Annotated in this window: 51 protein-coding genes and 3 pseudogenes; 24 read left to right on the forward strand and 30 right to left on the reverse strand. The window is 68.5% G+C overall.

The window, feature by feature from the left end; all coding sequences use genetic code 11:
* A partial coding sequence (locus tag ACFE7F_RS07030; RefSeq protein ID WP_375403137.1) for an AMP-binding protein occupies nucleotides 1-787 on the reverse strand: 787 nt, incomplete at its 3' end.
* Nucleotides 788-834: 47 nt separating this feature from the next.
* Between ACFE7F_RS07030 and lgt the strand changes: the two genes are divergently transcribed.
* The 7 genes and pseudogenes from lgt (at nucleotide 835) to ACFE7F_RS07065 (ending at nucleotide 7,309) form a co-directional block, all read left to right on the forward strand.
* Nucleotides 835-1,779: a prolipoprotein diacylglyceryl transferase gene (gene lgt / locus ACFE7F_RS07035; protein WP_375403138.1), complete on the forward strand. Its 945-nt coding sequence runs from the start codon at nucleotides 835-837 to the stop codon at nucleotides 1,777-1,779.
* Nucleotides 1,780-1,843: 64 nt separating this feature from the next.
* Nucleotides 1,844-1,996: pseudogene (locus ACFE7F_RS07040) on the forward strand (GIY-YIG nuclease family protein); the annotation flags it as partial.
* Entirely contained in the window at nucleotides 1,995-3,038 is a 1,044-nt protein-coding gene (locus ACFE7F_RS07045) for a class I SAM-dependent methyltransferase (RefSeq protein WP_375403139.1), read from the forward strand. The pseudogene ACFE7F_RS07040 and the gene ACFE7F_RS07045, both read left to right, overlap by 2 nt.
* Before the next feature lie 181 nt (nucleotides 3,039-3,219).
* Nucleotides 3,220-3,609 (forward strand): annotated as a pseudogene (locus ACFE7F_RS07050) (GNAT family N-acetyltransferase); the annotation flags it as partial.
* A gap of 54 nt (nucleotides 3,610-3,663) precedes the next feature.
* Nucleotides 3,664-4,428, forward strand: a complete 765-nt coding sequence (gene pgeF / locus ACFE7F_RS07055) for a peptidoglycan editing factor PgeF (protein WP_375403183.1) — start codon at nucleotides 3,664-3,666, stop codon at nucleotides 4,426-4,428.
* 366 nt (nucleotides 4,429-4,794) lie between these two features.
* Nucleotides 4,795-6,132, forward strand: a complete 1,338-nt coding sequence (locus ACFE7F_RS07060; protein WP_375403140.1) for a cystathionine gamma-synthase family protein — start codon at nucleotides 4,795-4,797, stop codon at nucleotides 6,130-6,132.
* Between the two features lie 4 nt (nucleotides 6,133-6,136).
* Nucleotides 6,137-7,309 (forward strand): NAD(P)/FAD-dependent oxidoreductase, encoded by a 1,173-nt coding sequence (locus ACFE7F_RS07065; protein ID WP_375403184.1) that lies wholly within the window; start codon nucleotides 6,137-6,139, stop codon nucleotides 7,307-7,309.
* Nucleotides 7,310-7,331: 22 nt separating this feature from the next.
* On the opposite strand, the gene ACFE7F_RS07070 is transcribed toward ACFE7F_RS07065, so the two are convergent.
* From ACFE7F_RS07070 to ACFE7F_RS07095, 6 genes are all read right to left on the reverse strand, one after another.
* Nucleotides 7,332-7,982 carry a DUF4893 domain-containing protein gene (locus tag ACFE7F_RS07070; protein ID WP_375403141.1) on the reverse strand — a complete coding sequence of 217 codons (651 nt, stop codon included), beginning with the start codon at nucleotides 7,980-7,982 and terminating at the stop codon, nucleotides 7,332-7,334.
* A 118-nt stretch (nucleotides 7,983-8,100) separates the two neighbouring features.
* Nucleotides 8,101-9,384 (reverse strand): UDP-N-acetylglucosamine 1-carboxyvinyltransferase, encoded by a 1,284-nt coding sequence (murA, locus tag ACFE7F_RS07075; RefSeq protein WP_375403142.1) that lies wholly within the window; start codon nucleotides 9,382-9,384, stop codon nucleotides 8,101-8,103.
* A gap of 207 nt (nucleotides 9,385-9,591) precedes the next feature.
* Nucleotides 9,592-9,963: a hypothetical protein gene (locus ACFE7F_RS07080; RefSeq protein ID WP_375403143.1), complete on the reverse strand. Its 372-nt coding sequence runs from the start codon at nucleotides 9,961-9,963 to the stop codon at nucleotides 9,592-9,594.
* Between the two features lie 83 nt (nucleotides 9,964-10,046).
* A complete protein-coding gene (gene clpS, locus ACFE7F_RS07085; protein WP_375403185.1) occupies nucleotides 10,047-10,382 on the reverse strand; it encodes an ATP-dependent Clp protease adapter ClpS in 336 nt (111 codons plus the stop codon).
* A 150-nt stretch (nucleotides 10,383-10,532) separates the two neighbouring features.
* Nucleotides 10,533-11,225: a phasin family protein gene (locus tag ACFE7F_RS07090; RefSeq protein ID WP_375403144.1), complete on the reverse strand. Its 693-nt coding sequence runs from the start codon at nucleotides 11,223-11,225 to the stop codon at nucleotides 10,533-10,535.
* A gap of 73 nt (nucleotides 11,226-11,298) precedes the next feature.
* Entirely contained in the window at nucleotides 11,299-13,014 is a 1,716-nt protein-coding gene (locus ACFE7F_RS07095) for a PHA/PHB synthase family protein (RefSeq protein WP_375403145.1), read from the reverse strand.
* A 167-nt stretch (nucleotides 13,015-13,181) separates the two neighbouring features.
* On the opposite strand from ACFE7F_RS07095, the gene ACFE7F_RS07100 reads away from it, so the two are divergent.
* The 3 genes from ACFE7F_RS07100 (at nucleotide 13,182) to ACFE7F_RS07110 (ending at nucleotide 16,174) form a co-directional block, all read left to right on the forward strand.
* Entirely contained in the window at nucleotides 13,182-14,402 is a 1,221-nt protein-coding gene (locus tag ACFE7F_RS07100; protein ID WP_375403146.1) for an LL-diaminopimelate aminotransferase, read from the forward strand.
* Between the two features lie 485 nt (nucleotides 14,403-14,887).
* Nucleotides 14,888-15,802 carry an acyl-CoA desaturase gene (locus ACFE7F_RS07105; protein WP_375403147.1) on the forward strand — a complete coding sequence of 305 codons (915 nt, stop codon included), beginning with the start codon at nucleotides 14,888-14,890 and terminating at the stop codon, nucleotides 15,800-15,802.
* A gap of 150 nt (nucleotides 15,803-15,952) precedes the next feature.
* Entirely contained in the window at nucleotides 15,953-16,174 is a 222-nt protein-coding gene (locus tag ACFE7F_RS07110; RefSeq protein ID WP_375403148.1) for a hypothetical protein, read from the forward strand.
* 17 nt (nucleotides 16,175-16,191) lie between these two features.
* On the opposite strand, the gene ACFE7F_RS07115 is transcribed toward ACFE7F_RS07110, so the two are convergent.
* Nucleotides 16,192-16,395, reverse strand: coding sequence for a hypothetical protein (locus ACFE7F_RS07115; protein ID WP_375403149.1), 204 nt, complete (start codon nucleotides 16,393-16,395; stop codon nucleotides 16,192-16,194).
* A gap of 227 nt (nucleotides 16,396-16,622) precedes the next feature.
* On the opposite strand from ACFE7F_RS07115, the gene ACFE7F_RS07120 reads away from it, so the two are divergent.
* Entirely contained in the window at nucleotides 16,623-17,087 is a 465-nt protein-coding gene (locus ACFE7F_RS07120) for an acyl-CoA thioesterase (RefSeq protein ID WP_375403150.1), read from the forward strand.
* A gap of 19 nt (nucleotides 17,088-17,106) precedes the next feature.
* Here the strand turns inward: ACFE7F_RS07120 and ACFE7F_RS07125 are convergent, their stop codons facing one another.
* On the reverse strand, nucleotides 17,107-17,583 hold the full coding sequence (locus tag ACFE7F_RS07125; RefSeq protein ID WP_375403151.1) for a winged helix-turn-helix transcriptional regulator: 477 nt from the start codon (nucleotides 17,581-17,583) through the stop codon (nucleotides 17,107-17,109).
* Nucleotides 17,584-17,718: 135 nt separating this feature from the next.
* On the opposite strand from ACFE7F_RS07125, the gene ACFE7F_RS07130 reads away from it, so the two are divergent.
* Nucleotides 17,719-18,063 (forward strand): hypothetical protein, encoded by a 345-nt coding sequence (locus ACFE7F_RS07130; protein WP_375403152.1) that lies wholly within the window; start codon nucleotides 17,719-17,721, stop codon nucleotides 18,061-18,063.
* A gap of 127 nt (nucleotides 18,064-18,190) precedes the next feature.
* The gene (locus ACFE7F_RS07135; protein WP_375403186.1) at nucleotides 18,191-20,344 is read left to right on the forward strand and encodes a RelA/SpoT family protein; all 2,154 of its coding nucleotides are present in this window, start codon (nucleotides 18,191-18,193) and stop codon (nucleotides 20,342-20,344) included.
* 1 nt (nucleotide 20,345) lies between these two features.
* Here the strand turns inward: ACFE7F_RS07135 and ACFE7F_RS07140 are convergent, their stop codons facing one another.
* Together ACFE7F_RS07140 and ACFE7F_RS07145 are read right to left on the reverse strand one after the other, a co-directional pair.
* Complete coding sequence (locus ACFE7F_RS07140) at nucleotides 20,346-20,726, reverse strand: type II toxin-antitoxin system VapC family toxin (protein ID WP_375403153.1); 381 nt, start codon at nucleotides 20,724-20,726, stop codon at nucleotides 20,346-20,348.
* Between the two features lie 5 nt (nucleotides 20,727-20,731).
* Complete coding sequence (locus ACFE7F_RS07145) at nucleotides 20,732-20,980, reverse strand: hypothetical protein (protein ID WP_375403154.1); 249 nt, start codon at nucleotides 20,978-20,980, stop codon at nucleotides 20,732-20,734.
* Nucleotides 20,981-21,041: 61 nt separating this feature from the next.
* Here ACFE7F_RS07145 and ACFE7F_RS07150 point away from each other — a divergent pair, with 61 nt between their 5' ends.
* Nucleotides 21,042-22,091 carry a glycosyltransferase family 2 protein gene (locus ACFE7F_RS07150; RefSeq protein WP_375403155.1) on the forward strand — a complete coding sequence of 350 codons (1,050 nt, stop codon included), beginning with the start codon at nucleotides 21,042-21,044 and terminating at the stop codon, nucleotides 22,089-22,091.
* Here ACFE7F_RS07150 and ACFE7F_RS07155 read toward each other — a convergent pair.
* Nucleotides 21,998-22,753, reverse strand: a complete 756-nt coding sequence (locus ACFE7F_RS07155) for a class I SAM-dependent methyltransferase (RefSeq protein ID WP_375403156.1) — start codon at nucleotides 22,751-22,753, stop codon at nucleotides 21,998-22,000. The genes ACFE7F_RS07150 and ACFE7F_RS07155 overlap by 94 nt on opposite strands.
* Before the next feature lie 12 nt (nucleotides 22,754-22,765).
* Entirely contained in the window at nucleotides 22,766-23,149 is a 384-nt protein-coding gene (locus ACFE7F_RS07160; RefSeq protein ID WP_375403157.1) for a GtrA family protein, read from the reverse strand.
* Between the two features lie 166 nt (nucleotides 23,150-23,315).
* Here ACFE7F_RS07160 and ACFE7F_RS07165 point away from each other — a divergent pair, with 166 nt between their 5' ends.
* Entirely contained in the window at nucleotides 23,316-25,064 is a 1,749-nt protein-coding gene (locus ACFE7F_RS07165) for an AcrB/AcrD/AcrF family protein (RefSeq protein WP_375403187.1), read from the forward strand.
* On the opposite strand, the gene ACFE7F_RS07170 is transcribed toward ACFE7F_RS07165, so the two are convergent.
* The 4 genes from ACFE7F_RS07170 to argB form a co-directional block, all read right to left on the reverse strand.
* Nucleotides 25,061-25,678 (reverse strand): MarC family protein, encoded by a 618-nt coding sequence (locus ACFE7F_RS07170; protein WP_375403158.1) that lies wholly within the window; start codon nucleotides 25,676-25,678, stop codon nucleotides 25,061-25,063. The genes ACFE7F_RS07165 and ACFE7F_RS07170 overlap by 4 nt on opposite strands.
* The gene (folD, locus tag ACFE7F_RS07175) at nucleotides 25,675-26,550 is read right to left on the reverse strand and encodes a bifunctional methylenetetrahydrofolate dehydrogenase/methenyltetrahydrofolate cyclohydrolase FolD (protein WP_375403159.1); all 876 of its coding nucleotides are present in this window, start codon (nucleotides 26,548-26,550) and stop codon (nucleotides 25,675-25,677) included. Before folD ends, ACFE7F_RS07170 begins: the two co-directional genes overlap by 4 nt.
* A 1-nt stretch (nucleotide 26,551) precedes the next feature.
* Nucleotides 26,552-26,854 carry a YggT family protein gene (locus ACFE7F_RS07180; RefSeq protein ID WP_375403160.1) on the reverse strand — a complete coding sequence of 101 codons (303 nt, stop codon included), beginning with the start codon at nucleotides 26,852-26,854 and terminating at the stop codon, nucleotides 26,552-26,554.
* 97 nt (nucleotides 26,855-26,951) lie between these two features.
* Nucleotides 26,952-27,851: an acetylglutamate kinase gene (gene argB / locus ACFE7F_RS07185; protein ID WP_375403161.1), complete on the reverse strand. Its 900-nt coding sequence runs from the start codon at nucleotides 27,849-27,851 to the stop codon at nucleotides 26,952-26,954.
* Nucleotides 27,852-28,055: 204 nt separating this feature from the next.
* Between argB and ACFE7F_RS07190 the strand changes: the two genes are divergently transcribed.
* Nucleotides 28,056-28,394: a GIY-YIG nuclease family protein gene (locus ACFE7F_RS07190; protein ID WP_375403162.1), complete on the forward strand. Its 339-nt coding sequence runs from the start codon at nucleotides 28,056-28,058 to the stop codon at nucleotides 28,392-28,394.
* Nucleotides 28,395-28,404: 10 nt separating this feature from the next.
* Here ACFE7F_RS07190 and ACFE7F_RS07195 read toward each other — a convergent pair whose 3' ends face one another.
* The 3 genes from ACFE7F_RS07195 to ACFE7F_RS07205 all read right to left on the reverse strand — a co-directional run bounded on the left by ACFE7F_RS07195 (nucleotide 28,405) and on the right by ACFE7F_RS07205 (nucleotide 33,033).
* Complete coding sequence (locus ACFE7F_RS07195) at nucleotides 28,405-29,106, reverse strand: class I SAM-dependent methyltransferase (protein ID WP_375403163.1); 702 nt, start codon at nucleotides 29,104-29,106, stop codon at nucleotides 28,405-28,407.
* A gap of 144 nt (nucleotides 29,107-29,250) precedes the next feature.
* On the reverse strand, nucleotides 29,251-30,378 hold the full coding sequence (gene prfB / locus ACFE7F_RS07200; protein ID WP_375403164.1) for a peptide chain release factor 2: 1,128 nt from the start codon (nucleotides 30,376-30,378) through the stop codon (nucleotides 29,251-29,253).
* A gap of 144 nt (nucleotides 30,379-30,522) precedes the next feature.
* Nucleotides 30,523-33,033, reverse strand: coding sequence for a penicillin-binding protein 1A (locus ACFE7F_RS07205; RefSeq protein WP_375403165.1), 2,511 nt, complete (start codon nucleotides 33,031-33,033; stop codon nucleotides 30,523-30,525).
* A 99-nt stretch (nucleotides 33,034-33,132) separates the two neighbouring features.
* Here ACFE7F_RS07205 and ACFE7F_RS07210 point away from each other — a divergent pair, with 99 nt between their 5' ends.
* Nucleotides 33,133-33,378: a hypothetical protein gene (locus tag ACFE7F_RS07210; RefSeq protein WP_375403166.1), complete on the forward strand. Its 246-nt coding sequence runs from the start codon at nucleotides 33,133-33,135 to the stop codon at nucleotides 33,376-33,378.
* An 18-nt stretch (nucleotides 33,379-33,396) separates the two neighbouring features.
* Here ACFE7F_RS07210 and ACFE7F_RS07215 read toward each other — a convergent pair whose 3' ends face one another.
* The gene (locus tag ACFE7F_RS07215; protein ID WP_375403167.1) at nucleotides 33,397-34,311 is read right to left on the reverse strand and encodes an N-acetylmuramoyl-L-alanine amidase; all 915 of its coding nucleotides are present in this window, start codon (nucleotides 34,309-34,311) and stop codon (nucleotides 33,397-33,399) included.
* 440 nt (nucleotides 34,312-34,751) lie between these two features.
* Between ACFE7F_RS07215 and ACFE7F_RS07220 the strand changes: the two genes are divergently transcribed.
* The 5 genes from ACFE7F_RS07220 (at nucleotide 34,752) to ACFE7F_RS07240 (ending at nucleotide 41,629) form a co-directional block, all read left to right on the forward strand.
* Nucleotides 34,752-37,604, forward strand: a complete 2,853-nt coding sequence (locus ACFE7F_RS07220; RefSeq protein WP_375403168.1) for a ribonuclease E/G — start codon at nucleotides 34,752-34,754, stop codon at nucleotides 37,602-37,604.
* 138 nt (nucleotides 37,605-37,742) lie between these two features.
* Nucleotides 37,743-39,089, forward strand: coding sequence for a M48 family metalloprotease (locus tag ACFE7F_RS07225; RefSeq protein ID WP_375403169.1), 1,347 nt, complete (start codon nucleotides 37,743-37,745; stop codon nucleotides 39,087-39,089).
* Nucleotides 39,086-39,787: a DsbA family protein gene (locus tag ACFE7F_RS07230; protein WP_375403170.1), complete on the forward strand. Its 702-nt coding sequence runs from the start codon at nucleotides 39,086-39,088 to the stop codon at nucleotides 39,785-39,787. The genes ACFE7F_RS07225 and ACFE7F_RS07230 overlap by 4 nt, the downstream gene beginning before the upstream one ends.
* The gene (locus ACFE7F_RS07235) at nucleotides 39,784-40,725 is read left to right on the forward strand and encodes an ABC transporter ATP-binding protein (protein WP_375403171.1); all 942 of its coding nucleotides are present in this window, start codon (nucleotides 39,784-39,786) and stop codon (nucleotides 40,723-40,725) included. The genes ACFE7F_RS07230 and ACFE7F_RS07235 overlap by 4 nt, the downstream gene beginning before the upstream one ends.
* Nucleotides 40,726-40,864: 139 nt before the next feature.
* Nucleotides 40,865-41,629, forward strand: a complete 765-nt coding sequence (locus tag ACFE7F_RS07240) for an ABC transporter permease (RefSeq protein ID WP_375403172.1) — start codon at nucleotides 40,865-40,867, stop codon at nucleotides 41,627-41,629.
* On the opposite strand, the gene ACFE7F_RS07245 is transcribed toward ACFE7F_RS07240, so the two are convergent.
* From ACFE7F_RS07245 to ACFE7F_RS07275, 7 genes are all read right to left on the reverse strand, one after another.
* Nucleotides 41,626-43,464, reverse strand: a complete 1,839-nt coding sequence (locus tag ACFE7F_RS07245; RefSeq protein ID WP_375403173.1) for a M61 family metallopeptidase — start codon at nucleotides 43,462-43,464, stop codon at nucleotides 41,626-41,628. The genes ACFE7F_RS07240 and ACFE7F_RS07245 overlap by 4 nt on opposite strands.
* 60 nt (nucleotides 43,465-43,524) lie before the next feature.
* A complete protein-coding gene (locus ACFE7F_RS07250; protein ID WP_375403174.1) occupies nucleotides 43,525-44,256 on the reverse strand; it encodes a CPBP family intramembrane glutamic endopeptidase in 732 nt (243 codons plus the stop codon).
* Nucleotides 44,253-45,224, reverse strand: a complete 972-nt coding sequence (gene glpX / locus ACFE7F_RS07255) for a class II fructose-bisphosphatase (RefSeq protein ID WP_375403175.1) — start codon at nucleotides 45,222-45,224, stop codon at nucleotides 44,253-44,255. Before glpX ends, ACFE7F_RS07250 begins: the two co-directional genes overlap by 4 nt.
* A gap of 84 nt (nucleotides 45,225-45,308) precedes the next feature.
* On the reverse strand, nucleotides 45,309-45,812 hold the full coding sequence (locus ACFE7F_RS07260; protein ID WP_375403176.1) for an imm11 family protein: 504 nt from the start codon (nucleotides 45,810-45,812) through the stop codon (nucleotides 45,309-45,311).
* A 158-nt stretch (nucleotides 45,813-45,970) separates the two neighbouring features.
* On the reverse strand, nucleotides 45,971-46,891 hold the full coding sequence (locus ACFE7F_RS07265) for an AHH domain-containing protein (RefSeq protein ID WP_375403177.1): 921 nt from the start codon (nucleotides 46,889-46,891) through the stop codon (nucleotides 45,971-45,973).
* A 109-nt stretch (nucleotides 46,892-47,000) separates the two neighbouring features.
* Entirely contained in the window at nucleotides 47,001-47,759 is a 759-nt protein-coding gene (locus ACFE7F_RS07270) for a hypothetical protein (RefSeq protein WP_375403178.1), read from the reverse strand.
* Nucleotides 47,760-47,802: 43 nt separating this feature from the next.
* Nucleotides 47,803-48,543 carry a Crp/Fnr family transcriptional regulator gene (locus tag ACFE7F_RS07275; RefSeq protein WP_375403179.1) on the reverse strand — a complete coding sequence of 247 codons (741 nt, stop codon included), beginning with the start codon at nucleotides 48,541-48,543 and terminating at the stop codon, nucleotides 47,803-47,805.
* Between the two features lie 366 nt (nucleotides 48,544-48,909).
* Between ACFE7F_RS07275 and ACFE7F_RS07280 the strand changes: the two genes are divergently transcribed.
* Both ACFE7F_RS07280 and ACFE7F_RS07285 read left to right on the forward strand, forming a co-directional pair.
* The gene (locus tag ACFE7F_RS07280) at nucleotides 48,910-49,074 is read left to right on the forward strand and encodes a hypothetical protein (protein WP_375403180.1); all 165 of its coding nucleotides are present in this window, start codon (nucleotides 48,910-48,912) and stop codon (nucleotides 49,072-49,074) included.
* Nucleotides 49,071-49,847, forward strand: coding sequence for a Crp/Fnr family transcriptional regulator (locus tag ACFE7F_RS07285; RefSeq protein ID WP_375403181.1), 777 nt, complete (start codon nucleotides 49,071-49,073; stop codon nucleotides 49,845-49,847). The genes ACFE7F_RS07280 and ACFE7F_RS07285 overlap by 4 nt, the downstream gene beginning before the upstream one ends.
* A 16-nt stretch (nucleotides 49,848-49,863) precedes the next feature.
* Here the strand turns inward: ACFE7F_RS07285 and dapD are convergent, their stop codons facing one another.
* Together dapD and ACFE7F_RS07295 are read right to left on the reverse strand one after the other, a co-directional pair.
* On the reverse strand, nucleotides 49,864-50,664 hold the full coding sequence (dapD, locus tag ACFE7F_RS07290) for a 2,3,4,5-tetrahydropyridine-2,6-dicarboxylate N-succinyltransferase (protein WP_375403182.1): 801 nt from the start codon (nucleotides 50,662-50,664) through the stop codon (nucleotides 49,864-49,866).
* Nucleotides 50,661-50,832, reverse strand: a pseudogene (locus ACFE7F_RS07295) (pyrimidine 5'-nucleotidase); the annotation flags it as partial. The gene dapD and the pseudogene ACFE7F_RS07295, both read right to left, overlap by 4 nt.

A 50,832-nucleotide genomic window follows, 5' to 3' on the forward strand; every position in this document is an offset into this window, starting at 1 on the left:
GGAACAGCGGCAGGTTCAGGAGCGTCGCCGGCTGCCCCTGGGGCGGCGTCCCCTGTGCCGCGGCGATCCCGACCATCACCATCACCTGCGTTAGGTAACTGAAGGTCGACTGCGTCACCGCGCGGTGATCCGACAAGGCGCCCTTCGACTTGCCCGTGGATCCGGAGGTGAACAGGATCGTCGCGTGATCGTCGGGGGTCAGCTCGGGCAGCGCCGCCCCGCCATGCTCCCCGAGCTCCGCCCCGATCACCGCCATCGCCCGGGCCAGCGGGAGCGTGTCGTCGATCACCACCACCGGCGGCCGCAGTCCGGGGATCGCGCGCATCCGCTCGGCGCGCGGCGGATCGGCGAGGATCAGCGCGCATTCGACGTCGCCGACCGCCGCGGCGAGCTCGTGGCTCTGCCACCAGCCGTTCAGCAGCGTCGCCACCCCGCCCGCCAGGATCACCCCCATGTAGGACGCGATCCAGCTTGGGCTGTTGCGCATGGCGATGCCGACCCGGTCGCCCCGTCGGATGCCGTGCCCGGCGACGAGCGCGGCGGCGACCGCCTCCGCGTGCGCGAAGACCTCGCCGAACGTCAGCCGCTCCTCCCCCGCGACGAGGAAGGTGGTGTCCACATGCGCCGCGCAATAATGGCGCATATAGTGGGCGAGCGTCGGCGGCGCGGTCGCGATCATAGGTACCGAGGCACCGCGGCGATCGATCCGGCCGAGCGCGGCGGGTCCGCCTTCTACCGTCAGTCCGGCGATGCCGGCGTCCATCGCGCGATCGAGTTCGGTCGGCATCCGTGTCTCCAACAGCTCCGGGCTTGGGTTTACCCTGGCGTGCCCTTATGCAGACGCATCGCCACGGGGGAAGTGATTTGATCGGGCTCAGCGCCATCGTACTCAGCGCCGCGACGGCCGCGATCGGGACGGGTACGGCGGACGCCATCCGCTTCGCCGATCTCGGGCTTCGGCCCGAAGTGTTCACGATCGGCTTCTTCTCGCTCCGCTGGTACAGCCTCGCCTACATCACGGGCATCGTGCTGGGCTGGTGGTACCTGCTCCGCCTGCTGAAGGAGCCCGGCGCGCCGATGGCGAGGCGGCACGCCGACGACCTCGTCTTTTACGCCACACTCGGCATCATCCTGGGCGGGCGGCTCGGCTACGTGCTGTTCTACGCGCCGGACATGCTCCTCAACCCGCTTAGGGTGCTGCGGCTGTGGGATGGCGGCATGTCGTTCCATGGCGGGGTGATCGGCACCTCGCTCGCGCTGATGCTCTTTGCGCGCCAGCACAAGCTGAACTGGCTGCGCGTTCACGACTATGTCGCCTGTTGCGTGCCGTTCGGGCTGTTTTTCGGACGCATCGCCAACTTCATCAACGGCGAGCTCTGGGGACGGCCCACCGACGTGCCCTGGGGCATCGTGTTCGAACGAACCGTTCCCTTCGGCGTGCTCGAACCCGCGCGCCACCCCAGCCAGCTCTACGAGGCGGGGCTCGAGGGCCTGGCGCTCGGCCTGCTCCTTTGGTTCGCCTTCTGGCGCACCAAGGCGCGCTACGAACCCGGCAAGCTCGTCGGCTTGTTCCTGCTCGGCTATGGTGTGGCGCGATTCTTCGTCGAGTTCTTTCGCGAACCCGACAGCCACCTGCGCGCCTTCGCGGAGGCGACCGGCCTCCATATGGGCCAGTGGCTATGCGTCCCCATGATCCTGGGCGGCGCGTACCTGATCGCCACCGCCAAGAACCGCCGCCAACGCGTGGAGTCGATCGCCGGAACGGAAAGCGTGGCGTGACACGCTCCCACCCTCCGTCACCCCGGACTTGTTCCGGGGTCCATCGCTGGGCGGAGCGGAACCTGTGAGAGAGCGCACTCCTTGCGTCTACCTGCTAGCGAGCGGCTTTTACGGCACGCTCTATGTCGGCGTGACCTCCAACCTCATCGGCCGCGTCATGCAGCACCGCCCGTCCAACGATGGACCCCGGACCAAGTCCGGGGTGACGAAGGCTTATGGATAAAGCCGCCCTCCTCCCCGAGCGCCTCGCCCGCGCGATCACGCTCGCCGGGCCGATCCCGGTCGCGCAGTTCATGGCGGCCGCCAACGCGCACTATTACGCCACCCGCGATCCGCTCGGCGCGGCGGGCGACTTCACCACCGCGCCCGAGATCAGCCAGATGTTCGGCGAGCTGATCGGGTTGTGGTGCGCGGACATGTGGGACCGCGCCGGCCGACCGGATGTCCACTGGGTCGAACTCGGCCCCGGGCGCGGTACGCTCGCCGCCGACGCGCTGCGCTCGATGGGCAAGGCGGGGCTGGCTCCGTCCGTCCACCTCGTCGAGACCAGCCCCGTGCTCCGCGCCGCCCAGGCCGAACGCGTACCGGGCGCGACCTGGCACGACGCGGTCGACACGCTCCCGACCGACCGGCCGCTCCTCGTCGTCGCCAACGAGTTCTTCGACGCGCTCCCGGTCCGGCAACTCGTCAAGCGCGGTGAGGATTGGCACGAACGTTTCGTCGCGGCGCAGGACACGCTGTTCCTCCCGATCGCGGGCAAGCCCGTCCCCGCCTCCGTCATCCCCGAACACCTGCGGGACGCCGCCCCCGGCTCGATCATCGAGACCAGCCCCGCCGTCGTCGGGGTCGTCCGCGCGCTCGCCGCGCGCATCGCCGCGCAGGGCGGCGCGCTGCTCGTCATCGATTACGGCTATGTTGGGCCCGCGCTCGGCGACACGCTCCAGGCGGTGCGCGGCCACGCTCCCGCCAACCCGTTCGAGCATCCCGGCGAGCAGGACCTGACCGCGCATGTCGACTTCGCCACCCTCGCCGCCGCCGCGCAAGGGGAGGGCGTCGTGGCCTGGAGACCCGTCCCACAGGCCGACTTCCTCGTCGCGCTCGGGCTCGACACCCGCGCCGCCGCACTCGCCCGCGCCGCGCCCGACCGCACCGACGAGATCGTCGCCGCCCGCGCCCGGCTGGTGGGCGAGATGGGCCAGCTTTTCCGCGTCCTGGCCCTCACCCACCGCGACTGGCCGCGACCGGCGGGCCTGTCATGAGGCACCTTTCCTCCCCCGTCACCCCGGACTTGTTCCGGGGTCCATGGTTGTCCAAGCTCCCGAGATGCCGGTTACGCACACCGGTGGATGCCGGAACAAGTCCGGCATGACGGAAGGAAATAAGCCGAGCCGCCCCACCATCCGCCGTGCCATCCCCGCCGACGCGCCCGCGCTGGGCGCGATGGGCGAACGGTCGTTCCGCGAAACCTTCGACGACGTGCCCGAAAGCGAGCTCGTCCCCTGGCTCGACCGCACCTTCGGTGCGGCAGCGCTCGCGCCTCAGCTCGACCCTGTCGGCGACACCGAGATCGCCGTCGCCGAGGACGCCGGGCGGATCGTCGGCTTCATCAAGCTCACCCCGCTCACCCTCCCCCGCTTCGCCCCCGACGCGTCGCCCATGGAGCTGAAGCAGCTTTATGTGCTCAAGGGCTGGCAGGGCGCGGGCGTCGCCGACGCGCTCACACGGTGGCTGCTCGACCGCGCCCGCGACCGGGGCGCGGATGCGCTCTATCTCAGCGTCTACGAGCATAACGCCCGCGCCCTCGCCTTCTACCGTCGCTACGCGTTTCGCCAAGTCGGCACCCATCCCTTCGTGATCGGCGTGCATATCGACATCGATCCCGTGATGCGCGCCGACTTGCGCGCCGACGCGATCCGCAGCGCCGCGCTCGCCCGCGTCCCGCACGGCTTCTTCGGCCGGCGCGGGGGCGTGACGACCGGGCCGCTGGCCGAACTGGATCTGGGCCGGCGCGGGCAGGACGTGATCGGCCCCGAGCTCGCCGAAAACCGCCGCCGCGTGATCGAGGCGGTAAGCCCGGGCGCGGCGCTCCAGACGGTGTACCAGGTCCATTCGGCCGAGGTCGTGACGGTCCGCGAGCCGCTCGACGACCGCGCGCGGCCCCATGCCGACGCGATGGTCACGGACCGGCCGGGCCTGCTGCTTGGCATCCTAACTGCCGACTGCGCGCCCGTCCTCCTTGCCGACACCGAGGCGGGCGTTGTCGGCGCGGCCCACGCCGGATGGAAGGGTGCGCTGGCCGGCGTAGTCGACCGCACGATCGACGCGATGGAGGCGCTCGGCGCGGACCGCGCCCGCATCGCCGCCGCGATCGGCCCGTGCATCGCGAAAGGAAGCTACGAGGTCAACGACGCCTTCCGCGACCGCTTCACCGCCGCCGACATGCGCTTCTTCGTCCCGGCCCGGCCCGGCCACCACCGCTTCGACCTCGAAGCGTATGTCGCGCACCGCCTGAGCCAAGCGGGCGTCGGTCGCATCGAGGCACTTAGCCTCGACACCTACGCCGACGAGGCCCGCTTCTACAGCTACCGCCGCGCCACCCACCGGGGCGAACCCGATTATGGTCGCCAGATCACCGTGATCGGCCTCTGATTTTCCGCTTTCCTACACGTCGGCTTCCCGCCATTCTCGATGTCAGCTCTTTGACATGACCGATTTGCTACGGATTGCGGGGCGTTGACCCGCGTCGTTTGCGTAAACGGATAAAAAAGCTTCTTCCGTCGAAAAAGCGGTCACGCAATATTATTACGTTCTGTGGCCGTATATTGTTCGTCTTGGTGTAAAGTGGCGTCAAGCGTTGAGCGGTTGGTTCTTGCATCGGTCGGGAGCGTCGGAGCGCCGCGATCGGAACGGCGTCTTCGTTGGCGTGACCTTAGTGACCTTCCACGCCGCCGACCCATCTTGTGCGCAGGTGGACACCCCTTCGCCGTCGTCCTACCGCGCCGCCAAGGAGTGCCCATGACCGATATCACCAACGAGACCGAGGCCGACATGTCGGCCGTCCCCCCGCCCGCGCGCATCAAGCCCAAGGCGGAGGTGAACGAGATCGGCGGGCGCAAGCTCAAGGCATCGACGCTGATGATGGGTCATGGCTACGACCCGATGCTGTCGGAGGGCTCGCTCAAGCCCCCCATCTTCCTCACCTCCACCTTCGTCTTTCCCAACGCCGCTGCGGGCAAGCGGCATTTCGAGGGCGTGACGGGCAAGCGTCCCGGCGGCGCGGAGGGGCTCGTCTATTCGCGCTTCAACGGCCCCAACCAGGAAATCCTGGAGGACCGCCTCGCCGTCTGGGAGGAGGCGGAGGACGCGCTCGCATTTTCCAGCGGCATGTCCGCGATCGCGACCCTGTTCCTGGCGATGGTCAAGCCCGGCGATACCATCGTCCATTCCGGCCCGCTCTACGCCGCGACCGAGACGCTGATCGGCCGGGTGCTCGGCAAGTTCGGCGTAAAATGGCTCGACTTTCCGGCGGGCGCGACCCGCGACGAGATCGACGCGGTGATGACGGAGGCCGCGACCGGCAACGTCGCGCTCATCTATCTCGAATCGCCCGCCAACCCCACCAACGCGCTCGTCGATGTCGAGGCGGTCGCCGCCAGCCGCGACGCGATCTTCGCCGACGCTGCGGAGAAGCCGCCGATCGCGATCGACAACACCTTCCTGGGGCCCCTCTGGCACCAGCCGCTCAAGCACGGCGCAGACCTCGTGATCTACTCGCTGACCAAATACGCAGGCGGTCACTCGGATCTCGTCGCCGGCGGCCTGCTCGGCTCCAAAGAGCGGATCAATGTGGTTCGTTCGATGCGCAACACGATCGGCACCATCACCGATCCCAACACCGCCTGGATGCTGCTGCGCAGCCTCGAGACGCTCGAACTCCGCATGACCCGCGCGGGCGAGAACGCCGCCAAGGTCTGCGCGTATCTCCGCACCCATCCCAAGGTCGAGCGCGTCGGCTATCTCGGCTTCCTGGAGGACACCGCGGGGGACGAGCGCCAGGCCGACATCTACCGCCGCCATTGCACCGGCGGCGGCTCCACCTTCTCGCTCTATCTCAAGGGCGGTGAGCGCGAGGCGTTCGCCTTCCTCGACGCGCTCAAGATCGCCAAGCTTGCCGTCTCGCTTGGCGGCACGGAGACACTCGCGTCGCACCCCGCCGGCATGACGCACCTGTCGGTCCCCGACGCACGCAAGCAGGCGCTCGGCATTACCGACAATCTGGTTCGTATCTCGATCGGGGTGGAGGACGCGGACGACCTGATCGCCGATTGCGAACAGGCGCTGGCGGCGGTCTGACCCTCTGACCTCAGACACCTACGACGCGATCGTCCTCGGCGCAGGCGGGGCGGGGCTGATGTGCGCCGCCGTCGCCGGGCAGCGGGGACGGCGCGTGCTCGTGATCGACCACGCCGATGCTCCGGGCAAGAAGATCCTGATATCGGGCGGCGGCCGCTGCAACTTCACCAACCTCGGCACCGCCCCCGACCGCTATCTGTCCAACAACCCGCATTTCGCCAAGTCCGCGCTCGGCCGCTACACCGCCGCCGACTTCCTCGAGCTGGTAGAACGCCACCGTATCGCCTGGCACGAAAAGACGCTGGGCCAGCTCTTCTGCGACGGCTCAGCCCGCCAGATCGTCGCCATGCTCCTCGATGAATGCGACGCGGGCGACGTCACGATCCGCTTCCATTCGCCCATCCGCGACGTGACTCACGCCGATGGCCGCTTTACCGTCACGCACGGCGACCGCGTCGCGACCGCCCCCAGGCTGGTCATCGCCACGGGCGGCCCGTCCATCCCCAAGCTCGGCGCGACCGGCTTCGCCTACGACCTCGCCCGCCGCTTCGGCCTGAAAATCGTCGAACCCCGCCCGGCGCTCGTCCCCCTTACCTTGCCTGGCGACGAGGCGTTGTTTCGCGATCTGGCCGGGGTCGCCGCTCCTGTGGTCGCCCGTTGCGGCACCGCCGCGTTCGCCGAGGCGGCGCTGTTCACGCACAAGGGATTGTCCGGACCCGCGATACTCCAGGTCTCCTCCTATTGGCGGCACGGTGAGGAGATCGCGATCGACTTCCTGCCGCAGCAGGAACGCGGCTGGCTGCTCGCCGCCAAGCGCGCGCGTCCCCGCGCCACGCTCAAATCGGTCCTGCCCCTCCCCGACCGCCTCGCCGCGACGCTTGCCGAACGCATCGGCCTGGACGGGGAGCTCGGTCGCCGCGCAGACGCCGTGCTCGCGGAAGCGGAACGGCGGATAGCCGATTGGCGGCTGCGCCCGAACGGCTCGGAAGGACTCGCCAAGGCGGAGGTGACGGTGGGCGGCATCGCCACCGACGCGCTGTCGTCCAAGACGATGGAGGCGCGAAGCGTGCCCGGCCTCCATGCGATCGGCGAAGCCGTGGATGTCACCGGCTGGCTCGGCGGGTACAATTTCCAATGGGCCTGGGCCAGCGGGTGGGCTGCGGCGCAGGCGCTTTAGGGCCAGCCGCCGACCGCCCGTCCTACTTAGTCGCAGGTACGGCGGGCTTGGCTCCGGGCACCTCGGGCGTGACCGGCACCAGCTCGTACACGTCCAGCACCGACCCGCGCCCCGCCCGCGTGAGCGCCAACCGCCAGCGGAAGGGCGACACCCGCTCCACCACGCCCGCCACGTCGCGCGCGGGATCGTCCCCGTAACGCCCCGGCCCCGCCGTGCCGAGGAACACCTCGCGCTTGGCGCTGTCCTCGTGCAACCAGCCCTGGGGCAGGTTGCCGCCGGTCTGCTTGGTGAAGGACAGCCCGCCCGCGCTCGTCTCGACATAGCAGAAGTCGGGCGGAAACGTCGCGATCCCGGCGCGAGCCCCGAACCGGACCAGCCGACAATGATAGGGTCCCGGCGGAGGCGTCGGCAGATCGAGCGCGACCGCCGGGTCGACCAACGGCCCCTCGGCCGCCAGCTTACGCGCCGCTCGCCTGGGCACCACCGCTCGGGCGCGTCGCCATTGTTCGGGCAGCGCCGCCAGTCTGGCGCGATCGGCGGGGGTGACGGTTTTCTCCCACTCCTTCAGCTCGATCGCCTCGACGACCGGCTCGACATCCACCACTGCCAGCGGGCGCGTGGCGCACGCGCCGGTAACGAGCGACAGGGCGAGCGCGAAAGCAGCTCGGCGCATGGTGGACACCTCCCGGACTGCGGCCGCGCGCCGATGGGCGACCGGCCGCGTTAATTATCGTTAAGAGCCGCTGATTAACGAAAAGTAAACGCCTGCCGTACGGGAGCGACCGAACGGATCAGCCGTCGCCGAGCCGTTCGATATCCGCGCCGACCGCCTGCAGCTTCTCCTCCAGCCGCTCGTAACCGCGATCGAGATGGTACACGCGCGCCACCTGCGTCTCGCCCTCTGCGACGAGGCCCGCCAGGATCAGGCTCATGGACGCGCGCAGGTCGGTCGCCATCACCGGCGCGCCTACCAGCCGAGGGGTACCGCGCACCACCGCCGTGCGCCCGCGCACCTGGATGTCGGCCCCCATGCGCGCAAGCTCGGGGACGTGCATGTAACGATTTTCGAAGATCGTCTCCTCCAGCACGCTTGTTCCCCCGGCCATGCAGAGCATCGCCATGAATTGCGCCTGCATGTCCGTCGCGAACCCCGGATAGGGTGCGGTCGACAGTTCCAGCGGACGCAGCCGCCCGTCGCTGCGGATGCGGACGGAGTCGCGTTCCTCGTCGATCGTCGCGCCCGCTTCCGCCAGCGCCGACAGCGTCGCGCGCATCGCGCCCGCGTCCGCGCCGACCAGCGTCAGGTCGCCGCCGGTGATCGCGGCCGCGCAGGCGTAGGAGCCCGCCTCGATCCGGTCGGGCATGACGGCGTAGGTCGCGCCGTGCAGCCGGTCGACGCCCTCGATCTCCAGCCGCTCGGTGCCGACGCCCTCAATCCGCGCGCCCATCGCGACGAGGCAGCGGCACAGATCGACGATCTCGGGCTCGCGCGCGGCGTTTTCGATCACGCTGGAGCCGCGGGCGGTAGCGGCCGCCATGACGACGTTCTCCGTCGCGCCCACCGACACGACCGGAAAGCGGTAGCGTCCACCCGTCAGACGTCCACCGGGCGCGCGCGCGGTGACGTAGCCCGCCTCCGTCTGCAACTCCGCGCCGATCGCCTCCAGCGCCCGCAGATGCAGGTCGATCGGCCGGTTGCCGATCGCACAGCCGCCCGGCAGCGACACGCGCGCCCGGCCCTCGCGCGCGAGCGTCGGCCCCAGCACCAGGATCGACGCACGCATCTTGCGCACGATGTCGTAGGGTGCCTCGGTGGAGGTGAGCCGCCCCGCCCGGATCGTCATCACCCGCCCGAAATCGTCAGGACGCGTTCCCTCGACCTTGGTCGACGCGCCGAGCTGGTTGAGAAGGTGGCCGAAGCCGTCGACGTCGGCCAGTCGCGGCAGGTTGCGCAAGGTCAGCGGCTCGTCGGTCAGGAGCGCACAAGGCATGAGCGTCAGCGCGGCGTTCTTGGCACCGGAGATGGGCAGCCGACCCTCGAGCCGACGGCCGCCGCGGATGATGATGCGATCCATCGCCGATACCTACCGTGCGCGCTGTCACGCGCAAGCGCGACGGCCACCGGCGATCGGTCGGCCGGCCAAGCATTACGGCGATTTCACGACATTGCGCGGCGCCGGGCGACGGTTCTTAGCGCCGGCTAGGGAGCGGGGACAGCCCCGAAGCATGGTACAAGTATCAGGCGGCACCTACCGGGCCGGCCGGTCGCGGCTTACGCCCGCTTATCGGAGATTCGGGATATCGGCCAGCATCAAGGTGGCGATCATCAACGTCGTGACGATCAGGGGCCAAGCGTCGCGCACGACCTGGCGAGGCGAGATGATCGCTCGCGCCAGGTCGTTTACTAATCGATTACGCGCCAGCCACCCGCGGCCCAGCTGTCGGCGAAGCTGATCCTGCGGCTCCGGCGCGGGCGGCGACACGAAGAGCAATCGCGCAAGCACCGTCCAAGCCGCGATCAACGCAACCATCCCGGTAGGATACCGGGCCCCTGCAGGCGCGATCAGCACGGCCCCCAGACCAGCGACGAGTATGGGAAAGATGATCCCATCCAGCTTGTCGAACCAGCGCTTGGCGATGTGCTTGCCATTCACTCAGCGGTCTCCCGGATCGCTCGCCCGATCGAGCGAAGCCCCGCCAGCAAGCCGTCGCCGCATGTCCGGGACCGTGCGCCGGATCACGCCTTCTCGAGCGTACATTGCAGCGGGTGTTGGTTCTGGCGGGCGAAGTCCATAACCTGACTCACCTTGGTCTCGGCGACCTCGTAGGAAAAGACACCGCATACGCCGACGCCTTTCTGGTGAACGTGGAGCATAACGCGGGTCGCGGCCTCCATGTCCATGCGGAAGAAGCGCTGGAGGCACAGCACCACGAACTCCATGGGCGTGTAATCGTCGTTGAGCATCAGCACGCGGTAGGGTGTCGGCTGCTTGGTCCTAGAGCGGGTGCGGGTGGCGACGCCCGTACCGGTGCCGGAGTCGTCTTCGTCGCCGCCGTCGCGACGCTCGGCCATGGTTATTAAGGAGGTGACCGGGGGCAGCTGCATAGGCGGGAGATAAGACAGCATCCCCCAAGGCGGCAAGGGGTGACCGATACTGAAAAGGGCGACCATCCGGCAGGATGGCCGCCCTTCAACCTTTGCGCGTAGCGGACGCGCGGTCGGTTACACCGCGGACTTCATCCGGGCCGCGACGACGGCGTAGCGGTTGGAGATTGGCTGGGCGACCTCGCCCGCGAACTTGAGCAACGTCTCCGTCCCGCGCGATGTGTCGGCGACCATCTGATCCATCGCGGTGCGAGCTATCTCGCCCTGGATGCGCAGAAGGTCGGTCGGCGACTTCACGGCAGCCAGCTGACGGAACGCGGCGGTCGCGCCCTCGAACTGGCGGCGGGCGTAATCGGCGGCGTGCTGCCCGACCGTCTCCATCCCGCGCGCGGCGATGCGGCCGGACTCGACCAACGCCTCGACGTTGCCCTTGCTCAACTCGGCCATGTCCTCCGCGAGCTTGGGCGCGCGCTCCATCATACCCTTGGCACGGTCGTTCATGTCGGCGAAGATCTGCGCGCCCTTGTTCATCGTGGCATCGGTGGTCCGGGTAATCGTCTCGGCGGTGGTGGCCATGGTAGTTTCCTCTTGGATGATCGTCGCCGGAACCGCGGCGGTCGGATGGGGAACAAGGACCGGCTCGGGAGTCGGAGCCGCGACTAGCGCAACCGCGGCGATGTCAGCCTCAAGCGGGATGGTGATCGGCTCGGATTCGACGCGGGCGGGCCGCGACCGCTTGCCCGGCCGGGCAGCGAGCGCGGACGGAATCGACGCTATGATGTCGGCTTCCGTTCGATCGGTATCGGCCATGTTACGCTCCTACATTGCAGTGCAACATAGCGCGGTCCACGCAATCGTCAAGGACGATTGCTGCGGTGCAGCATTACCGCTGGCGTACATATTCACCGGGCGCAGGGCCGAGCGCCGGAAGCGATCCGTCGCCCGGCACGCGCGCACCCATCGCCGACACCTCGGCCGCGTCGCGGTTATGCAACCACCCGATCCAATCGGGCCACCAGCTGCCCTTGGTCTCGGTCGCGCCCGCCACAAACTCGTCCAGGGTCGAGGGAGCGGCGTCGTTCGTCCAATATTGATATTTGCCTGCCGCCGGCGGGTTGACCACGCCCGCAATGTGCCCGGATCCGGCGAGTACGAAGCGGATCGGTCCCTTGAACAGGTGCGTCAGTCGCCAAACGCTGGCGGCCGGAGCAATATGGTCCTCGCGTCCGGCCTGGACATAGCTGGGCGTCTCGACACGCGTGAGGTCGAGCGGCGTGCCTGCGACCGTCAGCCGTCCCGCCTCGACGAGCAGGTTGTCGCGGTAGAGGTCGGTCAGGTAGCTCCGGTGCCAGGCGGCCGGCAGGTTGGTCGTGTCGCCGTTCCAGTGGAGCAGGTCGAACGCCGTATAGTCCTCGCCCAGCAGATAGTTGTTGGTGACGTAGTTCCAGATCAGGTCGCGCCCGCGCAGCAGATTGAAGGTCAGCGCCATGTACCGGCCGTCGAGAAAGCCGTCGGGCGACAGCGAGGCGATCGTCGCCAGCTGATCGTCGTCGATGAAGTGCGACAGCTCGCCCGCGCCCGCGAAGTCGACCTGCGCGGTGAAGAAGGTCGCACTTGCCACCTTGTCGGCTTCGCCCTTGGCGGCGAGTACCGCGAGCGTCGCGGCGAGCGTGGTGCCCGCGACGCAATAGCCGATCGTGTGGACGGCGGGTACGTCGAGCGCGGCACGGACGGTGTCGATCGCCTGCGTCTGCGCGGCGACGTAATCGTCCCAGACGATGTCGGCCATTGATGCGTCCGCCGACTTCCACGACACCATGAACACGGTCAGGCCCTGCTCGACGGCCCAGCGGATGAAGCTTTTTTCCGGCGTCAGATCGAGAATGTAGAAGCGGTTGATCCAGGGTGGAAAGATGACGAGCGGGGTGGCCAGCACGTCAGTCGTGGTGGGCGCGTACTGGATCAGTTCGAACAGCGGGGTGCGCAGCACCACCTGGCCGGGTGTAGTGGCGAGGTTGCGGCCGACCTCGAACGCGGTCGGATCGGTGTGGGTAAGTTGCCCCGCCGCCAAGTCGTCCAGCAGGTTGCGCATCCCTTTGACCAGGTTCTCGCCGCCCGTCGCGATCGTGCGCTCGATCGCCTGCGGGTTGGTGAGAAGGAAGTTGGACGGGCTTACCGCGTCCACGAAGCCGCGCGCGGCGAAGCGGAGCCGCTCGCGGTGCTTGGGGTCGAGATCCGGGGCCGCGTCTACGTGCGCGAGCAAATGGTCGGCCATCAGTTGATAGCCGCGGCGGATGTGGTCGAAGGCGGGCTGCCGCCATTCGGGAGCCTTGAACCGCTTGTCCGTGACCGGCTCGGGCGCGGCGGCCGGGTCGAGCAGGCCCTGCCATAGCTTCAGGCCATCGCGCCAGAAGGCACCCGCGCGCTCGAGCGTCGCAGGGTCGTTGAGGCCGGGTACGACGGGCACGCCCGGAGCGGCCGCGGCGGCGAGGCCGGCGTCGAGCATGGCTTGTTGGGCTTGCGTCACCACAGCGGCCCAGTTCCGGAGATCATCCGGCTTGGGCGTGGTAGCTGCAGGCGATGTGGGGTCGTCGGCCATGAGGATCCTCTCGATCGCGCAACGCTTACCATCGCCCACCTTCTCCGTCATGCCCGACTTGGTCCGGCATCCCGCTTCTTCTCCCGGGGCCAAGCGGGACCCTGGGTCAAGTCCGGGGTGACGAAGGCGGGCGAGATGGTTACGCTCGCCTCCGAAAGGCCGCGCCCATGACCTCATCCGTCCCAGACGACTTCTATCGCATCCGCAGGCTGCCGCCCTATGTCATCGCGGAGGTCAACGCGATGCGCGCGCAGGCGCGGGCTGGGGGCGAGGACATCATCGATCTGGGCATGGGCAATCCGGACCTGCCCCCGCCGCCCCACGTCATCGACAAGCTGGCGGAGGTGGCGAGAAAGCCCGACGCGCACGGTTATTCGGCGTCCAAGGGCATTCCGGGGCTGCGAAAGGCCCAGGCCGGCTATTACGGACGGCGCTTCGGGGTGGCGATTGATCCCGAGAGTGAGGTGGTCGTCACGCTCGGCTCCAAGGAGGGGCTTGCCACCCTGGCGCAGGCGATCATCACGCCGGGCGACGTGGTGCTGGCGCCCAACCCGTCCTACCCGATTCACACCTTTGGCTTCATCATCGCGGGCGCCACCATCCGCAGCGTGCCGACGACCCCCGACGAGGCGTATTTCGCATCGCTGGAGCGCGCGATGGCATTCACGGTCCCCAAGCCGTCGGTGCTGGTGATGGGATATCCATCGAATCCGACGGCAGAGACGGTCGACCTCGCCTTTTACGAGCGCGTGGTGGCGTTCGCGAAGGAGCACGGGCTGTGGGTGCTGAGCGACCTGGCCTATTCCGAGCTCTATTACGACGGCCGTCCGACGCCCTCGATCCTGCAGGTGCCCGGCGCTCGCGACGTGGCGATCGAGTTCACCTCGCTGTCCAAGACCTATTCGATGGCGGGGTGGCGGATCGGCTTTGCGGTCGGCAACCGGCGGCTGATCGCGGCGCTGACGCGAGTGAAGAGCTACCTTGATTACGGCGCGTTCACGCCGATCCAGGCGGCTGCCTGCGCCGCGATCACCGGGCCGCAGGACATCGTGGCGACCAACCGCGAACTGTACCGCGCGCGGCGCGATGTGCTGGTCGAAAGCTTCGGGCGCGCCGGATGGGACATCCCATCGCCCGCGGCCTCCATGTTCGCCTGGGCCCCGCTGCCACCCGCGCTCGCGCATCTGGGGTCGCTGGAGTTCACCAAGCAGCTCCTGACCCACGCCCACGTCGCGGTCGCGCCGGGGGTCGGCTACGGCGAAAACGGCGAAGGTTTCGTGCGCATCGCCATGGTCGAGAACGAGCAACGGCTTCGCCAGGCGGCGCGCAACGTGCGGCGGTACCTCCAGAGCATGGGGGTTAACACGCCGGCTCGGGGAGCAGGGTGAAGCCCGGCGCGGTGTACTCCAGCTGCTTGACACCGCTTGACACCAAGACGGAAACTGTTCGGCATCATCGTTTCCAAAAATTGGCTGCGCGGAGCATAGGCGTCGGCATGATGTTCCGGCGGAGGAAGCAGGAAGCTTGGTGCTCGGAAGTTCACTAAGGTCACGCCAAGGATGCTCGGTCGCGACGTTCGGCGAAGCTGTACAACTTTAGGGAAGTACACGCGTGGACGAGTCCGGGCGTGGGCGCGACCGGCGCGGCTCGCGATCGGCTTCGTGCGGTGGAGAGATCGACGATTTCAAAGAGCACGCACCGGGACGTGCCCGAGTCGGTATTAGAGGTCGCACGGGAGAGACGCTGTAGGACAGCGCTTTTTTATCCGGCTCGATTGCGGCTTGATCGCGGGCGTTCGTGCTGGTTCTGTATGCAAGCGGCTAGTTGCGATCGTCTGTCATCTACCTTTTTATCAGACTAGGAGGCCAAGCCCATGATGAAGCCTGTCTTGCGGATCGACGGGCGTGGAGCTTGCGCTGTTTCCGGGTTTCCCATGCTCGACTTACCCAAAGCAGCGTGGAACGGCGGCATGCTTGTCACGACATTGGTGTTGGCAGGACCATATTTCACCTGGGGAGCGTTCACTCTCTTTATCACGGTTACCTACACCAGTCTGCTAATCGGCCACAGCGTCGGCATGCACCGGCTGATGATCCATCGCACCTTCGACTGTCCAAAGTTCCTGGAACGCGCGCTGATCTACGTGGGTGTTCTGGTGGGCGTTTCGGGACCTTCGGGCATCATAGCCGTCCATGATGTGCGGGATTGGGCTCAGCGGGAGCCGCGCTGCCACGACTTCTTTGCCCATAACAAGCCGTTGCCGATGGACTTGCTGTGGCAGCTCGCATTTCGGTTCCGCTTCGAGCGGCCTCCGACCGTCGACATCGAACCGCACTTCGCGAACGACCCATTCTATCGTTTTCTGGATCGGACCTGGCGCTGGCATCAGCTACCGCTTGCAGCGCTGTTCTACGCCTTTGGCGGATGGCCCTGGGTTGTCTGGGGCGTCTGCGCGCGGGTGATCGTCAGCGCGGCGGGTCATTGGACCATAACCCATTTTTGTCATAATCCGGGAGATGGTCGCTGGAGTGTCCGGAACGCTTCCGTCCAGGCCTCTAATCTCAGGGGAATGGGCCTACTGACCTACGGCGAGTGCTGGCACAATAACCACCACGCGTTCCCGGAGTCCGCTCGCATCGGCTTAGAGCCCGGACAGACTGATCCCGCTTGGCGGCTAATTAGGTTGTTCGAATGCTCAGGGCTCGTGCGCAACGTCGGGCACCCGAGGGCACGTCATGAGCGAGAAGACTTGATCGACGCGCCGCCATATGACTTCGTAGCCCACTAACTGCCTGTCGCAGTCACCCGTCGACATCACCTTGGCCGACCTCGGCCGAGAAACAGATGAAACGAGTCGCGGACGCGACGGGCGGAAGAGACTTATCAATGACCTTCGTACTACGATTGCGATCTCCGAAACTCGGTTTGTAGGGCGAGAATGGACAGGGATTTCTGGAACAGCGGTGCGGCGATCGCGCGCCTTCGGGACGGCGCGATGCTTGCGGTGGGCAGGCTCGACGAGATGGTCGAACGGTTCCTGGCTCTTCCCGCCTGGGAACGCGAGAATGTCGCGCTGATCGGCGACGCCATCGACGATCCGCTTGGAGCGGAGGCGGTACGCGCCTTGGGTGAGCGCAAGGACTTTCCCGTCTTCTGCTGAGCCTTTCTGACGGCGGGCTACTCGCCGTTCTTCCCCGCCGCGACGTCGCCCGCCAGCTTCCGGAGTTCGAAAGACGCGCTTCGCTGGCCGCGCTCGTCGGTGAGCTTCGCCGCCCATCGCAGCTCGTCGGCCACCGCGTGCACGGCATGATCGTCGATCGCGCCCGACTTGCGCAGGCCGTTAACGATGGCGGCGATCGCGAGACGTTCGTGCAGCTGCATGGCCCAACCCCGGCGACCGCATCCTAAACGCGCGGTCTCGCGACGATGCGTAGGATAGACGAAGGGCGGACAACTTCACCTAGGCTAATTGCCAGGCCGCGACGGGGTTCGTTCGGCGGTTTGGAAAATCTGTGTTTGCGACGCGAACGGTGATCGGCATTTCGCATCAACCGCCGTGCACCGCCTTGGCCTGTAGCGGACATCCCGACGCGGTTGCCCCAGTCGCCTTGCCCCTGCATAGCGCGGCAGTGCGCCCCGGCTTCGCTTTTTCTACCCGCTTCCGCGTCCGTTATGCGGAGATCGACGGGCAAAAGGTGGTCTTCAACTCGCGCTATCTGGAATATGCCGATGTCGCGGTGTCCGAATGGTGGGCGTGGACGGGGATCGGCGCGGCGCTGGGGGCGGTGTGGGAGGCGACCGAGTTCCATGTGCGGCGTGCGGAGGTGGATTACCTGAAGCCTTTCACGCTCGGCGACACGGTCGAGGCGTGGGTCAGGATCGACCGGATCGGCGGCACGAGCATGGTGCAGCAGTTCGAGCTGCGCCACCGCGAGACGGGCGCGCTGCATGCGACAATCGAGCTGGTGGTGGTCAACGTCCATCTGCCGACGGGGCGGCCCGCGCCGATCGAGGGCCAGGTGCGGTCGTTCCTCGAGGCGTTCCTCGTGCGACAACCGGAGCGGGTGGCCTAAGCGACCGCGCCGGGCGGCGTCACTCGGCCGCCTGCAATTCTACGACACGGCCGATCTCGCCGGGCAATGCCCAGATCAGGTCGTGCTTGCCGAGCGCACGGCCGTCGTGGGACAGCACCGCGACCTGCTGGATCGGCAGGCGGTCGCGCTCGTCGACCAGCACGGGAAAGGCGGGCTCGTTCGTCTCCCACTGCTCGCCCCACTGCCTGAGCGCGATCATGGTGGGGAGCAGCGCGAAGCCCTTCTCCGTCAGACGGTATTCGACCTTGCGGCGATCGTCGGGACAGGGCTCGCGGCCGAGGATGCCGTGCCTGACGAGACGCCCGAGCCGGTCGGCCAGGATGTTGCGGGCGATGCCGAGCTCCGACAGGAACTCCTCGAAGTGATGCAGGCCGTTGAACGAAGCGCGCAGGATCAGGAACGACCAACGTTCGCCCACCGCCTCCAAGGCGGCGGGGAGGCTGCATTCCGAGAGTTTCTCGCGCAGCTTTCCCATCAAACATCCTCTCCGTTTCAGCGGGTTGTACCCCAACCGGCGCTAGCATGCCATCGACATATAGGTTTTAGGTTGCAACTAGAAATGTAAGACGGTAGGTAGTGATTCGCAACTTGGTTGCATAGGAGCCGCATCATGAATCGCTTGTCCATCCTCGCCGCCTCGATCGCCGCCACGCTGACGCCGGTCGTCGGCGTCACCGATGCCCATGCCCAGGGGGCCTATTACGTCGCCGTGCCCGAAGCGCAGGCGGGCAAGGCGAACCTGATCACCCGTTCAACTCCCTGGACGCTGCACGGCGACGCATATGTCGCCAATCGCGCACCCGAGCGCGAGGTGGTGCTATGCCAGCTCCTCGCGCGCAATGTCGGCAAGCTTCGGAGCTTCTCGGCCGGCGGCACGGCGCTCGACGGCGCGGCGCTCGAGAAGTGCAACGCCCGCGCCAAACCGACGCCGAGCACGGCGGTCGCGGCGCGCTGACACCGCTGGCGAGGCGTGGGCAAAGCTCACGCCTCGTCGGACGCGACTTTACTCGCGCCGGCCGTTGGCGTCGCATAGAGCGCGGATTAGCCTTGGCTAATCCGACGCGCGCCGCCAAGTGGGTCGCGTGTTGAGACAATATGAATTAGTTGATCGGGTCTTGGACTACGATCCTGACGCGGACGAGGCGCTGCTCAACCGCGCTTACGTTTTTTCGATGAAGGCGCACGGAAGCCAGAAGCGCGCGTCGGGCGATCCGTATTTCAGTCATCCGATCGAGGTGGCGGGCATCCTGACCGACCTGCGGCTCGACGACGAGACGATAGCCACCGCGATCCTTCACGACACGATCGAGGACACGGTCGCCACGCCCGACGAGATCGAGCGGCTGTTCGGTCCCTCTGTCGCGCGGCTGGTGGACGGCGTGACCAAGCTCAGCAAGATCGAGGCGCAGAGCGAGAACGAGCGCGCCGCCGAAAATCTGCGCAAGTTCCTGCTGGCCATGTCGGACGACATCCGCGTGTTGTTGGTCAAGCTCGCCGACCGGCTGCACAACATGCGCACGCTCCATCATATCGGAAAGCCCGAGAAGCGGCGGCGGATCGCGCGCGAGACGATGGACATCTATGCGCCCCTCGCCGAGCGGGTCGGCATGTACGAGTTCATGCGCGAGATGCAGACGCTCGCCTTCGAGCAGTTGGAGCCCGAGGCGTTCCAGTCGGTCGGACGGCGGCTCGAGCAGCTGGGCGAGGGCGGCGGCGACCGCATCGGTAAAATCGCGTCGGGGCTGCGGCTGGCGCTCGGACGCGCGGGGATCGAGGTGGAGGTTTCGGGGCGCGAGAAACATCCCTATTCGATCTGGCGAAAGATGGCCGAGCGGCACATCAGCTTCGAGCAGCTGTCGGACGTGATGGCGTTCCGCGCGGTCGTGCCGACGGTCGAGGATTGCTACCGGGCGCTTGGGATCATCCATCGGCGTTGGCCGATGGTACCGGGGCGGTTCAAGGATTATATCTCGACGCCCAAGCGCAACGGCTACCGGTCGCTGCACACCACGGTGATCCACGTCGAGAATGCGCGGATCGAGGTGCAGATCAGGACGCCCGAGATGCACGCGCAAGCCGAATACGGGTTGGCCGCGCACTGGGCGTACAAAACCCCGAACGGCGACGGCGGCAAGGTCCGCGCGGACGCGAACCACAGCTGGATCCGCGACCTGGTCGAGATCCTCGACACCGCGGGATCACCCGAGGAGCTGCTCGAGCATACGCGCATGGCGATGTATGCCGACCGCATCTTCGCCTTCACCCCGCGCGGCGAGCTGATCCAGCTCCCCAAGGGCGCGACGCCGATCGACTTCGCCTACGCGGTTCATACCGATCTGGGCGACCAAGCGGTCGGTGCGAAGGTCAACGGGCGCGTGATGTCGCTGAAGACGGTAATCGAGAACGGTGATCAGGTGCAGATCCTGCGATCCAAGGCGCAAGCGCCGCAAGCTGCGTGGCTGAACATCGCGACGACGGGCAAGGCGCTGGCCGCGATCCGCCGACACCTGCGCCACGCCGAGCGCGACGAGAGCGTGAAGCTCGGGCGCAAGATCTATGACGATATCGTCCGCCGCCTGCCCGCGCCGATCGGGACGGACGCGCTGCCCCAAGCGCTCAAGCGCCTGAAGCTGCCCGACGAGGCGGCGTTGATGCATGCGGTCGCCAGGCGGTCGCTATCGGACGCGGCGGTGATGGAGGCGTTGATGCCCGGATCGGCCGGGGCCGACGTCGCCAACGACAGAGGGGGCGACCGGGGGAGCGATCGGGCCGGCGCGATGCCGCAGGCGGGCGCGATCTCGATCAAGGGGCTGACGCCGGGCGTCGCGTTCGACCTGGGCGATTGCTGCCGGCCGGTGCCGGGCGATCGCATCGTCGGGCTCCGGCGGCCGGACGCGGGCATCGAGGTTCACCGTATCGACTGTTCGGTGCTGGGCGAACTGGCCGAGCGGGCGGAGGGCGAGACCGATTGGGTCGACGTATCCTGGGGCGACAAGGCCGACGGCGGCGTCGCGCGCGTCCAGGTGGAGGTCAAGAACGAGCCGGGCGCGCTCGGCATGCTGGCCACCATCATCGGGCGGCATGGGGCCAATATCATCAATCTGCGCCTCGACGCGCGCGACGCGCTGTACCACACCAATACGGTCGACGTGGAAGTACACGACCTGCACCAACTGATGCGCCTACTCGCGGCGCTCCGCGCGATCGAGGCGGTGCACGCGGCGGACCGGGTCTAGCTCACCAGAGGCGGCTGACGCCGTATCGGTCGAACAGCTTCTCGTTCGACACCAGCTCGACGTCCTCGACCAGTGCCTGGGCGATCAGAAGACGGTCGAACGGGTCGCGATGGTGCAGTTCTAGTCGGCCCGCTGCCAGCGCGTGCCGGTGCGTGACGGCGAGCACCTCGAACTCCTGATCGGCCAGTCGTTGATCGAAATCGGCCAGCAACGCCTCAGCTTCGTCCAGCTTACCCAAGCTGTACTTAAACGCGACTTCGTACGCGCTGATCGCGCTTACGAGAACGGTCGCCGTTCGCTCGTAAAGTGCGACTCGGACGTCGGCGGGTAATCGCGACGGAGCAGTAAATGCCCAAAGGAGCGCGTGCGTATCCAGCAGCACTCTTCTCAAAGTAGGCCGATCTCCCTTAGCTCGTCGTCGGTCATGGGATCCCACACGCCCGGCGTTTCCTTAATCCGGCCCTCCAACGTGCCCAGCTTACGTTTGCCGCCGCGCGACGGCAGCCCCGGCTCGGCGACGAGCTTCAGCTTCGGCCCTTTCCCGCGCGCGATGACGATATCTTCGCCCGCCGCCGCGCGGTTGTACACGTCCAAAAGGTCGGCGTGGGTCTGCTCCAAATCGATGACGGTCGCCATGGTCCGTGCTCCTCGCCCGCAAGGTAGCGCAAGGCTGCGGGCGCGGCTAGACCGACACGCGATGCAACGCCCCGCCTTGTCCGTCGTCATCCCCTGCTACAACGAAGCGGCGTGCCTGGAACTGCTGCACGCGCGCGTGTCGGCGTCGGCGCGGGCGGCGGTCGGAGAAAGTTACGAGATCCTGCTGATCGACGACGGGTCGAGCGACGACAGCTGGGCGGTGATGCGGACGCTGGCCGCGCGCGATCCGCGGCTGGTGGCGGTCAACCTGTCGCGCAACCACGGCCACCAGCTGGCGCTGACCGCCGGGCTCGATCTGTGCGCGGGGGCGCAGGTGCTGATCATCGACGCCGACCTGCAGGACCCGCCCGAGCTGCTCGGCGAGATGCGCCGGACGATGGCGGAGCAGGAAGCGGACGTCGTCTACGCCGTCCGGCGCAGGCGCGAGGGCGAGACCCTGTTCAAGCGCGCGACCGCCGCGCTATTCTATCGGTTGCTCGACCGGATGACCGACACGCCCATCCCGCTCGACACGGGCGATTTCCGGTTGATGAGCAGGCGCGCGCTCGATGCGTTGTTGGCGATGCCCGAACAGGCCCGCTTCATCCGTGGCATGGTGGCGTGGATCGGGTTTCGGCAGGTGCCGCTGGCCTATGACCGGGCGAGCCGTCATGCGGGCGCGACCAATTATCCGCTGGGCAGGATGATCCGACTGGCCTTCGATGCGGTGACGGGCTTCTCGACCGCGCCGCTGCGGTTCGCGAGCCATGTCGGGCTGGCGCTGACGGCGGCGTCGCTGCTGCTCATCGTGTATATCGCGGTCGGGTTCCTGACCGGCAGCGCGGTGCAGGGATGGACGTCGACGATGCTGGTCGTGGTGGTGCTGGGCGCGGTGCAGATGTTCGTACTGGGGATGATCGGCGAGTATCTGGGGCGGCTGTATGTCGAGTCGAAGCGGCGGCCGCTCTATCTCGTCGCCGATGTCGCGGGGCGGATGCGGGGCACCGCGACGTTGGGCTACTTGGCGGAGGAAGCCGACGGAACCGCCCCGGGTATCGCTAACGCCACGATCGACACGCCCGGCGTCATCGGCACCCTGCCGACCAGGTGACGCTCGAGACGGAAGATCGTCTCGAACAGCTTGTTGAGCGGCTTCGGGGGCGGCGCGTCGTCGGCGTCGTCGCGGCCCGTCAGCTTGCCCGCGATGCGCGCGGCGGCGGCGAGCGGGAACAGGATGGAGTTGAACCAGCGCATCCGCACCGGCCGTAGCCCGGCGCGCTCGATCGCGGCGGTCAGCGTGCGCTTGCCATAGCGGCGGTAATGATGGTTGACGACGTCGTGCGCGCTCCACAGCCACTGGTGCGCGGGAACGGCGATCAGGATCTTGCCGCCGGGCCGCAGGCGCTCGCCCATCGCGCGGAGCGCCGCCACGTCGTCGGCGATATGCTCCACCACGTCGAGCACGGCGATCAGGTCGTAGGCGCCCGGCTCGACGCCGGCGAGCTCGGGCAGCGGCGCGGTGCCGACGGGTCGGCCCAGCCGCTCCGCGGCGATCGCGCCCGCGGCGGGGTCGATCTCGATCGCATCCACCCGGCCGAAGCGGGCGAGCATGGGTAGGTTGTGGCCGGTGCCGCAGCCGATCTCCAGGATGCGCGCATCCCGCGGCAGGTCGCCGTAACGGGCGAGATAGTCGTGAAGGATATCGCGGCGCGCCCGGTACCACCAATGCGTGGAGTCGTGCGCGGCCATGCGGTCGTAGACGACCCTATCCACGCGGTGCGGCCATCAGGCGAATACCCATAAGCGGTTGAGCGCGAAGGAGACGAACGGGGTCACGAACAGCACGGGAAGGAGCGGCCACCACCATGGCCCCGCCAGCATGGCTTCATCGGTCAGCAGCCACACCCAGCCCGTGTTCATCGCGTAACTGACGAGCGACACCGCCAGGAAGCGCCACGTCGTCTGGCCGGCGCCGGCGCCGTGACCGCGAAAGCTCCAGCGGCTGTGGAGGAAATAGCCTGACGCCATCGCGACCAGATAACCGGCGAGGTTCGCGCCCTGTTCCGACGTGATGCCGAACCCGGCGAGCGGCGAGTAGACGGCGGTGTACAACGCGGTCGCCAGCCCTCCGGCGACCACGAAGCGTACGAGCTGGCCGAACATGGGCATGCGCCGCCATTCATCCAGCCGCATAGCGAGGCTCGTCGCTTGCTTTGTCACCCTTGTGTCACCCGCGCTCCTCGGTAGAGCAAGCGCCTTTATTGCGGGTAGTGGTGTGAGGGAAGCGAGTTCGACGACCGACGGCCGAAAGACCGGAGCCGCCGAATGGGCGGCGTTGGTCGACCGGCACCGGGTGCGGATCATCCTGATCGCCTGGGGGCTGCTGGCGCTGTGGTATCTGTGGGACCGGTCGGGGCAGATACGCTGGCTCGCGCTGGGCGATACCGACGACAACATGCGGCTGATGCAGGTCCGCGCGCTGCTGGACGGGCAAGGCTGGTTCGATCTGCGTCAATACCGGATGAACCCGCCGGGCGGGTTCGACATCCATTGGAGCCGGGCGGTCGACCTGCCGTTGGCGGGGCTGATCCTGTTCTTAGATCTGTTCACGACCCGCCCGATCGCCGAACGCTGGGCATGCGGGATCGCGCCGTTGCTGCCGTTGGCGGTGGTGATGCTGGCATTGGCGACGACGGTCCGGCGGCTGGTCGCGCCCGGCGCCTGGCCGCTGGCACTGGTGCTGCTGCCCGGCGCGGTCGCGACGATGCTGATGTTCGCGCCGATGCGGATCGACCATCACGGTTGGCAGCTCGCCTGCCTGGCGGTGACCGTCGCGGGGCTGTGCGACCCTAGACAGGCGCGCGGCGGGCTGCTCGTCGGCGGGGCGAGCGCGCTGTCGCTGACGATCGGGCTCGAGCTGCTGCCCTACGCCGCGATGGCGGGGGCGATCATCGCGCTCCGCTGGGTGTGGGACCGGGCGGAGGCGGTGCGGATGCGGGTCTATGCGCTCACGCTCGGCGGGGCCGCCGCGGCCGGATACGCGCTGTTCGCGAGCGAGGCGAACCGGGTGCTCCGCTGCGACGCGCTGACGCCGGTGTGGCTGAGCGCGGTGGTGGTCGCGGGGGCGCTGTTGTTCCTGCTCGCGCGCGCGGACCCGGCGTCGCGGGCGGTGCGGCTCGGCCTGGCGATCGCGGCAGGAGCCGTCGTGGCGGTCGGCTTTGCGCTGCTATTCCCGCAATGCCTGACGCGGCCCGAACAGGTGTCCGACGAGCTCGCGCGCATCTGGCTGAACAACGTGCGCGAGGCCAAGCCGATCTACCGCCACCCGTTCCGCACCGCCTTCCCGATCGTGACGCTGCCGCTGATCGGGCTGGCGGGCGCGGTGTTCGCGGCCTGGCGGGCGCGGGCGACGGAACGGGGCGTGGGCTGGGCGGCGGTGGCGCTGTTCACCGCCTTCGCGTGCGCGATGCTATTGTGGCAGGCGCGCGCCGGGCCGGCGGCGCAGCTGTTGGCGCTGCCCGGCGTGACCGCAATCGCCTGGATCATATTGCCTTGGTGCCTGAAGCATCCGCTGCTGCCGGTGCGGGTGTTCGGGACGGTGGGCGCGTTCCTGGCAATCTCCGGGTTGTTCGCAGGGCTCGTGGTCAAGTACCTGCCCGTCGACCGCCCCTCGCCCAACACCCGCAAGGTCAACCGGTCGAGCGGCCGGTGCAACGCGCTGCCCAACCTCGCCAAGCTCGACGCCTACCCCGCACAGACGATGTTCACCTTCGTCGATCTCGGCCCACGGCTGATCGCGACGACTCATCACAGCGCGGTGGCCGGGCCGTATCACCGCAACGGCGACGCCATCCTGGACGTACACCACGCCTTCCGCCGCTCCCCCGCCGAAGCACGCGCGATCATGCGCCGGCACGGAGCGACGATGCTGCTGGCATGTCCGAACCTGCCGGAATCGACGGTGTACCGCGCGCAGGCACGGGGCGGGTTCTACGACCAGCTGGCCAAGGGAGCGAAGTTCGACTGGCTTCAGCCGCTGCCGTTACCGCGCGGCTCGCCCTTCCGGCTGTACCGTATCGGCTAGCGCAGACCCACCTGCAGCCCGTCGATCACGAACTGCACCGCCAACGCGGCGAGCAGGACGCCGAGCAGCCGGGTAATCACCGCCTCGATCCGCGCGCCGAGCAGCCGCATGATCGGTCCCGCCGCGAGCAGCGCCGCGAGCGTGAGCAGCAGGATCGACGCGAGCGCGGCCAGGATGACCAGCGACCGCTCCAGCCCGTCGTTCCGCGCCATCAGCAGCATGACGCTGGCGATCGACCCCGGCCCGGCGATCATCGGCATCGCCATGGGAAAGACGGACACGTCCTCGACCTCGTCGGCGGCAAGCTGGGCGGCACGGTCCTCGCGGCGTTGGGTGCGGCGCTCGAACACCATCTCGAGCGCGATGAGGAACAGCATGATCCCGCCCGCGATGCGGAACGAGGCGAGCTCGATGCCCAGACCCCGGAGCAGGTCTTCCCCGAACAACGCGAAGACGAGGAGGATCAGGGCGGCATAGAGGACCGCGCGCATCGCCATCGCGCGGCGATGCGCGGCCGCCACGCCCTTGGTCAGCCCGGCATAGATGGGCGCGCAACCGGGTGGGTCGATCACCACGAAGAAGGTGAGGAACGCGGAGACGAAGAGCTCGATCACAGCCCGGCCTCGTCGATCGGCACCCCCTCGCGCCGGGCGGCCGAGACGAGCGTGTTGCGGAGGAGGCAGGCGATGGTCATCGGGCCGACGCCGCCTGGCACGGGGGTGATCGCGCCTGCGACCTGCGCGGCGCTCGCGAAATCGACGTCGCCGACCAGGCCCGCTTCGGTGCGGTTGATGCCGACATCGATCACGGTCGCGCCGGATTTGAGCTGGTTGCCCCGGATCATGTTTGCGCGGCCGACGGCGGCAACGACGATATCGACGCGGGCGAGATGCGCGTCCAAATCGCGGGTGCGGCTGTGGGCGACGGTGACGGTGCAGCTCTCGGCGAGGAGCAGCTGCGCCATCGGCTTGCCGACGATGTTGGACCGGCCGACCACGACCGCCTCCAACCCGCTTAAGGAGCCCAGCACGCCGCGCAGGAGCATCAGGCAGCCGAGCGGGGTGCAGGGCACGAAGCCGGGCAGCCCCGTCGCGAGGCGGCCGGCGTTGACGGGATGGAACCCGTCCACGTCCTTGTCCGGGTCGATACGGGCGGTGACTTGGGCGGCGTCGATGTGCGGCGGCAGCGGGAGCTGGACGAGGATGCCGTCGATCGCGGGATCGGCGTTCAGGCGATCGACGAGCGCGAGCAGTTCGGCTTCGGGCGTGTCGGCGGGCAGGCGGTGCTCCGCCCCGCGCATCCCGGCCTCGGCGGTCGCCCTGCCCTTGGCGCGGACATAGACCGAAGAGGCGGGGTCCTCGCCGACGAGCACCACCGCCAGGCCGGGGGCACGACCGACGCGAGCCGCGAACGCCGCGACCTGAACGGCGATGCCGGCGCGCAGCGACGCGGCGCGGGCGCGCCCGTCGATGGTCGCGGCGGTCATGTCAGATCGCGCCGGCGGAGACTTGTCCGATGATCGCGGTCGTCACCAGCCTGTCGAGCAGCCCGACCAGCAACAGCACGACGAGCGGCGACAGGTCGAGCGCGCCGAAATCGGGGAGCACCCGGCGGATCGGGCGATAGATGGGATCGGTCATCTTTTCGAGGGCGGTCCAGATCTGGCGCACCGCGTTGTTCGAGGTGTTGATGACGTTGAACGCCATCAGCCACGACAGGATCGCCTGGACGATGATGATCCACCAGACGACGGTGAGCACGAATTGGACGATTTGCAGCAGGTAGATCAAGGGTAGAGGCTCCGACGGGGTTAAGTGTCCTATAGGGATGATACGCCGACGCGGCCACCCTAAGTCGTCTTCCCTCCCTGGAAAGGGAAGGGAGGACTCAGGCGCGCACCAGCGTACCCGCGCCGCGCTTGGTGAAGATCTCCAGCAGCATCCCGTGCGGCACGCGCCCGTCCAGGACGACCGCTGCATCCACCCCCGCCCCGACCGCCGCGACGCAAGTGTCGAGTTTGGGGATCATTCCACCCGCGATCGTACCGTCCGCCTTCAGTGCCGCGATCGCCTGGGGATCGAGATCGGTCAGGAGCTCGCCCTCCTTGTCGAGTACGCCCGCCACGTCGGTCAGCAGAAAGAACCGCGCCGCGCCCAACGCGCCCGCGATCGCGCCCGCCATCGTGTCGGCATTGATATTGTAGGTGTGGCCGTCGCGACCCACGGCGATGGGCGCTATCACCGGTATGATGTCGTCGGCCATCAGGGTATCGAGAATACGCGTGTCGACCGCGACGGGTTCGCCGACGAAGCCAAGATCCACATGGCGCTCGATGCCCTGGAGAGGGTCGGGCGGGCGCGCACCGACCTTTTGCGCCGTCACCAGGTTGGCGTCCTTGCCCGAGATGCCGACCGCGCGGCCGCCCGCGCCGCCGATCCAGCCGACGATCTCCTTGTTGATCGACCCCGCCAAGACCATCTCCGCGATCCGCGCGGTCTCCGCATCCGTCACGCGCAGGCCGTCCACGAAGCGCGATTCGACGCCCAGGCGCTTCAGCATCGACCCGATCTGCGGCCCGCCGCCGTGCACGACCACCGGGTTGATGCCCACGGCCTTCAGCAGGACCATGTCCTCGGCAAAGTCGCGCTGGCGCTCGGGATCGCCCATCGCGTGACCGCCGTACTTCACCACGAAGGTCTTGCCCGCGTAACGTTGCAGGTACGGCAGCGCCTCCGTCAGCGTTTCCGCCTTGGCGAGCAGGGCGGGGTCGGGGGCGTGGTTCGTCATGCGCGCGGGCCTTAGCCGCTGACGCGCGTGATGACAGCCCTCTCGAGTTGAGCCCGAACGGCCATCCTTGCTCAAACCGGAGGCGAGAAGGGCGATGCTTCGACAAGCTCAGCACGAACGGAGGGTTGGGTTCGTAGGATCGCCCCCCTCCCCGTTCGCCCTGAGCTTGTCGAAGGGTCGTTCTTTCTTCTACTGTCCGACGCGATGACGTTCTGGGCCTACATGCTCCACTGCCGCGGCGGGCAGTTCTACACGGGTCATACCGACAATCTGGAAGCGCGGATCGGTGCTCATCAAAGCGGTGCTACCCCGGGCTTCACGCGTGATCGCCTCCCCGTTACGTTGGTATGGTGCCAGGAGTTCCCGACGCGCCTTGAGACGCTGGAGGCGGAACGACGGATCAAAGGCTGGAGCCGGGCGAAGAAGATGGCGCTGATCCGAGGGGACTGGGATCGCATCTCGATGTTGGCGAAGAAGAAGGACGACCGTAGGGCTACGCCCGCCTTCGGCTCGACAAGCTCAGGGCGAACGGGAAAGGGGTGAGCGTCAGCCCCTACCCGTTCACCTTACAAGCCTTGATCGCCTTCGGCTCCGGCCGGACGCCGGCGGCGCGGAAAGTGGCGAAATAGCCGCCCGCGCCCGGCATCGGGGTGAAGCTCGCCTGTTCGTATCCGGTCGCGGCGAACTCGCAGCGGAGAAGTGCCGGCGGCGTGCCGTGATTCTGCGTGGGGCGGTCGGCGTCGACGACGACCACCAGCCCGCCCGGCTTCAGCGAGGGCCGCAGCCGCCACAGGAACTCGTAGGGCTGTTCGATCTCGTGATACATATGGACCATCATCACGCGGTCGAAGCTGTCGGCGGGCAGCTTGGGATCGGCGGGCTCGCCCAGCAGTACGCTGACGTTGGCCAGGCGCTCGCGCGCGACGCGCTCGGCCAACTGGTCGCGGACGGCGGGCATGATGTCCTGGCCGACGACGCGGCCCTTGGCGCCCACCGCGCGCGCCAGGCGGACGGTGTAGTACCCCTCGCCCGCGCCGATGTCGGCGACGGTCATGCCCGGCGCGATATCCGCGAGCTTGGTCACGCGCCCGGCCTCGTTCACCCGGTCGCGCGCCTCCTCGGTCGACCAGCGCGACGAGACGATGCTGGCGACGGGCCGGTCGGCGGCGGGAAAGGCCGGGGCCTTGGCCTCGCGTTTGATGAGCGGCTCGGAGCCGTCGCACGCGGCGAGGAGGAGCAAACAGGCCGAGATCATCTTCATCCTTCCTTCCCCGGCGAAGGCCGGGGCCCAGCCGTCGTGCGGATCGCGACCGTGGCCCGCAGTGTCGTTCGACCGGCGCGGCTGGGCCCCGGCCTTCGCCGGGGAGGCGCGGTGGAGAGGTGGCGGGTGCACGGGCACTTAATCCACGTCCTCCACCTCGACCTTCTCGCCCGTCACGCGCTGCGACAGGGCGGCGGCCATGAACTTGTCGAGATCGCCGTCGAGTACGTCGCTAGGGCTGGTCGAGATCGCGCCGGTGCGCAGGTCCTTCACCATCTGGTACGGCTGAAGGACGTAGGACCGGATCTGGTGACCCCAGCCGATGTCGGTCTTGGCCGCATTCTCCGCGCTCGCCGCCTGCTCGCGAATCGCCAGCTCGCGCTCGTACAGGCGCGCGCGGAGCTGGTTGTAGGCCTCGGCCTTGTTCTTGTGTTGCGATCGCTGGTTCTGGCACTGGACGACGATGCCGGTCGGCATGTGCGTGATGCGCACCGCCGAGTCGGTCGTATTGATGTGCTGCCCGCCCGCGCCGGACGCGCGGTAGGTGTCGATCCGCAGGTCGGACTCGTTATATTCGACCTCGATATTCTCGTCGACGACCGGATAGACCCAGACGCTGGCGAACGAGGTGTGCCGCCTGGCCGCCGAATCGTACGGGCTGATGCGGACGAGGCGGTGGACGCCGGACTCGGTCTTGGCGTAGCCGTAGGCGTTCTCGCCCTTGAGCAGCAGCGTCGCCGACTTGATCCCGGCCTGTTCGCCCGAATGCTGGTCGACGAGTTCGACCTTCAGCCCGTGGCGCTCGCCCCAGCGCGAATACATGCGGCTGAGCATTCCCGCCCAGTCCTGGCTTTCGGTGCCGCCCGCGCCGGCATTGACTTCGATATAGGTGTCGTTGCCGTCGGCCTCGCCCGCCAACAGCGCCTGGACCTTGTCGCGCTGCGCCCGCTCGGCGAGGTCGGCCAGGACGGTCACGCCCTCGTCGGCCATCGCGGCGTCGCCCTCGGCGTCGGCCATCTCGATCAGCTCGGCGGTGTCGGACAGCTCGCGCTCGATCGTGCGGGTCGCGGTGATCGCCTCGTCCAGGCGGCGGCGCTCGCGCATGACCGCCTGCGCCGCCTTCGGGTCGCTCCATAGCGCCTGGTCCTCGACGCGCGCGTTGAGCTCGTCGAGGCGGCGGAGCGCGACATCCCAGTTCAGGAAGCGGCGAAGCAGCGCCAGCGCGTCGTTGATCTGGTCGATATGGGCCTGCGCTTCGGCGCGCATAATAATCCTTCTACACCACCCCACCGTCATCCCCGCGAAAGCGGGGACCCAACTCCGGTAGGCTCTCCAACGAAGCCGGCTGTGAAATTCAGACGGCGGGAGATGGGTCCCCGCTTTCGCGGGGATGACGATAAGCGAGCGGAGCTAGTAGATTCCGCCCTGTCTTTGCAAGAAGTCGCTGTCTTCCCGCCGTTCGGCGCGCCTTGGGCCGGTGGTGGGGCGAGCCGCCGGCGCGGCGACCGCCGGGCCGGTGCGGCGGCGGGCGCGGCGTTCCTCGGTCTGGGGCTTGAACGCTTCCCAGATCACGGCGGGCTTGGGATCGGCGCCCGTCGGCCATGCGCCGTAGACGGGGCGGCCCGATCCGCGGTCGACGCGCACCATGCGGATGCCCGCGGGCGCGCGGAACACCTTCTTCTCCAGACCCTCGTAGGCCTTGACCGCGAACTGCTTGAAGATCGGCGCGGCGAAGGTGCCCCCTTGCACGCCGCCGAGATTGGTCGGCTGGTCGTAGCCGACATACAGCCCGCCCACGAATTGCGGTGTGCCGCCGATGAACCACACGTCGGTCGGGCCGGAGGTCGTCCCCGTCTTGCCGAAGATCGGGCGGTCGAGGTCGCGGAGCGTCGTGGCCGTGCCGCGCTGGATCACGCCCTCGGTGATGTGGACCATCTGGAACGCGGTCTGCGCGTCGATGACCTGGCGCTGGCGCGACGGCGGGCGCGGCATCGCGCGGCCGTTCCAGTCGCGCGCATTGCAGCCGTCGCACGGACGCCAGCGATCGGGCAGGATGACCTTGCCGCGCCGATCCTGGACGAAGTCGATGACGGTCGGCTCGTCGCCGCGGCCGTGATTGGCCAGGATGGCGTAGGCATTGACGATGCGCGCCACGGTGGTCTCGCCCGCGCCCAGCGAATTGGCGAGGAACGGCGGGTAGGTGCCCAGCCCCATGCGCTTCATCGTGTCGACGACGTGCGGCATGCCAACCTGCGAGGCGGTGCGCACCGTCATCAGGTTGCGCGACTGCTCGATGCCCCAGCGCATGGTATGCGGGCCCGACCCGCCGCCGTCGAAATTCCGGAAGCATTTCTGCCCCAGCCGCGCGCCCTGATAGACGCAGAACGGCCCGTCGACGATGATGGTCGACGGCGTCATGCCCCGCTCCAGCGCGGCGGCATAGACGATTGGCTTGATCGTCGATCCCGGCTGACGGAGCGCCTGGGTGGCTCGGTTGAAGGATTGCAGGCGGCTGTCGAACCCGCCCTGCATCGCCAGGATGCGGCCGGTCGCGGGCTCCTCGACGACGAAGCCGCCCGACACGCGTGGCACGGAGCGGAGCGAAAAGGCCGAGCCTTCGGGCGCGACGGCCAGGATGTCGCCGGGCTTGATCGCGGCGAAGGCGGTGCCGCCTTTGCCGACGGGCGGCATGCTGGCGGCGTAGGCGGGGAGCGTCCCCGTCGCGCCATCCGCGAAGCCGATCGCCCAGGCGTTCCCGGCGCGCTGGATCGCGATGGCGGCGCGCCAGTCCTTGTGATCCAGCGCGATGTTCGTCCCCACGAACGGCTGAAGCCAATTATCGGGCGTGACCTCGACGTTGCGGATCGGCCCCGACCAGCCGCGCCCGCGCGCGTAGCGGAGCAAGCCGTCGCGCAGCGCCTCCTGCGCGAAGCCCTGGAGCCGGGGATCGAGCGACGTGCGGACCCACAGCCCGCCCGCATAGACGCTATGCGGCCCGTTCTCAGAGTTCTCGCCGTACTTGCCGATCAGCTGACGGCGCACTTCCTCGACGAAATAGCCGCCGACGGGATCGAGCCGGGCCTGCTGCGGGGCGAGCAGCCCAAGCGGTTCCGCCTTGGCGACGCTCGCCTGCGTGGGCGTGATGAAGCCGTTGCGCGTCATCTCCGACAGCACGAAATTGCGGCGTCCGATCGCCCGCTCGGCGTTCCGCGCGCGGCCGTAGGTTTCGGGGGCCTTGGGCAGGATGGCCAGGAACGCCGCTTCCTGGACGGCGAGCTGCTTTACGTCCTTGCCGAAATAGGCGCGCGCCGCAGCCTGGACGCCGAAGGTCCGCCGGCCGAGCGGAATACCGTTCAGATAAAGCTCAAGGATCTGCTCCTTGGAAAGCGCGTCCTCGATCCGGTAGGCCAGGATCGCCTCGCGCGCCTTGCGGATGTAACTCACCTCGTTGGTGAGCAGCAGGTTCTTGGCGACCTGTTGCGTGATCGTCGACGCGCCGACCGGGCGGCCGCCGCTGCGCAGGTTGGTGATGAGCGCGGCGACGATGCCGGGATAGTCGACGCCGCCATGCTCGAAGAAGGTCCGGTCCTCCGCCGCCAGGAACGCGCCCACCAGCAGCGGCGGATATTCGGCGTAGGACAGCTCGACGCGCCGCTCGCGGGCGTAGGAATGGACGGGGGCACCGTCGCCCCCGCGCACGTTGGTGGGCAGCGGCTGTTCGTAGGTGCGCAGCGTATCCACCGACGGCAGCCCGCGCCCGACCGCGATGACGAGCGCGAGGACGGAGACGAGGCCGAGCGCGGCGAGGCAGGTCAGCCAGCGGACCCACCGGCGGCTCCAGGCGGCGCGGGCGAAGTCAGCCGCGCCCGAGAAGACGCGGCTGGCCGGGGTCGAAGCGATGCGGGGAATGTGGGACGCCATGATTATTCGGGCGTTCCTTAAGCGGATCGGAACCGCCTTGCCAGTCCGGCGTATGGAACGCTAGCCTCCGCTCACCACCTCGTTTTGGGAGCATGCCTGATGAAGATCGGTCTCGCCGCCGCCGCATTGCTCATGTCCGCTCCGGCCCTGGCCCAGACCGCCGGTGGCGGCCTTTCCAGCGCGGGCGTCCTCACGCCGCCATACATTCCGGCGTTCGAGACCGGGCAGTATCTCGACATCGGCAAGAAGGGTGACCTTTATACCCGGATCGACCGGCGCAACAGCGCCCGGCTTCAGGCTGCGAAGATGACGCGAAAAGCGCGTGAGCGCACGAAGCGAAATTAGATTCAGTCCCGATAGAGATCACCGCCCCGCCATGCGCCGGGCGAAATGCACCTCCACCGCGCGGCGGACGCTCCGCGCGATGCGCGCTCGGCCGTCGTCGCTCGCCAGGAAGGCGGCGTCGACGGGGTTTGAGATATAGCCCGTCTCGAACAGCACGCTGGGCATGTCGGGGGCTTTGAGCACCATCAGCGACGCCATGCGGTGGAAGTTCGCCTTGACCGGCATCAGCGGCTCGGCCTCGCGGCCCAGCAGCCGCGCGAAGCCGGCCGACAGGTTCATCGTCTCGCGCTGCGCCAGGTCGATCAGGATGGACGACACGTCGCCGCGCGCCTCGCCCAGATCGACGCCCGCGATCACGTCCGCCTTGTTCTCGCGCGCCGCGAGCCGCGCGGCTTCCTTGTCGGACGCGACCTCGGACAAGGTATAGGCCGACGCGCCGGTCGCCGCCGCCGCGCCCGCCGCGTCGCAGTGGATGGAGATGAACAGGTCCGCCCCCAGCCGCCGGCCGATGCCGTAACGTTCGCGCAGCACCAGGAACCGGTCGTCGTCGCGGGTCAGCGCCACGCGGACGCGCCCGCCCGCCAACAGCTCGTCGCGGACCGCGCGGGCGATGCGGAGCGTGACCTCCTTTTCGCGCAGGCCCCCCGGGCCGAACGCGCCGGGATCCGCGCCGCCATGGCCTGCGTCGATCACCACCAGCGGACGGTCGCCGTCGCCGCGCACCGGCGGGAGCTTGGCTCTCCGCGCGGGAGGGACGGCCTGCGTCACCTTGTATCTCGGCGCGCGCGTACCGAGGCCGGGAATGAAGGACAGCGGCCCGGCCTCGCCCGCCGTCACGGCATGGGCGGGCGGGAACCACGCCAACAGGACCAGCGGCACCAGCACCGCGCGATCATGGAGCGGACCCGCCCGCCCGGTCCAGCGAAATACCATCGAAGATTCCCGGACGCCTGCGACTAGGGTCGTCACGAACGACCGACGTCGCACCGAGCGTACCCGCCAGGGACGGACGGTAAAGTCCACCGGTTGCGAGGCGGCGGATGTGGTGCTAGCGACCCAAGTGCCGACCAGTGCGTTGCGCGCGGCGTCCGTCCGCGACAACCTCCGCCGGTCGTTCACGGCGCGGGCGCGCTTCACGCGTTCCGCCATTCAGGTTTTCGCCCACATGACGCATCATCCCCTCCCGCACCCCCGCCCGGCCCCGGCCGGCGGGTGCGCGGCCGGGGAGCAGCGGAGCCCGACGCTCCGCCGTGCGCCCGGGGCGAACGCATCGTTCAACCCAGCGGCCGGGCTTGCGCCCGCCGCCCCACATCGCGCGCGGCCCCCGGCTCCACCCGGAGCGGCAAGCGGCCTGCGCGCGTGGAGACCCGTTCATGACCACACGCATGCTGATCGACGCACGCCACCGGGAAGAGACCCGCGTCGCCGTCGTCCAAGGAAACCGGATCGAGGAGTTCGACTTCGAATCCGCCGAGCGCAAGCAGCTCAAGGGTAACATCTACCTCGCCAAGGTAACCCGCGTCGAACCGTCGCTGCAGGCGGCGTTCGTCGATTACGGCGGCAACCGGCACGGCTTCCTGGCCTTCTCCGAAATCCATCCCGACTATTACCAGATCCCCAAGGAGGACCGCGAAGCGCTACTCCGTGAAGAGGCCGAGCACGCCGCCGAGGAAGCCGAGCTGATGGCCGACCTCGACGATGAGGACGGCGACGAGGACGAAGACGCCGACACGGTCGACGCCGCCGGCGACGACCTCGACGACGACGATGCGGAGGACGCGCAGGGCGAGGATTCCGACGCGGAGGACGGCCAGCCCGAGGGCGGCCGCCGCAAGCGGCGGGGCAAATCCGCCAGCGATCCGGCGGTCGAGGCGCTCCGCGAGCGTCGTTCGAACTTGCGCCAGCGCTACAAGATCCAGGACGTCATCCGCCGCCGCCAGGTGCTGCTCGTCCAGATCGTCAAGGAGGAGCGCGGCAACAAGGGCGCGGCGCTGACCACCTATCTGTCGCTGGCGGGCCGCTATTGCGTGCTGATGCCCAATACGTCGCATGGCGGCGGCATCAGCCGGAAAATCTCGAACGCCGCCGACCGCAAGCGCCTGAAGTCGATCATGGCCGAGTTGCAGCTGCCGCCCTCGATGGGCTGCATCGTCCGCACCGCCGGGCTCCAGCGGACCAAGGTCGAGATCAAGCGCGACTTCGACTATCTGGCGCGGCTGTGGGACGGCATTCGCGAGAAGACGCTCGAATCCGCCGCGCCCGCGCTCGTCTATGGCGACTCGGACCTGATCAAGCGCGCGATCCGCGACATCTACAACCGCGATATCGAGGAGATCGTGGTCGAGGGCGCGGAAGGCTACGCCCAGGCGCGCGAGTTCATGAAGATGCTGATGCCCAGTCACGCGCGGCGCATCCAGCACTACTCGGACCCGATCCCGCTCTTCCAGCGCGCGCATGTCGAGGACCAGCTGGCGGCCATGTACCACCCGGTGGTTCAGCTGAAATCGGGCGGCTACCTCGTCATCAACCCGACCGAGGCGCTGGTGTCGATCGACATCAACTCCGGCCGTTCGACGCGCGAGCATAATATCGAACAGACCGCGACCGCGACCAACCTGGAGGCCGCCGCCGAGATCGCGCGTCAGCTGCGGCTGCGCGACATGGCCGGGCTCGTGGTGATCGACTTCATCGACATGGACAACGGGTCCAACGTCAAGAAGGTCGAGCGCGCGATGAAGGACGCGCTGAAGAACGACCGCGCGCGCATCCAGGTCGGCCGCATCTCCTCGTTCGGGCTGATGGAGATGAGCCGCCAGCGCCTGCGCACCGGCGTGCTCGAGGCGTCCTCGCGCGGCTGCCCGCATTGCGAGGGGACCGGACTCGTCCGCACGGCCTCGTCCGCCGGGCTGTCCGCGCTCCGCCTGATCGAGGACGAGGCCGCGCGAGGTCGCGGTTCGCTGCTGACGCTGCGCGCGAGCCAGGAAGCCGCGATCTACGTCCTGAACCGCAAGCGCGGGGATATCGCGGAGATCGAGGACCGGTACGGCGTCTCCGTCGAGATCTTCCCCGACCGCGAGGAGGAGGGCGCGCGCATGTCCGTCGAGGCGTCCGGCCCACCACCCGCGCACGCCCCGCGCTTCGAGGCACCGATCCAGGAGCTCGACGATGACATTCCCGAGGAGATCGAGGAGGAGGTCGAGCCCGAAGCCGAGGACGAAGTGGTCGAAGCGCGCGGTGAGGAACGCGCCGCGCGACCGCCGCGCCGCGACCGCGAGGAGGGCGGCGAGGGCCGCGGCAAGCGCCGACGTCGTCGCGGCCGCCGCGGCCGTGGGCCCGACGAGCCCAAGGCGGGCGAGCAGGAGGCCGCGACCGGCGAGATCGAGGACGAGCCGGCCGAAATCGAGGTGCTGGACGGAGCGCCCGAGGCCGAAAACCTGGCCGAGATCGCCGAAGCTCCCACTGCGGAGACGGGCGAGGCGCGTCGCCGGCGCGGACGTCGCGGGGGTCGCCGTCGTCGCGGCGAGGGCGGCGACGCCATGGGCGCGCCGTCGGGCCAGGATGCGGGCGACGGCTCGACCGACGCGCTCGACGCGGCCGCGATCGGCGGTGAAAGCGACGAGCCGGCCGATGTCGGCCCGGCGTCCGAGCCGGTCGAGGCGGCGGATGCGGGGCATATCGTCAGCCCGCTGATGCTCGCCGAGGTCGACGCGCAAGCTTTGGCCGCGTCGCAGGCCGAAGCGGAGCCCGGCCTCAAGCGTCGCTCTCGCGCCCGCAAGCGCGCCGTCGATGTGACCACCGAGGTCGAGCCGATCGCCGAGGAGGTCGCCGTGGAACCGGAAGCACCGGTCGAGGCGGAGGAGCCCGCACCCAAGCCGAAGCGCTCGCGTCGCAAGACGGTGACCGACGACGCGCTCGCCGAAGTGCCCGCCCAAGCGCCTATCGCCGAGGCGGCGGTCGAGGCGACGGCGGCGGTCGAGGAGGATAAGCCCAAGCGCCGCGCACCGCGCCGCAAGGCGGCGGCGAGCGACGCGGGCGATAGCGCGACCGCGCTCGACATGCCGGGCACCGCGCCCGCCCCGGCAAACGACGATGCCGAGGTCGAGGCGGCGAGGCCGGAGGCAGGTCGGGACGACGTCGTCGATCCCGTGGCCGCGCCCGAGGCACCGTCGGCCGAGGATGCGGGGCCGCCGCGTCGCGGCTGGTGGCAGCGCACCTTCGGCGCGTGACCGCCGGACCAGGCTTCACCGCGAGTTCACGCGGAACTCGTAGGTGGGGTCTGGTCCGCGCCGTCGGCGGAGCGTAAACTTCGTAAACCAGCGTAGACTACGAGACGCTCGGTCCGGCCGTCCTTTTCGGGGTGTCGCATGAAGCGTTTGATCACCGCCATCGTCGTCGCGGCGTCTCTGCTTGCCCAGCCGCTTGCCGCGCAATCGATCCTGCGCGATGCGGAGACCGAGGCGCTGTTCGTTGAGATGTCCGCTCCGCTCATCAAGGCGGCCGGGCTGAACCCGCGCGACGTGCGCGTGGTGCTGATCAACGACGAGTCGATCAACGCCTTCGTCGCGGGCGGGCAGGTCGTCTATGTCCATTCGGGCACGCTCCAGAACGCCGACACCGCCAACGAGGTGCAGGGCGTGATCGCGCACGAGATCGGCCACATCACCGGCGGCCACGTGCCGCTCGGCGACCGCATGATGACCGGCGCGACGGGCATCTCGCTCCTGACCATGGTGCTGGGGCTCGCGGCGATCGCGGCGGGCGGCGGCGAGGCGGGGGCGGGCATCCTGGCGGCCGGGCAGCAGGCGGCGATGGGCAATTACCTCGCCTTTTCGCGCCAGCAGGAGGCATCGACCGACGCGGCGGGGGCCAAGTATCTGACCGGCGCGGGCGTGTCCGGCCGCGGCTATCTGTCCTTCTTCGGCAAGCTTCAGCAGCTCGAATATCGCTACGGCATCAACCGCAAGATGAGCTTCATGCTCGACCATCCCGTATCGAGCGAGCGCATCGCCAACCTGACCGACTCGCTCAAGGCTTCGCCCGCCTGGGGAGCGCCGCTCAATGCCGGATTGGAGGAGCGGTTCAAGCGGGTGAAGGCCAAGCTGGCGGGCTACGTCAACAAGCCCGACGCCACGCTCCAGGCTTATCCGGAGACCGATAAGACGATCTACGCCCGCTACGCCCGCGCCTACGCCTGGCACAAGGCGGGTTATCCCGACAAGGCGAATGCGGAGGCCGACGCGCTTGTGGCGGTCAGGCCGACCGATCCCTATTTCCTGGAGGTGAAGGGCCAGATCCTCCTTGAGTCCGGCCGCCCGCGCGAAGCGCTGGCACCCTTGCGCGTCGCGGCGGAGGGATCGCGGAATAACCCGCTGATCACCACCACGCTCGGTCATGCGCTGATCGCGACGGAGGACAAGGGCAACTATCCGGAGGCCGTGCGCGTGCTGCGCGGCGCGATCGGGCGCGACGACCGCAACCCGTTCGCCTGGTACCAGCTGGGCACGGTGTACGAATTGTCGGGCGATACCGCGCGCGCCGCGCTGGCCACCGCCGAGCGGGCGAGCATGACGGGCGACGCGCGCACCGCCGTCGCCTCGGCGCGCTACGCGATGGCCAACATCCCCGCCAACTCGGCCGATTGGATCAGGGCGCAGGACATCGCGATGACGTCGGCCGACGCGGCCGTCGAACAGCGCAAGAGGAGCCGGTGAACCGCTGGCTCCTGCCGGTCGTGGCGCTGGTCGGGGTCGGCGCGGGCGCGGGCGCGATGTGGGCGGCGAACGGTCCGCCCACCGAGCGCGCGCGGATCGAACGGGTGGTGCGCGATTACGTGCTCGCCAATCCGGAGATCATCCCGGAAGCGATGGGCCGCCTCCAGGCGCGCGAGCAGGGTCGCGCCGTCGCGGCGGCGGGCGACGCGATCACCCGGCCTTATGCCGGCGCCTACATGGGCAATCCGCTGGGCGACGTCACGTTGGTCGAGTATTACGACTATAATTGCGGCATTTGCCGCGCCAACCTGCCGGTCGTACGCGAGCTGATCCGCCGCGATCCGAACCTGAAGGTCGTGTTCCGCGAGCTGCCGATCCTCGCCCCCTCCAGCCGCGACGCCGCACGCGCGAGCCTCGCGGCCGCACGCCAGAACCGCTTCGCGCCGTTCCATAACGCGCTGTTCGCCGGCGGGCGGGTCACGCCCGCCTCCCTCGCCGCCGCCGCCAGGTCGGCGGGCGTGCGGGTGCCGGCCGCCGACCGTCCGGCGGACACGGAGATCGCGCGCAACCTCGACGCCGCCAGCCGTCTGGGCGTCACCGGCGTGCCGAGCTGGGTAGTGGGCGACCAGTTGCTGATCGGCGGACAGCCGGTCACCACGCTCCAGGCCGCGATCGCCCAGGCCAGGCGAAAAGGGTGAGCGACGCGATCCTGACCGTCACGGGCGTCTCCAAGACCTACAAGAGCGGCGTCGTCGCGCTCAAGCCCGTCGACCTGGAGATCAGGCGCGGCGAGATCTTTGCGCTGCTCGGCCCCAACGGCGCGGGCAAGACCACGCTCATTTCCATCATCTGCGGCATCGTCACGCCCACTACCGGGACCGTTACCGTCGAGGGCCACGACGCGCTGCGCGACTACAAGGCCGTGCGCCGCCGCATCGGGCTCGTGCCGCAGGAGCTGTCCACCGACGCGTTCGAGACGGTGCTCGCCACCGTCACCTTTTCCCGGCGGCTGTTCGGGCGGTCGGGGCATGACAGCTATATCGAGCAGGTGCTCCGCGACCTGTCGCTCTGGGACAAGCGCGACAGCCGCATCATGGAGCTGTCGGGCGGCATGAAGCGGCGCGTACTGATCGCCAAGGCGCTGAGCCACGAGCCCGACATCCTCTTCCTCGACGAGCCCACCGCCGGGGTCGATGTCGCGCTCCGCCGCGACATGTGGCGTCTCGTCCACCGGCTGCGCGAGGGCGGCACCACCGTGATCCTCACCACGCATTATATCGAGGAGGCCGAGGAGATGGCCGACCGCGTGGGCGTGATCGACCGCGGCGAGCTGTTGCTGGTCGACGACAAGGCCGCGCTGATGGCCAAGCTCGGCAAGCGCGAGCTCGATCTGACGCTCGCCGAGCCGATGGCGGCGATCCCCGCCGAGCTCGCCGAGTGGGACCTCGCGCTCACCGACGAGGGCCACCGTCTCCGCTACACCTTCGACGCCAAGGCCGAGCGCACGGGCATCCCGTCGCTGCTCCGCCGACTCGCGGACCTCGGCATCGGGTTCAAGGATCTGGAGACGTCGAAATCGAGCCTGGAGGACATCTTCGTCGACCTGGTCGGTGCCAAAGAAGGCGAGCGGGCATGACCAACCTACCGGAATTTCCCTTCCGTCATCCCGGACTTGTTCCGGGATCCATCGTGGTGCGCGCCCCCCGGCCTGCTGGTTCGGACACCGATGGACCCCGGAACAAGTCCGGGGTGACGAAGATGGGAGAGTTCCGCCCATGACCAACTGGCATGGCGTCTGGGCGATCTACCGCTTCGAGATGGCGCGCGCGCTGCGCACCCTGTGGCAGAGCCTCGTCACGCCCGTGCTCACTACCTCGCTCTATTTCATCGTGTTCGGCGGCGCGATCGGCAGCCGGATGCAACAGGTGGACGGCGTCGATTACGGCAGCTTCATCGTGCCCGGACTGATCATGCTGTCGCTCCTGACCCAGTCGATCGCCAACGCGTCGTTCGGCATCTACTTCCCCAAATTCAGCGGCACGATCTACGAGCTGCTCTCCGCGCCCGTATCGCCGTTCGAGCTGGTGCTCGGCTATGTCGGCGCCGCAGCGACCAAGTCGGTCGCGCTCGGGCTCATCATCCTCGCCACCGCCGCGCTCTTCGTGCCGCTCCGGATCGAGCATCCGCTCGCGGTGATCGGGTTCCTGCTCCTCACCTCGGTGACGTTCAGCCTGTTCGGCTTCATCATCGGCGTGTGGGCGAACGGGTTCGAACAGCTCCAGATCGTCCCTGCGCTGCTCGTCACCCCCCTCACCTTCCTTGGCGGCGCGTTCTATTCGATCGACATGCTGGCCGAGCCCTGGCGCACCGTCAGCCTGTTCAACCCTGTCGTGTACCTAGTCTCCGGCTTCCGCTGGAGCTTTTTCGGGCAGGGCGACGTGGCGGTCGAGATCAGCCTGGCCGCGACCGCCCTGTTCCTGCTCCTGTGCCTGGCCGCGGTGTCCTGGATATTCCGGACGGGGTGGCGGCTGAAGAACTAGGACCCGCCCAGCCACGCGGCCCGGAACGCGCGCTGCGCCGCCGTCACCGGAACGTCCGCCGTCTCCATCCGCACGACCTCCACCGTCGGGTCGGCGACCGGAACCAGCGTCGCCCGCCGCTCCCGCCCGCGCTGGCGGAACACCAGCTCGACCCGCGCGCCCGGGCGCAGCCGCTCCAGCGCCGCCGACCAGCCGCCCGCGTCGGCGATCGCCGTCCCGCCCAGCGACGCGACCACATCGTCGCGCTCCACCCCCGCCGCATGGAGCGGGCTGCCCGGCATCGGCGGCTCGGCGAGCGTCACCCCGCCCGCGCCGCCGGTGACCCGGCTCGCTCCCAGCCAGGCCCGCCCCGGTCGCGTGGGGCGCAGCAGCAGCCCCGCCTTTGCCAGCAGCGGCGCGAAATCGGGCAACGCCGACCCATCGATCGACCTCGCGAAGAACGCGTCCGCGAACGCCCGGTCCCCCGTCGCTTCCGCAAGAGCGCGGCGCAGGTCGTCCGGCGTATAGGGCGTCTCCGTCTCCCCGTACGTCCGCCACAATCGGCGCATGAAGTCGTCGAGCGACCGGCCGGGGAAACGCTCCCGGATCGACAGGTCGAGCGCCAGCGCGACGACCGCGCCGTAACTATAATATGATACGAAGATATGCGGGTTCACCGGATCGATCGACCGCGCCGCATCGACGAACGGCGCGCGCAGGCTCATCTCGCGCGGGCCCCCATAGGCCCGCGCGGGCGCGTTCAGGACGGCGTTCAGCCCGCTTCCGAGCGCGGCCAGATAGGCGTCGACCGGCTGCTCGCCCGCCCGACGCACGGCCAGCGGGCCGTAATAGGAGGTGAAACCCTCCGCCAGCCACAGCGAGGGCGTCGGATTGGCGCGGGTGAAATCGAACGGCTCAAGTTCGGCCGGGCGGATGCGCTCGACGTTCCAGCTATGGAAGAACTCGTGCGACAATGTCTGGATCTGATCGAAATCCGCCTCGGCCAGCGACCGCGCGTCGGTGACGATCGTCGAATTGCGGTGCTCCATCCCGTCGCCCGTCACCCAGGGCAGGTAGTCGGCGATCACCGTATAGCGTCCGTGATCGAAGCGCGGCGGCCCGCCGAATACCGCGAGCTGCCGGTCGATCACCCGCCGGGCTTTGGCCGCGAACCGGTCCAGGTCGACATCTGAGCCCCCATGGTGGACCGCGAGCCGGATCGTCTGCCGCCCCGCGCCCTCCCCCACCGTCCATTCGCGTACCCGGAAGTCGCTGAGCTCGGTCGGGCTGTCCATGAGATACTGCAGGCCCGGCGCCCAAAAGCTGTTCGGCTCGCGCCCGTCCGGCAGCTGCGTCGCGATCTTCCATTTCGGGTCGGGCGCGTGGAAGCGGACCCGGATCGGTCGCTCGTCATAACCCACCGCCCACAGGAAGGTGGCGGGCATGTTCAGATGCGCATGTGTCGCGTCGATCTGCGCATAGGTCCCGTCCGCCCGGTCGCCATATAGCGTGTAGGTAACGGTCGCCGTTCCGTCATGCCCCGCCACCGACCAGCCGTATGGGTCCGCGCGCGTCACCGCCAACGGCCGCCCCGCGCCGTCCACGGCGGAGACCGAATAGACGTTTTTGGCGAACTCATGGAGCGCGTAACGCCCGGGCGAGGACCGCGCCATCTGGAACCGCACCGGCCCGGCGCGTAGGTCGCGATAGGTGACGGCGATCCGCGCCTCGTGATGGACCGCGTTCGGGAAGCGCACATCGTACTGGATCGGCCCGCCGGATCCCGGATCCTGAGCCCGCGCGCCGCTCGCGCCAGCGAGCACCGCCCCCGCCAGCATCCACGCGCGCGCCCTCATACCCGTCTCCGACCCCTATTCCCACCCATGTCTAGCGCGAAGCCGACCGGAGGTAAGCCCTTATGCGGCCCGGCCCGCCCGCATCGCCAGCCAAGGCCGGATCACCAGCGCGTTCAGGTCGATCGCCGCGTGGCACGCCATCGCCAGCCACAACGACCCGCTCGCCAGATACACCGCGCTCAGCAGCAACGCGACCGCGCCGGTCACCGCCATCCCGACCGGCCCCTGATAACGGTGGACCGCCCCGAACGCCGCCGCCGCCAGCCCGAAACCCAGCCACGCCGACCCGCATACGATCGCGATCAGCAGCGGCAGCGCCAGCCGGAAATACATTTCCTCCGCCACCCCCGCCGTTATCGCAAGCAGCGCGGCGGCGGGCAGCTCGTCATACGCCCGAGGCAGGCGCGGCGGTCGGCCGATCTCGATCAGCCCCCGCCCGCGCCGCAGCCGCCACCATGTCAGGACCGCGCCCAGCAGGAGGCCGCTGGCCAGCCCGAGCAGCACCGGCCCCGGACTGACGACGCCCCACGCCCGCGCGGACGCTGCAACGGGCGCGAACTCGGCCGGCAACGTCCATATCGCCCCGCCGCGCCCGATCAGCAGCAGCGCACCCAACGCGGGCAGGCCCAGCGCGATCCATAGCCGGACCGCCCAGACGCCGTACGGCGCACGACCCGCCATTCGGGGCACCAGCCGCGCCGCCAGGCTCGGCCAGCCCAGCGCCCGCCCCGCCACCTGGACCGCCGCTACCGCGAGCAGCGCCCAGGCGAGCCATATGTCTCCGGGCGTCAACCGATCCGGTGCTCGCCCTTGACCCAGCGCACCGTCCCGGACGAGGCGCGCATCACCACCGACTCCGTGGTCATGATCTTACCGCGCCGCTTGACGCCGTCGAGGAGCGATCCGTCGGTGACGCCCGTCGCCGCGAAGATGCAGTCGCCGCGCGCCAGTTCGGTCAGGTCGTACTGCTTATCCAGGTCGGTCACGCCCCACTTGGCCGCGCGCCCGCGCTCGTCGTCATTGCGGAACAGCAGCCGCCCCTTGAACTGCCCGCCGATACACCGCAGCGCCGCAGCCGCCAGCACGCCCTCCGGCGCGCCGCCCGATCCCAGATAGATATCGACCGTCGTCTCCGGATTGGTCGTCGCGATCACCCCCGCCACGTCGCCGTCGCCGATCAGCATGATCCCGCAGCCCACCGCGCGCAGTTCGGCGATCAGCGCCTCGTGGCGCGGCCGGTCGAGGACACAGGCGATGATCTCGTTGGGCTCGACGCCCTTGGCCGCCGCCACCGCGCGGACATTTTCGGTCGGCGAGCGGTCGAGGTCGATCACCCCCGCCGGATAACCCGGCCCGACCGCGATCTTGTCCATATAGACGTCGGGCGCGTTCAGCAGCCCGCCTTCCTCCGCGATCGCCAGCACCGCCAGCGCGTTGGGGCCGGCGGTGGCGCAGATCGTGGTGCCCTCCAGCGGGTCGAGCGCGATGTCGATGCGGGGCCCGGAGCCTTGCGCGGAGCCGACCTTCTCGCCGATGAACAGCATCGGCGCCTCGTCGCGTTCGCCCTCGCCGATTACCACCGTGCCGTCGATCGGCAGGTCGTTCAGCGCCTCGCGCATCGCTTCCACGGCGGCGGCGTCGGCGGCCTTTTCATCGCCGCGCCCGGTCAGCGTGGCGGCGGCGATCGCGGCCGCCTCCGTCACGCGCACCATCTCGAGTACGAGCACGCGGTCGAGGACGTTTTCAAGTTCGGTCGGCATCGGCTTCTCCCTGTCGGGATCGGCGTTATGCGCCGGATGTGACAGGGGCAAGCGCGAGGTTACATCCGCCGGCGGCGGGCGCAGTCACAGGGTCTTGAGCGTTATCGTCCCATCGACCTGCGCATGATCGCTGGTGATGTCCTGAAACTCCACATCGGCGACGCCCGACCGCAGCACCCGCTCGGCGAACGCGTCGGTGGCGATGATCCAGGGTGAGTGCGCGGCGTGGAACAGCGGCACGTCGGGCACGAAGTCCTCACGCCAGTAGATGCGCTGTTCGGGCTTTCTGATAACCGTCTCGCGCATCTCGGGCCGCCCGAACTCCACCGGCAGCATGACTCGCTCGTGAGCTACGCGGTTCAGGTCGATCAACTCGCGCGTGTTAAGGACGTTCATGACCATGTAATCGCGCGCGCAGGCGGCCGCCGAACTGCGGCTGCTGTCGACGGGCAGATATTCGACCACATCCGGGCCGAGCGCGAGCGCATCGCGGAGCTCGGCGGAGACGTACTGTATCCCCCAATGCAGCAGGTTGGGCGCAAAATCGGGATGGGTCAGGCGCAGCAACGGAACGGGCATGCCCGTCATGGAACCTCCACCCCGCGCATTGTACACATGAAGGAAGTCGATGATAGCTCGTCGATTGTCATCCGCGAATGATGGCGGCGTACTGTCCCAGCCATCAAGCTGGCCTTGCAGCGCATCACCTGTCTGACCGAACAGCCAAAGCATTTCCTGCATTACGCCTAATCCACCCGTGGCCAGAAAGGAGGTGCCTGGTCGCTGAGCTTGGCGCGCCATTGCGCCTCCAGCCCTTCCAACTCGGACCTGATCCGTGCAGGTGTCATCGTCGCGCCGTTTAGACGAAGGTTTGAGAGACTGTTACCTACATCGGCACTGTAATTGGGATGCGACGAGCTGTGCATCGGGAACACTCGATTGTTTGGTAGCGCGAGGAACGTTGCCCGGTCCGCCGGGAGCGCCATCAGGTTCTCCGCCGAGTCCATCCTCCAGCCCGAACGAGCTATGGCGAGCTGGACGGGGACGGGCAGCTTGGCGATTTCCGCGAACGGGATCAGGTGGTGCGCCTGCCAGTTCTGCATGCGCGTGTGCGGCGCGAGTTGCGCGCGGGCGGCGGCGGAGTTCGTACTGAGCGAGGGCGCGACCGCCGAGCGTCGCTCGACGACCTGCCCGCCCGCGACCGCGTCGTTGGCGATCCGCGTCAGCGCCGCCTGCGAGGACGAGTGGCCGCGCTCGGCCAGGAGCGCGGTGCCCGGATGCGTGCGCTCATAGGCCATGATCGCGTGCGCCGCGCGCTCCAGCGTCGGGCCGGAAAAGCCCGCCCGGCTGAACAGCGGCGCGTTGTAGGTCGCCCAGACATAGGCGCGCGCCGCCAGCAGGTCGGTCGCGTCGTTCCGGTCCAGCCGGAACCGGTCGATCGCGTGGTCAACCTGCCGGTATTCCGACCAGCCCCGCAGCATCTGCAGTACCTGCACCGCCGTCGCGATATGCCCGCCGGGCAGCCGCACCGAGCCGCGCGGGACGGGAGTGCTCGCCGGAGCCGCGTTCGCTTGGGCGAGCCACAGCCGGTCGCCGACCAGGCCGGGCGGCAGGCCGCCGGGAGTCGAACCATCGACCGGCCGAGGTGTGACGTAGCCGAGCGACATGGAACGTTCCTTTCCGAATCATCCTGAGCCACGGGCATAACCGATTGAGCGACCCCGCGCCCTCCGCGAATCGCGGAGGCAGCCTCCGCGTTTTGCGGAGGCGCGCTCCCTACCCGATCGCCGCCAAATGCGCCGCGACGTATCCGTTCACGTCGCCGACCAGCGATCCGCCGAAGCGCGGGTTGAGCTCCAGGATGCGGGGCCGTCCGTCCTCAAGCTTGTAGTTGAAGCAGCACGTCCCCTCGAACCCGGTCGCGTCCAGCACCGCCACGCACGTCGCCCATGCCGGCTCCGGGTCGGCTGGATGGATGCCAATCGCCGCGCCCGCTTCGCCCCGGATCGCGAGCGGCTCGCCCATGTCGTACCGGTAGCAGAGCGAATAGCGGACCGCCCCGTCGATGCGGAGCAAATGGAGGACATACTCGTCCGCCCCCGCCACCGCGGCCTGCGCGAACCCGTCCGGCACGGCCGCGTCGTCGCCCGGCCCGCGCACCATCCGGATGCCCGCCCCGAAATCGCCCCGCCGCGCCTTGCGAACGAAGGGGTAAGCGTCCGTGTCGTCGGGCAACAGCGCAGGCACCACGTCGCCGAAGCCGAGCTCGATCAACCGCCGGTTGAACAGCAGCTTGTCATCGCACAATTCGACCAGCGCCGCGTCCGGCACCACCGCGCGGCGGCGATCCGCGTTCGCGGCCCGCGCGGCCGCGAATTCCTCCAGCCGGAGCGGCACGACCAGGTCGAAGGGCGCGAAGTCCGCATCCGCGAACGCCCCGAAGCTCACATCGAAGCGGGCATGGTCGATCAGCCGTTCGATCGCGGGCCGCTGCGTGGCGTGCTCGCCGAATATGATGCGGGGTCGGGCGGTCACGCGCTGCTCTCGGTGGTCGGGCGGAACGCGCCGCGACCGCGCGCTACTCGGCGGCGACGGGCAAGTCACGCCCCAGCGGGCCGATCAGCCGGCGATACTCGGCCTCCGGCACGCCGTAGGCGTCGCCGGCCAGCTCCTGCAGCTTGTCGCGGTCGAGGATGATGACGCGCCCGCGCTTCGACCGGATCATCCCGGCGCCCTCCAGGACATGCAGCGTGACGGTGACGCCGCTGCGCTCGGCGCCGATCATGAGGCCCATGAACTCATGGGTCAGCGCGATCTCGTCCTCGTCGACGCGGTCGTGCGCCATCAGCAGCCAGCGTGCGAGCCGGGCTTCGATCCGCTTGTGCGCGTTGGTGGCGGTACTCTGCGCGCTCTGGACGAAGCACGTCTGGACGTATCGCAGCAGGGTCGTCCTCAGCGTCTCGCTCCGCCCGACCGCGTCGAGATAGGACCCGGTGTCGATGCGGAGCCCGGCCGGTCCGGCGACCTGCATGAAGGTCTGGTGCGGGGATCGGTCGGTCCCCAACAGCAGAAAGGTGGCCGACACGCCTTCGCGCCCGAAGATGCCGACCTCCGTCCGCGCGCTCGACGCTATGTTCGATACGATCGAGCCGACGCCGCTTTCCGGAAAATAGACATGCTCGGTCGGCTTGTTCGCCGTGACCAGCACCAATTCCCGATCGAGCGGAGCCCGGCTGAAATGAGGTTGCAGCAGCGCGAAATCCTCATCCGACAAGGCGCTCAGCAGGGTGTTGGCGGTAAAGGATCGGCTTGGTCGCATGGTGGTTCGCTCGGTTCATTCGGGCGGAAGCGCAGTGTTCTTCATCTGCTCGCACCGTGTGGAGTGGCGATCGACCCAAAGCATATCAGTAAGCTGAGCGTATAAATTGATGTTTCGATTTGTGCGTCATCGCACACTTCTTTTTACTCTTGAGAGTAAATGATGTATCTTAAGATGGTTACGATCGAATGAAGTAGCGCGATACGAACAGGTGCTTAGCGAGCAACATCACCTGGGAATGGCCCCTCTAAATCGTACTTATCCACGTCGATTGTTGCCCAGACCACAGCGAGGAGTTCGCATCTTCCGCGAGCGGGATGTGGCGATATGTGCCGGTTTTGTTGCAGTGCTCATGAAGGACGACAGATGTTCAGGAACGATCGCGATTATTTCCAGTACCGCGCCGAGATCGAGGTCCAGCGCGCTCAGGAAGCCACGGTGTCTCGCGTAGCGCAGGTGCATCATCAGTTCGCCGAAGCGTATCTCGGCAAGCTCGCCTCGAGCGCTCCCACCAGGACGGAGATCACATGATCGAAAATCTCCGGTTCGGACTTTCGCCCGTCGCCCGCGCGACGTCGCGTCCGTCATCACCGTTGTCGGGCACGCGCCTGTCGACCTCCCCCTTCCTCTCGCCGGGTGAACTGCACGCGCTCGAAGGGATCGTATCGCCCGCGCGGTCGGTCCGGCGCGGCACCGACCTGATCGGCGAGGGGGAGCGTCCGGATCAGCTCCTGATCATCGCCAGGGGATGGGCGTGCCGGTCCACCACGACGCCGCGGGGCGACCGTCAATATCCGGCGCTGCTGGTCCCCGGCGATATCGGCAATCTCGACTCGCTGCTGCTCGACCGGCTCGATTACGACGTCAGGACGCTCACGGACGCATTGGTCACCGCCATGCCGCGCGACCGCGTGCTGGCGCTGATCGCGGAACATCCCGGCATCGCCCGAACCTTCACCTGGCTCGCGCTCGTCGAAAACGTGACCTTGAGCAAATTGACTCTGTCGCTCGGCCGGCGGTCTGCCAGGGAGCGGTTGGCGCATCTATTGTGCGAACTCAGCGCGCGCCTGGGCGGCGAGGTCGGCGACGAAAGCAGCTTTTCCTACCCGTTGACGCAGGAGCACCTGGCCGACGCGCTCGGACTCACCCCCGTCCACGTCAACCGCGTGATGCAGCGCCTCCGCGCCGAGGGCGTGATCGCGACGGGGCTCCGGACGATGACCGTTCCGGACATGGGGCGGCTGCGCGAGATCGGCGGGTTCGACCCGGCCTATCTGCACCTGCGGTCGCCGCAGGACGCGTAGGCGCGGGGCCGCCCGCTCAGTCGCGAAGCAGGTCGTTGATGCTCGTCTTGCTCCGCGTCCGGGCGTCCACCCGCTTGACGATCACCGCGCAATAAAGGCCGAGGTTGCCTCCACTCGAACCCGGGACCACGACCGAATAGGGTGGGACATAGCCGCGATGGACCTCGCCGGTCGCGCGGTCGATGATCTTGGTAGACGCGCCCAGATACACGCCCATCGACAGCACCGCCCCCTCGCCGACGCGCACGCCCTCGGCGACCTCCGACCGCGCGCCGATGAACGCGCCGTCCTCGATCACGACGGGGTCGGCCTGCAGCGGCTCCAGCACCCCGCCGATCCCCGCGCCGCCCGACAGATGGACGTTCCGCCCGATCTGCGCGCACGAGCCGACCGTCGCCCAGGTGTCGACCATCGTCCCCTCGCCGACATGCGCGCCGATATTGACGAAGCTCGGCATCAGGATAGCGCCGCGGCCCACGAACGCGCCGCGACGAACGACCGCGCCCGGCACCGCGCGGAAGCCCGCGTCCCGGAACGCCGCCTCGTCCCACCCGGCGAACTTGGACGGCACCTTGTCGAATGCCGGGCCGGGCATGACCATATTGTCGTTCAGGCGGAACGACAGCAGCACCGCCTTCTTCAACCACTGGTTCACCCGCCAGCTGCCCGTCCCGTCCGGCTCCGCCACGCGCGCCTCGCCCCGGTCGAGCATCGCCAGCGCCGCCTCCACCGCGTCGCGCGTCTCGCCCGTCGTGGCGAAACTCAGCTCGCCCCGCGCCTCCCAGGCGGCGTCGATCGTGGCGGACAGGTCGGTCATGCGGTCTCCAATATCTCGTTCAGCCAAGGCCCGAGCTCGGCGATGCGATAGTCGATGCCGTCGGGCGTCGTCCCCGGACCCTGCTCCGATCCGTTATCGACCCACACCGTCGTCATGCCGATCGCCTTGGCGGGCGGCAGGTTGCGCGCCATGTCCTCGACGAACAGC

Origin of the sequence: uncultured Sphingomonas sp. (genome assembly GCF_964235535.1) — a bacterium.
GTDB lineage: Bacteria > Pseudomonadota > Alphaproteobacteria > Sphingomonadales > Sphingomonadaceae > Sphingomonas.

Bases quoted from the DNA above. Each gene is read 5' to 3' on its own strand.
- ACFE7F_RS07060 (WP_375403140.1), top strand. From the start codon at position 4,795: ATGACCGATATCACCAACGAGACCGAGGCCGACATGTCGGCCGTCCCC.
- pgeF (WP_375403183.1), top strand. From the start codon at position 3,664: ATGCGCGCCGACTTGCGCGCCGACGCGATCCGCAGCGCCGCGCTCGCC.
- folD (WP_375403159.1), bottom strand. From the start codon at position 26,550: ATGACCGCCGCGACCATCGACGGGCGCGCCCGCGCCGCGTCGCTGCGC.
- ACFE7F_RS07195 (WP_375403163.1), bottom strand. From the start codon at position 29,106: ATGATCTCGGCCTGTTTGCTCCTCCTCGCCGCGTGCGACGGCTCCGAG.
- ACFE7F_RS07070 (WP_375403141.1), bottom strand. From the start codon at position 7,982: ATGCGCCGAGCTGCTTTCGCGCTCGCCCTGTCGCTCGTTACCGGCGCG.
- ACFE7F_RS07285 (WP_375403181.1), top strand. From the start codon at position 49,071: ATGATCGAAAATCTCCGGTTCGGACTTTCGCCCGTCGCCCGCGCGACG.
- ACFE7F_RS07215 (WP_375403167.1), bottom strand. From the start codon at position 34,311: ATGGTATTTCGCTGGACCGGGCGGGCGGGTCCGCTCCATGATCGCGCG.
- ACFE7F_RS07150 (WP_375403155.1), top strand. From the start codon at position 21,042: ATGCAACGCCCCGCCTTGTCCGTCGTCATCCCCTGCTACAACGAAGCG.
- ACFE7F_RS07100 (WP_375403146.1), top strand. From the start codon at position 13,182: ATGACCTCATCCGTCCCAGACGACTTCTATCGCATCCGCAGGCTGCCG.
- ACFE7F_RS07275 (WP_375403179.1), bottom strand. From the start codon at position 48,543: ATGCGACCAAGCCGATCCTTTACCGCCAACACCCTGCTGAGCGCCTTG.
- ACFE7F_RS07115 (WP_375403149.1), bottom strand. From the start codon at position 16,395: ATGCAGCTGCACGAACGTCTCGCGATCGCCGCCATCGTTAACGGCCTG.
- ACFE7F_RS07045 (WP_375403139.1), top strand. From the start codon at position 1,995: ATGGATAAAGCCGCCCTCCTCCCCGAGCGCCTCGCCCGCGCGATCACG.
- ACFE7F_RS07145 (WP_375403154.1), bottom strand. From the start codon at position 20,980: ATGGCGACCGTCATCGATTTGGAGCAGACCCACGCCGACCTTTTGGAC.
- clpS (WP_375403185.1), bottom strand. From the start codon at position 10,382: ATGGCCGAGCGTCGCGACGGCGGCGACGAAGACGACTCCGGCACCGGT.
- ACFE7F_RS07110 (WP_375403148.1), top strand. From the start codon at position 15,953: ATGGACAGGGATTTCTGGAACAGCGGTGCGGCGATCGCGCGCCTTCGG.
- ACFE7F_RS07105 (WP_375403147.1), top strand. From the start codon at position 14,888: ATGATGAAGCCTGTCTTGCGGATCGACGGGCGTGGAGCTTGCGCTGTT.
- argB (WP_375403161.1), bottom strand. From the start codon at position 27,851: ATGACGAACCACGCCCCCGACCCCGCCCTGCTCGCCAAGGCGGAAACG.
- dapD (WP_375403182.1), bottom strand. From the start codon at position 50,664: ATGACCGACCTGTCCGCCACGATCGACGCCGCCTGGGAGGCGCGGGGC.
- ACFE7F_RS07245 (WP_375403173.1), bottom strand. From the start codon at position 43,464: ATGAGGGCGCGCGCGTGGATGCTGGCGGGGGCGGTGCTCGCTGGCGCG.
- ACFE7F_RS07260 (WP_375403176.1), bottom strand. From the start codon at position 45,812: ATGACGGGCATGCCCGTTCCGTTGCTGCGCCTGACCCATCCCGATTTT.
- ACFE7F_RS07090 (WP_375403144.1), bottom strand. From the start codon at position 11,225: ATGGCCGATACCGATCGAACGGAAGCCGACATCATAGCGTCGATTCCG.
- lgt (WP_375403138.1), top strand. From the start codon at position 835: ATGCAGACGCATCGCCACGGGGGAAGTGATTTGATCGGGCTCAGCGCC.
- ACFE7F_RS07265 (WP_375403177.1), bottom strand. From the start codon at position 46,891: ATGTCGCTCGGCTACGTCACACCTCGGCCGGTCGATGGTTCGACTCCC.
- prfB (WP_375403164.1), bottom strand. From the start codon at position 30,378: ATGCGCGCCGAAGCGCAGGCCCATATCGACCAGATCAACGACGCGCTG.
- ACFE7F_RS07160 (WP_375403157.1), bottom strand. From the start codon at position 23,149: ATGCCCATGTTCGGCCAGCTCGTACGCTTCGTGGTCGCCGGAGGGCTG.
- ACFE7F_RS07240 (WP_375403172.1), top strand. From the start codon at position 40,865: ATGACCAACTGGCATGGCGTCTGGGCGATCTACCGCTTCGAGATGGCG.
- ACFE7F_RS07280 (WP_375403180.1), top strand. From the start codon at position 48,910: ATGTTCAGGAACGATCGCGATTATTTCCAGTACCGCGCCGAGATCGAG.
- ACFE7F_RS07190 (WP_375403162.1), top strand. From the start codon at position 28,056: ATGACGTTCTGGGCCTACATGCTCCACTGCCGCGGCGGGCAGTTCTAC.
- murA (WP_375403142.1), bottom strand. From the start codon at position 9,384: ATGGATCGCATCATCATCCGCGGCGGCCGTCGGCTCGAGGGTCGGCTG.
- ACFE7F_RS07210 (WP_375403166.1), top strand. From the start codon at position 33,133: ATGAAGATCGGTCTCGCCGCCGCCGCATTGCTCATGTCCGCTCCGGCC.
- glpX (WP_375403175.1), bottom strand. From the start codon at position 45,224: ATGCCGACCGAACTTGAAAACGTCCTCGACCGCGTGCTCGTACTCGAG.
- ACFE7F_RS07130 (WP_375403152.1), top strand. From the start codon at position 17,719: ATGAATCGCTTGTCCATCCTCGCCGCCTCGATCGCCGCCACGCTGACG.
- ACFE7F_RS07095 (WP_375403145.1), bottom strand. From the start codon at position 13,014: ATGGCCGACGACCCCACATCGCCTGCAGCTACCACGCCCAAGCCGGAT.
- ACFE7F_RS07225 (WP_375403169.1), top strand. From the start codon at position 37,743: ATGAAGCGTTTGATCACCGCCATCGTCGTCGCGGCGTCTCTGCTTGCC.
- ACFE7F_RS07205 (WP_375403165.1), bottom strand. From the start codon at position 33,033: ATGGCGTCCCACATTCCCCGCATCGCTTCGACCCCGGCCAGCCGCGTC.
- ACFE7F_RS07220 (WP_375403168.1), top strand. From the start codon at position 34,752: ATGACCACACGCATGCTGATCGACGCACGCCACCGGGAAGAGACCCGC.
- ACFE7F_RS07125 (WP_375403151.1), bottom strand. From the start codon at position 17,583: ATGGGAAAGCTGCGCGAGAAACTCTCGGAATGCAGCCTCCCCGCCGCC.